Consider the following 57671-nt stretch of genomic DNA (forward strand, 5'->3'; position numbering starts at 1 on the left):
TATAAAAGCGTTGTAAAGCAGCAGAAATTGGCACAGGAATTGCATGTTAAATCGTTGAGAAAATTCAATGATTAATATGGGGTGAACAGAATGTCCATTACAAAAACAGCTAGTGAATTAAAAAAAGAACAGCAGCAAGAACAGGAATCACTTAATTTATTTTTATCTACTCAAACGGTTATTCAAGAAGCACTTCAAAAGCTAGGCTATGGTGAAGAAGTATACCATTTATTGAAAGAACCGCTGCGCATGATGACGGTTCGCATTCCGGTTAAAATGGATAACGGATCGGTAAAAGTCTTCACCGGCTACCGCTCTCAACATAATGATGCTGTCGGGCCTACTAAAGGAGGCGTACGCTTTCATCCTGAAGTAAATGAAGAAGAAGTAAAAGCATTATCCATTTGGATGAGTTTAAAATGCGGAATTGTCGACCTTCCGTACGGCGGCGGTAAAGGCGGAATTGTATGTGACCCAAGAAACATGTCTTTTGGTGAACTAGAACGACTCAGCCGCGGCTATGTAAGAGCCATCAGTCAAATAGTTGGGCCTACTAAAGATATTCCTGCACCGGATGTCTATACAAACTCACAAATTATGGCGTGGATGATGGATGAATATAGCCGACTGCGTGAGTTCGATTCTCCTGGTTTTATTACCGGAAAACCTATCGTACTCGGAGGATCTCAAGGACGCGAAACTGCAACGGCTAAAGGAGTAACCATTTGTATTGAAGAAGCTGTCAAAAAGAAAAACCTTAACTTGCAAGAAGCGCGGATTATTATTCAAGGCTTCGGAAATGCCGGCAGTTTTCTTGCTAAGTTCATGCATGATGCAGGAGCAAAAGTAATCGGCATTTCAGATGCATACGGAGCTCTTTATGATCCACTTGGTCTTGATATTGATTACCTGCTTGATCGACGAGATAGTTTTGGTACCGTAACTAATTTATTTACAAATGTGATGACAAACGAAGAACTATTAGAAAAAGAATGTGATATTTTAGTCCCCGCAGCCATTTCTAATCAAATTACGGTTCGTAACGCTCATCGCATTAAAGCCTCTATTGTAGTGGAAGCAGCGAACGGACCGACTACGCTTGAGGCCACACGTATTTTAGATGAAAAAGGCGTGCTTTTAGTGCCAGATATTTTAGCAAGTGCTGGAGGCGTAACGGTTTCATACTTCGAATGGGTGCAAAATAATCAAGGCTACTACTGGCCTGAAGAGGAAGTAGCTTACAAATTACGCAAGGTAATGGTGGATTCATTTGAAACGATCTATCAAATCTCTCAAGAAAATGACGTAGATATGAGACTTGCTGCTTACATGGCAGGAATCAAAAAATCAGCTGAAGCTTCTCGTTTCCGCGGCTGGGTATAAGAGAAAAAAACGATTTGGAACATAGAGTCCAAATCGTTTTTTATTTGCCGGAACTGCCAAATAATTAAAAGAAAACCTGCTAAAAAAACAAACACGCTTAAAAAATTGGCATGTTTATTTATCGCGACCCGAATGATAGGCAAAACAATTGACAGTGAGAATGATTTTCAATTATTCTATATATAAGATATATACATACCTATACTAATAAATTGAATGTAGAAAAGGAGACAGAAAGCATGAGCGTATTAGATATTATTAAAGCCAGAAGAACGATTGGGGCTATGCAAGAGAAAGACGTATCAGAAGATGCTATCAACCTTATGTTAGAAGCAGGCACTTGGGCTCCTAACCATAAAAAGACAGAGCCTTGGAAATTCCGAGTGTTTACAGGGGATTCACGCGTTCGTTTAGGAGACGAAATGGAACGTATTATGAAACAAAAAACTGCTCATCTAAGTGAAGAAGAAGCGTTGAAAAAAACAACAAAAGCTAAAAAAGGCCCGCTTCGTGCTCCTGTCATTATTGCTGTAGCAGTAAGTCCTTCTGGAAAAGTCCCAGAAATTGAAGAAATTTCTGCCGTAGCGACAAGCATACAAAATATGCTATTAGTAGCGGAAGAACAAGGTTTGGCTACAATTTGGAGAACCGGTGAAATTGTCTATCAGTCAGAACTGAATGACTTTTTATCTTTAGAAGATGACGATAAGCTCTTAGGCTTAATTTACGTCGGTCATCCTAATAAAGAAGCTTCATCAAAACGCATTCCATATCAAGATAAAACGATTTGGTATCGTTAAAAGGTTATTCCTGTGTTTCTATAAATAAAAGGCAGCAGCTCATAAGTTGAGCTGCTGCCTTTTATTATTTTTGAAAAGTGGCATTAAGTTGCGCTTTTATTAGCTTACCTGTAGCAGTTCTTTTTAGTATCTTATGGGGAACTTCCCTGGTTTCCGTAACTACTAGTCAAAACAAAAAAGGAATTGTCTGTGTTCAGTCTTCTTTTCGAAGACCAAAATAATAGGTACGCGCCAAACCGAAGATAATGGGTGGCAAAAAAAAGACGATCATTTAACGGTCACCTTCCTTTCGGATGATTGAACGTCTACTTTCTGCATTGGGGTAGCAGTGTTGACAAAGAAGATGCCTTTTAACTTTGAATATTCCATCAATACTAATAGCAAGCTCATCGCAAGCAGCGGAACACACACCACTTTGGCAGGAATGTTGAAACAATAGTTAAGGACGGTGATGTTGGCAATAATGGGGAGAAAAATAATGTTCCCTAGTGTTGCGGTACGCGGAATCACCAATAACAATGCAGCTAATAATTCGCCAGCGGCAATAAAATAGTTGTAGAAATCAGAATACCCAAAGAAATACCACGCCAGTTTCATCGCAGAATCTTTTGTTGAATCGAACACGAAATCGCCTGTTATAAATTGTCCTGGGTAGATTTTGGCCATTCCATAAATAAGAAACGTAATGGCCATGGTCCACCTTAGGGTCGCAAGAATACTTAAACGAAATTTCTCTTTTGTATGCTTAGTCTAAAAATCGCATTTTAGTTTCAGGGGTTGGCAACATGCATGACGTTTGTTTTCCAAACCACTTATACCGATTACGTGCAATGAAGTGATAGAGTGGGTTTCGAATGAATGCGGGAACAACTCGGAAACACGCCATCAGTTGAATGGGTCCGCGAAGCTGGCGGACAATATGTAGGATAGCCGTAGACTCTGTGTAAAGGTTCCCGTTCATAAGAAGAATGACCGATTGAAGTGGTGGATGCTCATAGTTATGCTGACTCAGCAAGGTTCCCGCAGTATCGGATTGAAGCGATGCAAAACGAAACAGAGCACGCGAATCCCGCTTGATGACAAATTGAACCCATTGGTTGCAGAGATTGCAAACACCATCAAATAGAATAATAGGGTGGTGTGATGGGTTTGGGGACATGACTTCTCACCTTCCTTTTTTATGAATATTTACTAAAATAAGTATAATAGTTTACGTATTGGACTACAAGGCATAAGGTTAAATATGGGAATATTTTACGTGAGTTCAAGTTAATTAAAAGAAGAAAACAGAGTCAAATATGACTCTGTTTTTGTTTAACTTTGAATGTAGCGGCTTATCTAATAAGCTTCTACATTTTTGTGTTTCTTATAAATAATTAAAATTTTTTGCCTATTTTTCATAAAATGTAAAACTATTCCTATTTTGAAACGTAGTAAAATAAAAATGTGATAATTTGTTAATATAAAAATTGAAGAAGATTACGCGTTTGGTAAACCTCTTTAGCTCCAAAAACGTATCCTTCCTATAAAGTTTTGGAGTTTGGTGGGATTAACAAAAAGTGCTTGTGTATTTAAATATCCAAGCACTTTTTTGTATGAATTATTTTAACTAGAAAGATTAATTATGTGGCAGATACCTAAAATTTACAAAAAAGTGTAATTATTATAAAATTTAGTTAGGTGTACTTTAAAAAGAAGTGATTTCTATAGGGGGGGATAGTATGAGTTTAAAAGAGAGAGCAACTAAAGAGTTCAAAGAAAAGATAGATAGCGACGAAGAAATTAGAGAATCTATTTTAACTTACTATGAATGTGAAAGTGGGTTTTCGGGACTTGTAGGTGTACCAAATGGGAATTCTGTACCTATTAGAGGAGTTTTAGCTTATACAGAAAAAAGCCTACTTTTTTACGGAGAAGTTTTCTCTAAGCTGCCTATTGTATTACATATCCCATTCAATAAAATCAGAGAAATAAAAACAGGAAAGCAAATCCTTACAATTTTCAAATCAACTCTTACGATGGTTGTTGTTCATAATGATCAAGAAGTTTTCTCTACACGGGGAAACAAGGAAGACTTTTCTAGGTTAAAGTCGTTTTTTGAAAATGTAAATGAAGAAGTATTTCTTGCTAAATAGGTAGTACTAAGATAAGCCTAGACTTAAAAATTAGGCTTATCTTGGTATGGCGTTCGCTAATAACGTACTTTTAAGAAAGAATTTGGTTGTGTATATAGAAAATACGTTAGACGTTATGTGGGATGCTGTTTCAGTTCAGAGAGAGGTGGTAATTATGCGTAAAAGAGATAAAGGGTTTTGGGTAGCTTACCTTGTGTTTGCAATTATTATGCTATTAATCTACAAATATATACCAGCTGAAAACGGGTTTCTCGTTATTGTTTTATTTCCTCTAATTTATTGGTTCATCTACGAATTTATATTAAGACCTAAGAAAAGAAGAAGCAATGATTAAATTAAAGAGAACATGGTTAAGAAGGAGCGATTTGCTTGTTTTGGAATTATCTTAACATGTCAACAGGACTTATAATAGCTTTAGCAAAAATTTTTAATTCTGCATTCCAAGGGAGTATGCGCTGGGTTATGGTTGGGTGTGGTTTGTTGATTTTTATGTACAATTTAATAATAACTTTCAATCAAAAACAAAATGAAGCGGCTAATCAAAATAAAGAAAAGAACTAACTAAATGCCTCTTGGAGTACAAGTTCATTTCAAACGAAATTTAGTTAAGAAGCATATTAAGTACGGAGTGGATATTGTTGAGTAAAATTATTAAATTTCTTTTAGGTTCCTTTGCTATTGTCATTGTTTTAATGATTATTGTATTTATTAATTGGGAGTATATATTTGGTGATAGTCGCCCAATAGCAAACGCCAAAGCGATATATCAACTCGAATTTAAAGATAAAGATATAGCAGAGACATCAGATGTAGATAATAAGATCTTATATGTAGTTCCTAAAGGAGACTTAGATACATACATTAAAATGATGCGTAAAAGTGGATACAAACTGTCGGAGAAAGATTTAGAACATAATACATTAACATTTAAAAAAGGGAACATTTAGCTTCTAGATTCTATATAAGTAAAAGGGCTATCGAGATAGAAAGGAAGAGATTGAAATAAAAATTAAAAAAACAAAGTTATTAAACATATTAGGACTTTTATTAATAATGAGCGCTACGCTTTATCCAGCTGGCTACATAAAATCACTTTATACTTTTATAGCACTATATGCTGTAGGTATGACTTTAATTTTAACTGTAGGAATTGTATCTAGAAAAAGGCGTTAATTGTTTTAGGGAGTTTAAAGTACTTAAATTTACTTTCTTTTATAAGTGACGTAACGAAGATTCTGGAGTGAAAATTTTATAAGAAAGAGGGAAGTAATGGACGTTCAAAAGGTAGCAAACTTATTTTTGATTTTTGTCTTAATTGCAGCAGGCATTTCATTGGTAATTGGCTTTGTTGTTGCTGTGAGAAGTACAAACTATAAGAAGGGATATATAAGTACTTTTATATCCAGTGTTTTCTTTTTAATACTTATTGTGAGCTGGTATGATAAAGCATCTTCAAACGTTTTTATGGGGACAATACCTTGGATTTTAAATGTTATTGCCGTCATTATTGTGTTACCACTGTACTTGTTAGTTGCTCGCTTTATATTTAAAAAGGTTACGAAAGGACAAAAAGGAACAAAGGAAAAGATTATTGGTTAAATTACTTTCTTTCATCGTTTTTTCTAATCTTCACGATTTTAAATAAATGAAGATACACAAAAATTTTTTTTATCAATATCCTGTTAGAGAAAGTGATTGATATCATTTTCTGTAAAGGAGAGAACGTCTATGATTAAAGTTAACCAACAAATTGTGAAAATAAGTGATCTAAATAATAGTTCGTTAACGAAAGAAAAAGCAGACATTTTAAAACAGATGGATGCCTATAGGGAAGTGTATGAGTATGCTACATTTGACCAGCTTGATTTTGATGTATCTGTTAAATTACAAATTATTGAATCGTCTGTGTTGCTGCGCAAAAGCGGCGCCAGGTTTGCTACATTTGCACGTTCTAGGTGTAACGAAAAGTATTGGAAACGAACCGATAACGGAGGATTTCAGCTACTGCCTACCGTTTCTCCTCATCAGGCCATCGATGATATTTTTTACAACGGACACGAATATGCGTTTGAGTGCGCGACGGCTGTTATCATCATCTTTTACAAAGCTGTATTAAATAATATTGGAAAAGCAAACTTTAACAGGCTTTTTGCTGATCTTTACTTACACGATTGGCAATACGATGAAGATCTTGAGCTCCATGGTTATAAAGGATCTGACTACTTGCCCGGAGACTGTGCGTATTTTAAAAACCCTGATTATAACCCTGATACTCCCCAGTGGAAAGGTGAAAACACAATCGTATTAGATGAAACTCTATATTTTGGTCATGGAATTGGAATTACGACGCGGGAAAGAATTATTGAAGTGTTAGATTTAAAGAGAAAAGACGACGCAAAGCAATCAGCTTACCTGTCAGATGAAATTGTCAGGCTTCACACCGCTCACCTCAGTTATTTTGCAGTTAGATACGAACCTGTTGTTTGGTACGACAGAAACAGCGCTATTATTTCCACTATTGGGTCGATTACGTATGTAGCTTGATTGATCAAAGTTTGATACTTTGGTCTTTTTTTATAAAAAGGAAAGAATTACATGAAGGTAAATTTGAGAATTCAAAAGGATTTTATGTATAAAAGAAGAATCCATTTAATACACAGGTCTTAAAACTAAAAGGAAAGGAGGAGATTACCATTAAAAATCGTGATAAAAGACGCAAGAGAAAACGCGGCGCATTAAAAGATTATCTAAAAAATAAGCTTGGTCAGCTAAAACCGAAGCCAAACAAAGGACCTGTCTCAAATTTGAAGTCTTCTGCTTAAAACATCCCCCTAGTTTTTATATAGGGGGATGTTTCTTTTGAATTTTCTTTTCTTTTCTTTTATTTTAAGGTTTAAATGTTATGAGTGGCATTTAAGGATTAATTTGTGCACAATAGACATTGAATAGTTTATCTAATACGACAACGTAAGGAGAGATTAGACGATGGAAAATATGATTTTAAAACATATGGACGTTGTAAGAGGAATTACGATTAGTATCCTCGAAAAAACAACAGAAGAGGCAGCGGACATCACACCAAAAGGATTCAACAACAATATCCGCTGGAATCTTGGACATATTGCCTTTATTCAAGAAAAACTTGTGTTTGGCTTAGCTGGTGAACCGATGCACACGCCCGAGAGTTATGAAAGATTTTTCGGCGCAGGAACAAAACCTGCCGATTGGACGGAGGCTGCTCCTTCTCTTGAAGAAATTGCGAATGTGTTAAGAGACCAAGCGCACCGTATTAAAGAGTTCATGCCCCAGCAGTTTGATAAGCAGTTAATCACACCTTTTACAAACAAAGCCGGTATCAACTTTACAACAGTTGGCGAAACGTTTTTATTCAGCTTCTATCACGAAGCGATGCATGTAGAAACGATTAAGCAAATTGGGAAAGCAGCAGCTGCACAATAAGAAAATAAAAAAGAATAAATCACATATTCTTTATAACTATTTTACATAGCGTCTATGCATATACTGATCTATACAGCGCATAAGATGTAACATGAGCTGCTTTTCCTAATGCAGTTCGCAAGGAGGTGACAACGTGAAATTTCTTTCAGGTTTAACGACTCTTCTTGTGATTTTAGGCGGTTTAAATTGGTTAGCTGTAGCATTAGGCGTGAATGTAGTAGAAGAGCTATTTGGCTCTTGGGATTGGTTAGTAACAACGATTTATTGGTTAGTTGGCCTGTCTGCTCTTTATCAAATTTTTGATAAGTTTTTCGGAACGGGAGCGAGTGTCAAAAGCAAAGCGCTATAATAAATATTATTTTTTATTATCTCTTTAGGGAGTTTGAATGTATATTCAAACTCCCTTTTTCATGGATAAAAGACGTGACATCTTTACAAAATACGGTAAAATAAGGTAATAACTAAAAAGTGGGAGGAATGGGATGGAGCTTTGGGGTGTAGTACCTATCTTAGTGTTTGGAGTTCTTTATATAGGAATGATTGCTGGTATTATAGCTGTTATCGTTATTGTGTTAAAGCGGATGAAAGAGAGAAATCAATATTTACGTGAAATACGGGATGAACTGAGAAATCAAAACAGGGCAACTATAGCAGAAAATAAGAAATAGAAGAGGGTTTGATAGATGAAGAAAAGTGTACTTCCTATATTTTTTATCGTAAATCTTTTTTTATTTACTGTTTATTATTTAATCAAGGATACATCTTTCAGCTAAAGAATCTACCTTACATATGGGCTATTTATTTACTTCTTGGCACCTTTTTAGCTTTTTATTATATGCTGCGATACAAACAAAAAAAGACGGACAGGTGTTGCTTTCAATCGGCATTTTAACTACAAGCATTAGTTCACTTGGCTGTGTAGGTTTCTTTTATTTCTTTTATCATGCGATGGGCGGATAAGAAAGAGCACCACAAGCAGGGACTTCAGTGAAAGTCTCTGCTTTTTATATTTAGATCTATTGTATAATAGAAAAAAAGAAATGAATGCAGGAGGGGAACTATGCGAATTGTTTCGCTTTGTCCAAGCAATACAGAACTAATAGCGTATTTAAAATGTGAGCATTTGCTTGTAGCAATAGATGATTATTCCGATTGGCCGCAGTCTATTCAAGGTCTGCCGCGTTTAGGTCCTGATTTATCTATTAATATGGATGCGGTGGAAGAAGCTAAACCAGATTTAGTCCTAGCATCACTAAGCGTTCCTGGAATGGAGCGAAATATTGAAGAACTAAAAAAACGAAAGCTTCCTTACGTCGTGTATAACCCTAATTCACTAGAAGATATTCGTCAAAATCTACAGGATTTAGGTCAGCGATTAAACTTGGAAACAAACGCAGCTGAACTGTTAAAGCGGTATGATCAGTTTCTTTCTACATATAAAGGAATGGCACGTCAAATCGAAAAAGCCACTGTATACTGGGAATGGTGGCCAAAACCCGTTTTTACTCCTGGAAAAGCAAACTGGCTGACTGAAATTAGCGCGTTAGCGGGAGGAGAAAATATATTTGCTGATCACAAAGAGGCAAATGTACAGAGTGATTGGGAAGAAGTGCTCAAACGAAATCCACATCATGTGTGTTTGGCTTGGGTGGGCGTACAGACAAACAAAGTGAATCCAACGATTTTACACAAAAGACCGAACTGGTCTGACATGTCTGCCATAAAAGAACATCGCGTATATGTACTAGAAGAATGGCTGTATTGTCGTCCTTCACCTAGGTTGCTGTTAGGATTAAAAAAACTCGCGCCGCTTCTTCATCCAGATACGTTTCCTGCATTTGACGGCAAGGATCCCTTATTATAAGAAAGAGGAGAGATACATATGAAAGATATTGAACAAATAAAACATACCATTCAACACCGCTATCCTTTTTTACTTGTTGATCGCATCTCGGAACAAGAAGAAGGAAAGCTTGCGATAGGGATTAAACAAGTAACAACAAATGAACCTTTTTTCCAAGGCCACTTCCCGGCCTATGCGGTAATGCCAGGTGTACTTATTGTTGAAGCTCTTGCTCAGCTCGGTGGATTTGCCATGACTCTCAATGACCAACAAAAAGGAAAACTTGCTTTTTTAGCAGGGATAGATGAATGTCGCTTTAAGCGTCAAGTACGGCCAGGAGATACACTCCGCTTAGAATTTGAGATTCTCAAGCAGCGCGGAAAGATTGTAAAAGGAAAAGGAAAAGCATTTGTAGACAGCGAGTTAGCTTGTGAAGCGGTCATTACCTTTGCTCTTGATGTATAATACAAACGCCTTTGTCGAAAAAGCAGCGGATGTTAGCAAGATGCAAACGATCAATTTTTAAAAAAGAAAACAAGTCAGGATAAAGCGTATCGAAGGACACCGCCTTATGGCATAAGGGCATTTTTTTGTAAATACCTTAATTAAACTTCCTTTTGATGAAAGAAGAAACGGGGTATAGAAGAAAAAAGGAGAGGGGAGAATGCGGTGAGAACATTAACGGAAGTTGTTGTATTACTCACACTATTGGGTACGTATATAGGCATCTCACTACTTGTCTACAAACGGAAAAGAACGAATCCGTTTTTCTACAGCATTTACTTTTATTTAGCTACCAGCGTCATTTTGATTTGCTTGGTTATCTTTTGGCTTCAGCTTCGTTTTGGACTCACTGATAAGCAAGTAGGAGGATTGCTTATCAGTGTGGTTGCATTCTTTTTACTTATTTATGGGTTGTTAAAAACAAAACAAAAAGACAGGTAGCCGATGCTATCTGTTTTTATTTATATTCATGTTATATATTTTTATCAATTGCAGTGTCAATTGAATGGATCTCTTCATATACTAAAGATAACAGCTTTCTTTTGCAGGTTAGTTGACATCGTAGCTTATAACTCGCTATTCTTTTGATAATTCATTTTGTGAAAGGAAGTGGACGTATGGATGCATCCCGTATTATAGCTAAGTTAGAAAATCGGATACCGACAATTCTTGGGATGGAGCAGTTTTCTCGCTTCGGTATTCTTGTTCCGCTTATTGAAAAACAAGGGGAACTACATGTTTTATTTGAGGTAAGAGCGCTCGATTTACGAAGACAGCCTGGAGAAATTTGTTTTCCAGGAGGGCGTGTTGAGAAGACGGATGCAGACGAAAAAGAAACGGCTATCCGTGAAACATCTGAGGAGTTAGGGATTACGTCCCAATCTATTCAGCAAGTACAAGCTTTAGATTATATTGTTTCTCAATTCGGAACAATCATTTATCCTTATGTAGGTTTTATTGATGAGTCGCTTGAACTTCGACCGAATCCTTCGGAAGTAGCAGAAGTATTTACCGTGCCTCTTTCTTTTTTTAAGCATACTGAACCTGATATACACAATATCCATTTCAGAGTAGAACCCGAACATAATTTTCCTTATGACGCGATTATTGGTGGTGAAAATTATAATTGGCAAACAAGAGAGATGGAAGAACATTTTTATTACTATGAAGATCGAGTCATATGGGGACTGACAGCAAAAGTGATTTATCACTTAGTAAATGTATTAAATGATAAATAAAAAGCAGCGAATACGTATTCGCTGCTTTTTTTATATTAAATAGATTGAATAGCCTCTGCGATAGGCGTATCGCCTGAAACTAAATCAAAAGAACGTCCGAATGTATGATCTTCACTTAACGTTTCCACTACTACACGCGCTACATCTTCGCGAGGAATTGATCCGCGCTCTTTGTTCTCCCCAGCATCTACACGTCCTGTTCCTGGTTCGTTTAACAATCCGCCTGGTCGAACAATTGTATATGTTAATCCGCTTGCTTCTAAGATTTTATCTGCATAATGTTTGGCTACATAGTAAGGAATTAGTGAAGTATTCCAGTTTTCACGGTGATGTGCTTGAAGTGCGCTTACCATCACAAATCGTTTAATACCTAAATCTTCTGCAGCTTCCATCGCTTTTACCGCACCGTCTAAATCAATTAAAAGTGTCTTATCATGGCCTGTATTTCCGCCTGATCCTGCGCTAAAGATAACGGCGTCACAGCCTTTCATCACTTCCTTAATTTCATGTACAGTGCCTTCTAAGCTTGCAAAAGCCATTTCGATACCTCTTGCCTCAAGTTCTTTTGCTTGTTCTTCTTTACGAACCATCGCACGTACAGTGTGCACATCACTTTCATTCAAAATGTTTACAATATTTTTGCCTACTTGACCATTCGCACCAATTACAAGAACTTTCATGTCTAAATTTGCTCCTTTCAAATCCAAATACTTATATATTATTGTTTCATATTCACCGTTTTCATTCAATAAATGAGCTCAAAATCCGGTGAATAAGGGGAAAGTAAGAAAATATATTAAAAAAATGAAAAACAAGAAATAAAAACTAATTTACAAACAAAAAAAGGAAAAAAATAGTTCGTTAAACCCAGTGTCTGAACTATTTAAATTTTGTGAAATTTTCTCAAACCCTTGATAATACAACACTTCTTAAAAACAGTATTTCTTTTAACATCTCCCGATACAACCTATATAAACACATTTTGATAATTTTAAACTTTTACTTCGGAAAAATTTTTTGTTATTATGTTTTAGTCATTAAAATATTCACGAACGAAATATTTAGTCCGAGCGGACAAAGGAGAGGATAAAATGAACACATTACAATACTTAGTCGCAGAACGTGCAGAGATTTCTCCTCAACATGAAGCACTAGTTGAACATAATGAACGTTATACATTTAATGAATTTCATGAAAAAGTAAATCAATTGTCTCATTACTTCTTAGAGAAAGGAATCCAAAAAGGAGATCGTATTGGTATCTTAGCACATACAAGCATTGCTTACCCAGTCGTTACAATGGGGATTTTACAAGTGGGAGCAGTCGTTGTTCCATTAAGTAAGAGCATGACACCTTATGAGCTTGATAGCATTATTACGAGCGGACAGTTAAAAGCGATTATCCACCACAATGAATTTACGTCTGTATTAGAAAAAGCGGAACAAACGGATGGACTTAGCTTTACGTTAAAAATTGAGGATGCAAAAGAATTTACAACTCAATTCTCAGCCTATAACACAAACACACCAGAAGCACTTCCTGAAGTACTTCCTGAAGATCTAGCATTGATGATGTTCACATCAGGTACAACAGGCAAATCAAAAGGATGTATGATTGCACATGGATCAGTAAGTGCCTTTTTAAATTCTGGCGGACAGGAAGAACGTGCAAATATCGATAAAAGCATGCGCTATTTGTTTGTTCATCCATTCTTCCATATGAGTTCGATGAGCATTTTATTTATGTGCATTAACACAGGAAACACAATGGTATGTTCTGAGGAAACAGATCCAGCTAAAGTAATTGAGGTAATTGAAAAAGAAAACATTAAAATGCTGTTTGCACTACCACCGGCATTAAAATACATCGTAGAAGAGCTTGAAAAAGGAGATCACTATGATTTCCCTCTAAAACTTGCTGTGTCAGGCGGAACAAAAGTATCTGAGTCTTTAATCGAACAATATGATCGTAACGGAATGATTTTAGCTCAAGGGTACGGAAGCACAGAAGCTTGGATTATCAGTTCATGGCATCCTCAAATGGGATGGAAGAAAGTAAGCTCTGCTGGAAAACCTGCTCCACATGTAGAAGTTAAAATTGTAGATCCGGATACACGTCAAGAAGTACCAACTGGAGAAAAAGGTGAAGTACTCGTACGAAGCCCTTATCTTTTCAAAGGCTACTGGCAAAACGAAGAAGCAACAAACGCTGTCTTACAAGATGGCTGGCTAGCGATGGGGGATGCAGGTCGATTAGATGAAGACGGATTTCTTTATATTGAAGGACGCTATAAAGATGTAATTGTATATGGAGGAGACAACATCTACCCAGATCAAGTAGAAGAAGTTGTCCTAGCAGCAGATGGCGTGTTAGAAGCGACAGTTGTCGGCATGCCTGATGATGTGTACGGCGAAGTTCCATATGCATTTGTTGTTAAACAAGAAGCATCTGCTTTAACTGAAGAAGATGTAGTGAACTTCTGTAAAGAAAGATTAGCACCATATAAAGTGCCAACTGTTGTATTTGTTTCATCACTTCCTAAAAACAGCGTAGGAAAAGTGTTGAAAAACGAAGTGAAAAAACAAGCCTTAGCACACGCATAATAAAAAAGCGGCCTTTATAGCCGCTTTTTTATATTTATTGCTGTAATTTTTGAGATATTTTTTTCATAATGTGAAAGTATTGATCTCTTTCTTCTTCTGATAAGTGTGAAAGTAAATCTGACCAAAAATCGACACGAGTAGCTTGCAATATTTCGACAACCTTTTCGCCTTTTTCAGTCAACTCTACCCACACGCTTCGGCGGTTTTGCTTTTTATAAATACGATTCACAAGCTTATCATCTTCTAATTGATTTAATACAATGGTGATAGCACCGGGTGAGAGCCCAAGTACTTTTGTGATATCGCTAACAATACAGCTTTTTTTATCGTGAATGGTTTTTAAGATTGCCTCTTTTGTTGAAGTTAAATGATAGGGAAGCAAATCATATTTCTCACCGATTACGGTGTTTTTATATTTTAAAAGAGCTTCTTTTACATGATCTATACTTTCTAGCTGATGACTAATCTCTTCTTTGCTATAACGTTCAGTCAAGCGTAAATCCTCCTCATAAAACAAATTCCATTTTTACCATTATACCATGTATAATGCCCATAGAAAAATGAACAACACCGCGAAAATTGTCAGAAAAATTTTAAAATAATTACCATAATTCGTTAAAAAATCCTTGTTTTCGTGCTATTATATATAAGAATAGTAATAATAGGAAACGCATACAACATTTGTTTTCTATTGAGTTCATAAGAAAAAATGGGGTCTATGAACATCATTCCGCTTTACCTCATGTGTTGAACAAAGAAAAAAATATAAAAAATGGTGATTATTCACTTTGACATATCGTCTTTTATAAGATGTTTGTATAAAATGAATGTATACATATTTTTATAGAAAAAACATATTGAGGTAAAGCCGAGATATGGGGGGATTCAATTACATGAAGAAAGTCTTAGGGGCGCTTTTGCTTGGCGCGACAATTGTTAGTGCGTTTATTGCGTACAGCATGTATACCAATCATTCTGCAAAGCAAACAGCCGCGATAGAACAAAAACAAGCAGCGAAAAAAGCAGAAAAAAAGACTGAGAAAAAGAAAAAACCAGTCCTTAAAGTCGAAGACCTGACGTATCAGTTGAAAGATTCCCGCACAGGACAAGTAATGAAAGAATTCAAGCCGATTCATTACAAGGATAAAGACGTATACGACCAAGAAATTAAGCAATTAGCGTCTGAGCTGGCAAAAGGGATCGACACGCCTATGCAAAACATAAAAATGGATGCAAATGGATCGTTAACCGGTGGGTCCAAACAAATCATTTTAAAAGAAGCAGAGCTTGTTAAAAATCTGCAGAACTTAAATACGAAACAATTGGATGTGAAGGTTCCGATTTACGAAACCGCTCCAAATGTAACGGCAGCATCTGCTCAAGGGATCGCTGATGTATCGCTAGCTTCGTATTCTACACGTTTTCGTCCAAGTGATACAAGTCGAAACAGAAATGTTCAGCTATCAGCAGAAGCGATTAATAACGTTGTATTAGGTCCAGGAGATTCATTTTCTTATAATCAAACAGTTGGGGAGCGCACAGCAGAAAGAGGCTATCAGCCTGCTCCTGAAATTATCAACAAACAGCTGGTGATGGGAATTGGCGGAGGGATCTGCCAAACATCTTCTACGCTATTTAATGCTATTGACGGCGCTGGTCTTCAAGTGACAGCTAGGTCTCACCATTCAAAACATGTAGGTTATGTACCTGCAGGAAGAGATGCAACCGTATCGTGGGGAGGACCTGATTTTAAGTTCACAAACAACAAAGATTACCCTGTCATCATTAAAGCGTACGCAAACGTAAATACCGGTGTTTTAACGGTAGATGTTCGTACTTCGCAGCGTGCTATCTAATAAAAAAAAGACGTATCCTAACAGATACGTCTTTTTTTTCATTTATTATGCTTTTTGTTGCTCGCGTTCACGAAGTTCCACACGTCGAATTTTACCTGAATTAGTTTTTGGCAATTCATCAATAAATTCAATTACGCGAGGATACTTGTAAGGTGCAGTTAGAGCCTTTACGTGATTTTGCAGCTCTTTAATAAACCCTGCATCTGTTGTTTTTACATGATCGACAAGAACAACATAAGCTTTTACAACATGGCCGCGATCAGCATCTGGGCTAGCTACAACGGCACATTCTTTCACCGCTGGATGCTTAATTAACGCATCTTCAACTTCAAACGGCCCAATTGTATAGCCAGAACTGATAATAATATCATCTCCGCGTCCTTGGAACCAGTAATAGTTCTCTTCATCCTTAGAAGCGCGGTCACCTGTTAAATAGTAGTTTCCTTTATACGTTTTCTCAGTACGCTCCATATCTTTGTAGTAGTGCTTGAAAAGAGAAGGGAGGTCTCTACGAACGGCAATGTCTCCAACTTCTCCAGGCTTACAAGGTTCGCCGTCTTCATTAATGATTTCTACAAACCCTTCAAGCATCGGTTTACCCATTGAACCAATCTTCGTTTTTACACCTTTTAAGGTACCAATCAAAAGGGTATTTTCCGTTTGGCCGTATCCATCACGTACTTGGATATTAAAATATTTTTTAAACACATTAATAACTTCTTCGTTTAGCGGTTCTCCGGCAGATACAGCGCTATGAAGGTGAGACAGGTCAAAACGTTCAAGCTCATCAATTTTAGCCATAAAGCGGTACTCTGTTGGCGTGCAGCACAGTACGTTTACTTTTTCATCCTGTAAAATTTCTAAAAACTTTTTAGGTTCAAAACGTCCGTTATAGATAATGCCTGTTGCACCTTGTCCAAGTACAGATAAAAACGGACTCCAAATCCATTTCTGCCAACCAGGACCTGCTGTTGCCCAGACCGTATCGCCTTTTTTAATATCTAACCATTCAGCAGCAGCGATACGAAGGTGAGCATAAGCCCATCCATGAGTATGAACAACGCCTTTTGGCTGTCCTGTTGTACCAGATGTATAAGGAAGGAATGCCGTATCATCTTTAGTTGTTTTAGCTGCTTGGAACTGTTCTGATGCATCCGCCGTAAGTGACTCTAAGCGCGTCCATGACGTAACATCAGCACCAAACGTAATTTTATGTTGTAGAGAAGTAGGGAAGTTTTCAATCTTATCGATCTCATTGCAGAAAGGATGGTAAGAAATAATCGCTTTTGCTTCAGCGTGATGTAAACGATATTGGATATCTTTTGCGCGTAATAGTTCTGAAGAAGGAATTACAATAATACCTGCTTTTAAGCATGCTAAGTAAATAGCATACGATTCAATAAGGCGAGGCGCAATAACTAAAACGTGATCGCCTTTTGTTAAACCTAGCTCTGTTAACCCGTTTGCCACTTTATTGGCTTTTGCTAACAGCTGGTTATATGTAATTTCCTCACGTGCACCGTCAGCGTCCTGCCACTTTAACGCAAGCTGATCGGATGCATGTTTTTCAATTTCCTCTGTTAAGTTGTAATGTTCACTTGGAACTAAATCTTTTAGTTGAATCATACAAACGACTCCTTATATTATAGATATCAATGATTTTTTATCATTACTATTATTATATTACTAACTATTAGTACTTGCTACTAATTTGTTTTGGGTTTTAGTAAAAAAGCAAAAAAAGACCCGCTTGTCTTATTAAGACAGCGGGTATAACGTATGTTATTTAAATAAGCTCCATTTTGTATGAATAGGTACTAACTCTTCTTCAGACTCGTCCTCTTCGTATAAACCACGTTCTTTTAAATACTCCACAAAATATAAGTCTGCTTCCTTACGTTCATCATAAGGCTTGATTGATAACACAAATCCTACTTTATGCTGATCTTCGTTTTCAATACCTGAAAGATACGCTTTTACATTATGCTGCAAGAAAAGCTCTTTAGCAGGAATAATTAAGTCTTTAACGAACTTTGACAGCAATTCCAGCTCAAAGTCGAAGGTAAACTTAGCAATTTTTTCTAGGTCTGCAAATACCACGCCGATAAAACTCGTATTATGTATTTCGTAGTCTTTCGTTTTTTCATCCCACTCAATATGTCCGATTTCCTTTAAGTAATTAATAAAATACCCAATGCCTTCATCGCGGCCAAAAGGCTGTTTAGAAAGAACCAAACCAATTTTTTTGTACTTAGGAAGATACACGCATGAGATAGCGGCTTCAACTTTATGCTGTTGAAATAAGTGCGTTGCCCCCTGAAGCAAGGCATCTAAGACATGATGGGTAATTTTCATTTGCTTACGAGGAAAGTGATATTCGTTGCGTGCTAATTCATCTGTATCAGCAAACGTTGCTCCAATAAAGCCTGTATTGGATAGGGTAGGAGGGAGCTTCTTTCTTTTTCGTACCGTCATTCAAAAACACTCCTTGTGATCATCAATACGATAAAAAATAAATCGAACATACGTTCTTATCTAATGATACAAAAAATGTGTCGAAAAGTAAAGGAAAGTTAACGGAGAATTTGAAATTTTATAATAAAAAGTAACTAATGGTTGTAAAACGTAGCGGTTAGTAGAAGTTAAAGAGGAGAGGGGGAGCAAAAAAATAAAAGGCTGCAGATGAAAAGCATCCACAGCCTTTTATATATTCATTAACGAGCTTCTGTTAAAGCTACCATATCTTCATCATCTAAATCGATATCTACGTGACAATCCATTGTATGAATTGTTTTATCTTCATGATTTCCATAATAAATTGTAATGTTCATGAGTATCGCTCCTTTAAAACTGGATAATGACATCCAATTTATACCGTCATCTATTTGTTTAATATTATACCCGATGAAAAAGGAAACTACAACTAAAATCACTAAAAAGCTGATAAGAAAGGGGTTTTCAGCTACTTTAACAAAGAATTATATAGAATAAAAATTCAAATTAATGTATTTTATTACAGTAAATACGGGGTTTTAACTTTTGCAAATGAATAAAAATCCATTAAATGCAAACATATGTACTGAATGAAAAATATACGTTCAGTAGCAAATAAATCCTTAAAATATTACACGTAAACAAGAGTTCATTGAGAATACGGTGAGAAAAAATGAATGAGTTCACTTATAAAATTTACATTCTATAAGTGAACTCATTCATTTTTCAAAATCTATAAAAATAAACCGAACTGATCATACTTAAAAATAATCTGGTGAAATCAATATGTATTTCTATAAAATCATATCCACAATTGTTCAATTAGAACAAATCTTGCTGATAATTAGTTTGGTGAGTTAAATCATATAAACACAAACCCTAGCTTATTTTTGAATTCCGTCTCACTATCATAAGTATACTTTTATAATGAGACGGAATTCGCGTTTTATCTATTGGTTCCTAGAATATATATTATGTAAACTAGAAAAAATTTAAACAGAACAATAAGTTGCTCCCTTATGTTCTCATAAGATTCATTATAAGGACCTTTTCACTTTAAAGTTGATTATAATGAATAGGTTTGTTCCATAATTTGAGGTTACGTTCTGATAATTTAATTTCCTGGAGATCGTTACGAATGAATTTTAACAAGCTGCTGATGATTACTTTATAGGCTACACCTTTGATTTGAAATGTCATGAGGAGTTTCTGAAAACTCATAACCGCTCAATTAACTTAGAAGACTTGACACCTTCTACTAGTCGACGATTTGCACAAGAACAAGTGTTAAACATGATATTAAGTCTCGAACATTACAAAGACGAATTTCGTGTTTGTAATCACTAAGTGAATTTTGAGGGAAAATTATATGAAGTCAGACTTCATGGCAGGAATTCAAGATCCAAAATCAGACAAAAAGCTTCTTGTTTATATGTCCCTCGAAGAGCTTCAAAAACTTTTCCGCTACCTAGAAACTGATAAGCGTCCCCTAGCCTTTTGAAATAATTCATTGTTATTCTCAAAATTTGGGATTTATTGGTCCTTTCTCTTTCACCACTATTCCCTTATAATAACCTGTTAGAGAGAGGAGCATAGAATATGGCAGATGTAAAACAATTTATCTTTTTTGATTTTGAAATGCTGTGTTCAAACAAAGGAATGCCGTTTGAAGATATGGAAGCAATTCGGATTGGCGCGGTGAAGTACAATATCGAGACAGAAGACATTGAGTTTTTTGACCGTTATATTCAACCTACAAAACGGGTGTCCTTAAGCCGCTTCTGCAAAGAGTTAACCGGTATTAAAGATACTGATTTAGTCGGTGCAAGTAATTTTAAAAATGTTTTTGAAGACTTTTTAACCTGGGTTGGCGGAATTAAAAAATCCCGTTTTTTCTCTTGGTCTACCAGCGATTTATCTCGCTTAAAAATAGATGCGGAAAAGCACGAAATCTCTCTTGCTACTATAAAGAAAATAGAACAGCGTTATGTTGATTTTCAAGCAATTTTTACAAAACGTGTTTCTAAAAATAACGTATCAGTAGAAAATGGGTTAGCTTTATATAATTTGCAGTTTGAGGGTAAAAAGCACAATCCGATGTATGATGCGTATAACACTCTTCGCATTTACCTAAGCTTTTTGAACGAGCCAGTACAGTCTGATTTCATTATGATAAAGCAATTTATTCTGGAAGAAGTACCGCAGAACATTAAAGAAATGAATGCAACGCTTAGAAAGACAATACAAAAAGACCTCCACATATTTGCGGAAGAGTTAAATGAAATGTATAAAATGAAAGATGCAGTAAAAATTATAAAGAGAACTCAAAGAATCGTTAAAAAATACGAAAATATTCTTATCAACCGCTCTGGTTTGTTCTCGGAGGAAAATTGTTTTTATGCCGGTCTTTTACTGGATTTTTATCATAATTTGCTGCTTTGTTATAATGAACATCTAGAATATTCATCAAAAATTATCATTTTAGATGAGAGCACCCTACACCCTTTAAACCAGCTTTCTTTGAAGAGAGGATGAAAATCCGTTCTCTTTTGTACATAATTCAGCTCTTTCCTTATCCCCTCGTTCCCGTTCATTCCATAAACTCTCAAGAGTTGAAAGTTTTCATTTTAGTTTCCCAATTTACTTATATCAAATTCCGCTATTTTTTTCTTACCTGACGTAACAATGATAGTCCAGTAATAATGGCTAGCGGTAGAATTTTTTTCATAATGCCTCCTTAACTATACTCCTATTTATTGTACATTATATTTCTCCATTGCTTGAGGTGTAAGATAATTTGCAACGCTTTCGTTTTCATCATCCATCATTAAAGTTTTGATTCGAAACTTTAATGATGGAGTTTTTCAAAAGCATACATCATATTTAAAATTGCCCTCTGTATGCAGATATCACCATGGCGATTGCAGTCTCATTTTTTGATTCTTTTTGCTCTTCTTCCCATCCTTTTCGTTCTTCTTCTTTCATATCTCTGTTATAGACACGGAATACTTGTGAATTATTCAGTATTCCCCGACTGTTTAGTGTAGCAATTAAATCATTGATCACAGGCAATCCCTTGCATACTGATTATATTCACTGCATACGGGATGATAATCATATTTATTATTCTCTTTCCTTTGTTGTTCGCTCTAAAATTTGTCCGTGTCGCCCTCTTTGTGTTTAATAAACACTTTTATTTCTATTAGTAGCCTTCTACTGTAACATCAGTAATTGATCCATCACTAGGACTTACTTGATACCATCCTTGTGTAGCTGTATGTCCCTCTCCTGTTTCTTCATTATCAACAACGCTTTCATAAACATGAATAATATAGTTTCCTGAGTCGTCAACATGATCGTATTCTACAAGAAGCGGTGAATCTTCAGATATGCCTTGTTGCTCACGAACTAGCTGGATAGCTTGCTCTTGGGATACTGTTTGTTCGGCTGGTTCCTCTTCTTCAATTGCTTCTGTGTCTTCTTCTTGCTCTGATTCTGTTTGCGCCTCATCTTCTGAATCAGCTTCAGCTTCTTCTTCCTCATCCGCTTTTGCCTGAGCTTCGGCTTCCTCCTGCTGTTTCTTCTCTTCTTCTGCTAAACGTTCTTCTTCCGCTTTACGATCTGCTTCTGCCTGAGCTTCTGCTTCTGCATCAGCCTTGGCTTGTGCCTCTTCTTCTTTTTGTCGGTCTTTTTCTAGCTGCGCATAGTAATCATCTAATTCATTTTCCATTTGCTGCTGTTCAAGGTCTGATAATTGCTTTTGCTGTTCTTTAATTTGGTTTTGAAGCAAAGCAATTTGTTCTTCTGAAGCATTATCAACAAAATTGATGTTTTCTACATAATCACCACTAGCGTCGAAATTAACTTCCATCATACAAAAAACATTTTGCTCTTGATTAATGCCGTAGTAAATATACTGATTGTCATCTACTTGAATATACTGATACCCATTCATTACATTTAATAAGTAATCGCGATCAGCTTCTTTGGAATTAACGGCTTTTTTAATCGTTGATGCTTTTGTTTGTAATGTATTCGGCGATGATTCTTTTACAGCGGTCTTGTTACCATTTTCTTTAGTATGAACCGCTGTTGATTTCTCTGTAGGCTCTTCTTTTTGCGATACAGTTTCACTGGACTCATCGCTACACGCTGTCAGCAATACAGCTAACAGTGGAATACCAAAAGCAACTTTCAATATTTTCATAGACTATTATCCCCTTTTTTTATCTTTTTTTAGGGTTTGTATAATTCTAAAGAACTATAAAACCTTAGGAGTTATTATACCAAAATCAAGAAAATATAAGAATATTTTCTTGTATTATTTATGGTGTTTTTTTGAAAAGTATCTTTTTATGTATAAAATAAAAAACACAAAGCCGCGTTCTAAAAAATACGCGGCTTTGTGTTTGCATAATAGATGTTAATGATGAAATCCATTGTCGTATTTCGTGTCTTTAAGAACAGGTCTATCCAAAGAGTTAAGAAACTCAATAGCTTGTTTGAAATTAACCATAAATAAATGAGCCAAGTCTCTTGAAAAACCATTTCTAACGACAATGCGCATGATTGTTATTTCTTCCATGTCTGGAGGTAGCGGATAAGCAGGCACTTGCCATCCGTACGTACGCAATTGTCTAGACAAGTCATAAAGAGTCCAGTTTGGCGTATATCCTTCTTTCAGTTTCCAAGCAAGCACCGGGATATCTGAACCGTCAGAAAGAATTTCGAATGCTTCCATTTCTTGAATTTCTTTGCTGAGAAACAGCGCGTTTTCTTGGGAGGTTTTTTGCACAGCATAATAGCCGTCTTTACCTAAACGCAAGAAATTGTAGTACTGTAAAAGAACTTGTGCTCCTGGTCTAGAGAAGTTGAGCGCAAAAGTTGGCATGTTGCCTCCTAAATAAGAAACGCGGAAAATAAGATCTTCAGGCAAGTCCTCTTTTTCTCTCCAAATCACCCACCCTAAACCAGGGTAAACTAAACCATACTTGTGTCCCGACACGTTAATGGACTTTACTCGCGGCAAACGGAAATCCCAGATAAGGTCTGGTTGAAGAAATGGAGCGATAAAACCTCCAGAAGCAGCATCTACATGAATAGGAATATCTAATCCTGTCTTTTCCTGTACCTCATCTAATGCTTTTGCGATAGCAGCAATTGGTTCGTAAACCCCTGTATACGTGACTCCAAGAATCGGTACGACGCCAATTGTATTTTCGTCAACCGCATTAATCACGCCTTCTGCATCTAAATAAGGATGATCTGGATTAATGTTCACATAACGAGGCTCTACATCCCAATAGTTTGCGAACTTCTCCCATACCACTTGAACAGATGAACTAAATACAATATTCGGGCGGTCCGTTGATAGCCCTTTACTTTTACGCAGTTTCTGCCAGCGTCTTTTTAACGCTAGTCCACCAAGCATACATGCTTCAGATGAACCTGTAGTAGAAACGCCCATCGTTGTATCAGGATTAGGTGAATTCCACAAATCCGCTAAAATACGTACACATCTCTCTTCAATAGCCGCTGTTTGCGGATACTCATCTTTATCGATCATATTCTTATCAAAAGATTCTCCGTACAAACGCTTTGCATCAGGCTCCATCCACGTAGTAACAAACGTAGCTAAATTCAAGCGGGCATTTCCGTCTAAAGCAATTTCATCATGAATGATTTGATAAGCTGTTTCTGGAAGCATACCTTGATCACCAATACGCAGCCTTGGAATCGTTACTTCTCCTTGTCGAGAAAAAAGCGGATTAACAGGAAATTCATCAGGTAAATTTTTTTGTTCACGATGCGGGTGCCATTGAGGCATGAAGTATCATCTCCTTATGTATAGTGCACGTTGTATGTCTAACAAACTGCTTTACGTTCATCTGGTGTTATAACAAGCAGGGTCTCCTTTACACATTATGAGCTTTGAAACCTATTTTCATTCTTTTCATTATCCGCAGCACATAAGGGTGACCTTTATTTAGTGATACTCATAAAAATCTGCTTGGCACAACTCAAAGGGTAAAAATATGGTAATATATTCTAAAGGAGGTTTTTAGATGGAGAAACAAGGGATTATCTTGCAAGACAAGTTTTTCGAATTAGGTGAATCTCCTATTTATAATGAATCACAAGACGTTGTTGGAAATGTCGCATATAAGTTATCTATTGCTAATAAATTTGAGATTTAAAAAAACGAAGAGATCGTATTTACAGGTAAATCTAAAATGTTTGCCCTTATGCCAAAGCTGATTATTTCAGATCACCACGGAAATGAAGTTGGAAGGATTCAACGGAAATTCACTTTTTTCAAAAAGAAGTATATTTATATCCGAAACGATGGCGATACATATGAAATTATAGGAAATATAACAGATCGTAAATTTGACGTTTTACGTTCCGGTGTTCCCGTCATTCAAGTCCGGACTCTCTCTTCTTTTTTGTCATTACGTCCACACACGTTTGCTTTAGAATTTCTTGAACCTGATCTTAATAAATGGGAAGGAATTGCGGTTGTACAAGGCGTAAGGATGATGGTGAAAGACGAAAACAGCAGTACAGCTACCGCTCCGGCTCAATAGTCGTTATAGAAGATTATATGGTGTAAAAAACGAACAAGCTTTATATTAAAGTTTGTTCGTTTTTTTGAATTAAGGGCCAAATACTAGCGTACCGATGACATGGTAACCAATTGGTACAAGAAACAAGATGATATTTAAAATAATCGCCCATAGACAGAGCTTGTCTTTTTTTATAAAAAAACCAATAATTGCAGGAACAATCATGAGCGGAACTAAAAAGATAGGGGCAACAATAGGCAGTCCTTGAAGCTTTTCAGCCTCAATAAGTCCTGTAAAAAAGTTAAGAATCAATAAAGTATTAATAATGACATATAAAAGTGAAATTCCTCCGAGAATCCCACCTATTATCCCGCTTTTAGTTGTTTTAACAGTAGCATCCATGTTTCTATCACCTCGTTTTTAGAAATATAAGTAAACTATACTATAATGTGGTTTTTATTGTAAAGGTATGGAGAAAACAGCTGTTGAAAGATTGATACGAAAAAAGCACTGTAGCAATCGCTACAGTGCTTTTTATAAACAGTGCATTTTTTCCTCTGCTTCTTCCCAAGGAACCGTATATCCCTGTCCTTTGGCGCAAAAGACGGACGATGAGCTGTATTCCGGATCTGCGTCTTTATTGTAGCAGATTCGTTCGATAACTTCTTCTTCGTTATGACAGCGTTCATACCCTCCGAATAATAGAGACATCGCTCCTTTTCCATGCGTAAAAGATGCTAGCGTCGAACCGTAGTTCATAAAAGTAGCAACAGGAACTTTGCCTGTAATAATCGCTTTATTTTCAGTTGTTTGAGGAGAATCAAAGCGGCCATGTGCGCTTTGAACATCAGCTAATACCCTCCCCATTTGATCAATATCCACTTTAATTTTAAAGTCATAATACGGTTCTAGCACAATATTTTTTGCTTTTTCTAATCCTTGTCGTAATGCTCGGTACGTTGCTTCTCTAAAATCTCCTCCGCTTGTATGCTTGTTGTGAGCTCGTCCAGTACATAATGTCACTTTTATATCAGTAATAGATGAACCCGTCAGCAAACCGTGATGCGGCTTTTCAAATATATGCTGACGGACTAAATGTTGATACCCAACGGATAAATCGTCGGCGTGACAAGCATTTTCAAAGGTAATTCCACTGTTTCGTTCCGCTGCTTCTATTTTTAAAAGAACTTCTGCATAGTGTTTCAACGGTTCAAAATGTCCGTAGCCCATTACCGTATTTTCGATGGATTCTTTGTATAAAATTTCTGGTTCTTCAAACTGTACGTTTATATTAAAGCGTTCTTTGATCAATTTTTCGAGAACTTCAAGCTGAATTGCTCCCATTACATGAATATGAAGCTCTTGAGTCCTTTCTTCCCACGTCACATGTAAAGAAGGGTCTTCGGCATCTAATAATCGAAAAAGTTTAATTCCTTCTTTTGGATGAACAGAAGGCTCAAAAACAACTTTTGATTTTAACGTAGGTAAAAGTTCGTAGGATCGGCTTTCTTTTAACGTTCCAAGACCGTATCCAATCGATGCTGAAGACAACCCTGTAACCGCAAAAAGTTCGCCGGCTGAACCTTCATTAACGTTTTTAAATGTGCTTCCGTTATAAGCGCGAACCTGAGTGATTTTTTCTTCGTATAGCTCTCCATTTTTTTCATAAGATACTTCATCACGCACTTGCAGTGTCCCGCTCAGAGCTTTGATAAACGTGATGCGCATGCCGTTTTCATCGTGCCGGATTTTATATACACGCCCTGAAAATGCTTCTTCCTGCGAGTAGTGAATTTCTGTTAACAAATCGAGCTTCTCTAAAAAACTTTTCATGCCGATGTCTTGTAAAGCTGAGCCACAAGCACACGGGAAAAGCTGATTGGTTTGAATAAGCTTTTTCATGGCCGCTTTCCAATAAGCTTGATCATTCTTGCCTTCCATAAATGCATCTAGAAGCTCTTCATCTTTTTCAGCTATAAATTCAATAAGTTCCTCACTTAACGACCCATCTATAAGCTCTGACGTTATATCATAAACATCAGTGGTTAAGTTATGTTTAATATCGTTTATAACACGTTCAGAATCTGCTCCTACACGATCAATTTTATTGATGAAAAAGAATACGGGCACACGATGTTTTTGAAGCAGCTGCCAAACCGTTTCTGTATGGCCTTCCACTCCCTCGACTGCACTTAAGATGACGATCGCATAATCCATCACTTGAATAGAACGTTCCATTTCAGGTGAAAAATCGACGTGGCCCGGCGTATCAATTAAATAGTAAGTAGAACCGTTATATAAAAAAGTTCCTTGGTCGGCAAATACTGTAATGCCTCGTTCTTTCTCAATCGTATGGGTATCAAGAAACGAGTCTTTGTGGTCGACTCTTCCTCGCTGTTTAATGCTTTTTGTATGATAAAGAAGCTGTTCGGAAAATGTAGTCTTTCCTGCATCAACATGCGCTACAATACCGATCGTTTTGTTAGAGTGTTTCATTGTTAAATCCCACCTTACTGCTGTATGTATAGCTGTTACTCTCTATTCTATAATAACCGTAAGAAAAAGTGGACGACAAAGACCTAGAGCTGCTCACATCAAAAAAGAATGCGTGATTAAACATCGCATTCTTTTTTTTGTACGGCGTTTGGTATCATTTTTGCTTTTCGCTATAAAAATAGCTGCTATAAGGCATCCAATTCCAGCTAAATGCATGATGTTATTACCTATTGCGCCTAGACTGTTACTGGTCAACCCAACTAAAATGCTACCAAATATAATCAACAAAACAGCAAGCATGAACTTCATTTTTTTCACTCTCCGTTAGTAAGTTATTAAATATGATTTGCATACGGATCATATAAACCAGTAAGTAATAAGAGACTTGCTGATAAAATCAATGTTCCTGCTATTAACAAACTGTTGCTACATACCTTTTTTCTCTTTTTGCGTAAAAGCATTCCTGATATAAGAAATAGTAATGCGACAGATAGCAGAATCAATCCTATACCAATATTCACTATTTCTTTCGCTCCCTTGCGAATGTACTCATTAACATCTAGTTAACCATAATACTATTATGAAAATTAAAGTAAAAACGTTCATGACATCATATCCCAATTGATTTATATGTTATCATACATAATTTGTTAAAAATATATTTTTTCACCTTTTACAATCGAAAAGCAGCCTCTTTACTACGAGACTGCTTTTTTAATGACAACTGATGAAAACTGATTAAGAAGCTTTTTTTAATTGTTCTTTTTGTTTCTTTTGATAAGAAGAAAAATAAATAAGGCCTACAAATACAGCTCCTCCTATCATATTTCCAATAAAGGTAGGAACAATATTTGTAATAAAATCAATCCATGTAAAGTGACCTGCAAAAATGGCAGCGGGAATAATAAACATATTGGCTACAACGTGCTGAAAGCCAATCGCAACAAAAGCCATGATCGGAAACCAAATCCCAAGAATTTTACCCGTAACGTCGTCAGCACCGTATGAAAGCCAAATTGCTAAACATACAAGCCAGTTGCAGCCCACAGCAGAAATAAGCGTTTTAAAAAATGATTCATCAATTTTAGCTTGAGCAATTGCTACCGTTTTATCTAAAAAAGGACCCGTTTCTGTTAAACCTACAATATGTCCAAAGAAATACGCAATAAATACGGCTCCTAAAAAGTTAGCAAGCGTAACCCAAAACCAGTTATGAAGCAACTGACGAAGCGGAATTTTTCTTGCATACAGGGCAATGGAAACAGACATCATATTCCCTGTAATAAGCTCTGCTCCCCCAAGTACGACCAGCATAAGACCTATAGGAAAGACTGCCCCTCCTAAAAGATTCGATAAACTTCCCCATTCAGCTGGTAAATTACCAATGACGCGCACATCTAGTAAAAAACCAAGCGCAATAAACGCGCCTCCTAAAAACCCAAGCATGAGAATGGAAGAAAGGGATAGCTTCGTTTTTGAAACCCCCGCTTCTAAAGCGATGTTTAACATTTTATCCGGCTTGTGAAATGCCATAAAACTCCTCCTTAACTAAAAAAGGCAGCACTCAAAAACACCTTTTACACAAGGTTTTTGAATGCTGCCTAATAATCCTGCACTTTCTTTACAGTATATCAGTCATCATTATCTATAATAAAATCAAATAAAAAACAAGCAGATCCTACTTCTCTTTCATTTAATTAAATTATGTATTTTACGTTGTTCTACTGAATATTGGTTTCAAACACAAACACAGAAACAGCAATATCTTCTTCTACTTTGATATCGGAAAATAAGTAATCCAGCTTAGCTCCTAACAAGTCTTCAAGCCCCTCTGGAGGAGATGAAGCATAAAGGTTTTGAATAAGCTTTGTTCTTGCCATATGTACCGTCTCTTTACCTTCGGTTGTTCTCGCGATAAATTGTTCAGCTGGCGTTAAGTTGCCGTACAAAGTTGAAATAGCCATGTTTTGAACGAATACAGTATGAATTCGTTCTGGACCTTTTCCAAAAAGTTTTTTGCGCAGCTTTCGGATAATATCATTAAAATCATGTATTTTTTTAGACACTGGTGTATGCCTCCGCTTATCTCGAGTATGTCTATCCTGCTCATTCAAGTTTTCAACTAAGAATAAGTTACATTATACATGACGACGTTTACATTGTATACAATGTATCTGTTTTATCCCCGTTAATCCAAACAATCGCAAAACCATTACGAAATGATAAAAAAATCCTTCACTTATTAAAGTGAAGGATTACCTTTATATCTCTACTTAAAGGTTACAAATGGATTCTCAGTTATCAAAGAAATAACTAAGAACTTTGACAAGATAGCATGTCAAAATAGTCAAGTGGTATGTTTGTACCAGTAGTTAATGCTATCACGTTAAAGTCATGGAATCCAATTAGTTTACTTTCATAATACTTTATTTAATTTAAATATTCTTTTTTGATAGGTAACCCTTAATCTTCATCACGATCTGCTCTAAATTCATCATCAGATAATGAATTTAGTTGATGGCTAAGCTTTTCGTAGTTATCTTGTTTTTGGTTTTGTTGTACATCATTAGATATAGGAGCTTCACTAGAAACAGTAGATTTTTTTCTAGTCTCTTCGCCTCCGCTAACTCCAAACCCAACATTGTTATCTGTCATCGGATTCACCTCTTTAACTGTTATTATGGAGAATTTCTCTAAAAAAATAACAGGAAACAAAAGGAATTCCCACTTAGCTAACAGCGGTCCAAGCTTCCTTACTTAAACCAAATCGTATTTAAATAAGAAAATGCCCCGCTTTAACTCCATAGGCAATACCGATAAAAAAACTTGCTATACCTAGTGTTTGACTTTTACATACATACTTTATAGTTAAGCCTGGAATCAGACCCCATATAATGATGAAAATAGCGAACGATACTATAATAGAAGACCATGCATCTTGCCCTGATATACTTATACCTTGCATAAACGTTTCTCCTTTCAGTACTTATATCGGGAGAACATAAATTTTTTATAGTATCTTATAATACGAACTAAAAAATTCAACCGACCTGTCCATATATGCTTTTACAGCGAATGGTGGCGTTCAAGCTCAACTGTTTTTGGTTTTTGCCATATTAATACCCCTGCCGCTACGTACATAAACGAAGTGATGTAAAAAAGGCTTCCGATTGTAAGAAAATCAATGATATACCCTGTTGCAATCACGGCTAAAGCTGCCCATATAGAGGTCCATAAATGATAGTGTCCTACTTGCTTTCCCGTATGAGCACGATCTGTCTGCCTAGATAACGCTATTTTTTCTGCTGTTTTTTGAAGAGCTCCAAGCAGCCCCATTATAACTTGAATGATATACACCTGTGTGATAGTTGTTAGAACGGGAATCACAAGCATAACAACTGCCATCCCAAACGTATATAAAATGAGCAAACGCTTTTCTCCTACTCTGTCACTCCATGAACCGATTAAAGGGTGACTCAAAGCTGCGGTTAAAGCGAAAATTCCGTAAGCTAAGCCAAATTGTGAATAACTATCGCCAAGATTTCGAAGCAGTAAAAGGTAAAAAGGAAAAACAATACTGCTTGCGGTAATCATCAGGCTTTGGGAATGTAAGAGTTGTTTGTACGTCATTTTCCATACTCCTTATAAAATAAATTAACGAACGTTTCGTTTGGATCATATTTTCTTTTTAAATTTAAAAAGGCGGTTGTATGAGGGTAAGCCTCTTCTAATTGCTTCTTGCTTGGGTAGCCGTAGTAAGGCAAGTAATAGCTTCCCTGATGCTGCAGCGTCACATCCACCATTTTTCTGACAACTCTTTGTGTATCAGCCATGCCTTGATTGTCTTTTTTCTGGTTAATAAGTAAAACGAGAGCAAACATATCGTCTTTTGCATAAGACATGACTGCTTTATTGTCTTTTTCTACATAGCGAACAGTAATGTTCAGTAAATTTAATTTCTCTGTTGCTAACACTTCGCGTAAATCATCGATGTAAGAAGCAAATTCATCAACCGGAACGAAGTATTCCTGTAAAACTTCCGTCCGGCTAGCACTTTCGTATTCCATAAAATCACTTTCAGAACGCATAACATTATTTCTTGTTTCAAGCCGTCCATTTTGTTTTAAGAAATAAGCCTTTTGTGTTTCCCACAGCATATCTTTGCCCCAGTCGCTATACCGAGACAGCCCTAGCATAAATTTAGGAAGTGCCACTATTTTTTCTGTCTTGAGCGGTTCTTTTACAGTAGAAGTATTCTGAGAAGATAAGCGATAGTTTGTGACGTACATATCTGTTAGCAATTGATTAGGAGAAACCGAAATACGCGCCATATGCATACGAACGTCAGAGTTATGCTGTACGTAGTTTTTAAAATACGCTGTGTACTGCCTATAATCTAAGCGAATAATTTCATCTTCGTACCATTCATCGTCCGTCAAACGAAGCGTCACATCTAAAATGACCCCAAATAACCCGTACCCTCCGTTTACTAAAGAAAACAGCTCAGGGTGTTTCGTCCGGCTAATTTCGATAATGGATCCGTCCGCCTGCAGGAGACGCATAGATTTTACCGTATCCATTAAAGAACCGTATCGAATATCTCTGCCGTGTACGTTCACGCTAATAGAACCTCCAACGGTAAAAATATTTTGTGATTGCATAACCTGAAGAGCAAGACCGTCTTTATGTATATATTGCTGAATATCATTCCACGTTGTCCCGCTTTGAACCGTAATTTCTTTTTGACCAGGTTTGTAATCTATAATTTTATTGTACTGCTTCATATCAAGTAAAATAGCATTAGGATAGTACGTCTGCCCTCCTTGGCTGTGCTGCATGCCTGCAATCGCTATTTTTTCATGATGCTGTGAAGCGGTTTTCACCCAATCTTTCAGCTGTTTTTCAGTTGTTCCATGCTTTATTTCTTTGACTTTTGTAGGAAGAAGCCGTGCAACATCCCGCGTTACAGGATGGATCTGCTGCTGTTTATAAATATGATAGGAGGCATATGAACCTACTAGATAAAAAGATAAAAAAGTTCCTAACAACACGTTTTTTTTCATTCTAAACTGTGAACTCCTTTCTTTATTTCTGTGAAATTATACCATATAAAAAGTGAAATAACACTATAAAAGTGTAATTTTACACTACATTATAACTTATTTCGAGAAATCATACGGAAAAAATTGTAATTTAACCTTATTGAAACAAAAAAAAGAAAAGACCTAGTGTCTTTTCTTTTTTTGTTTTTTATTTTTCAGCTTCGTATGCAACTAAAGCCACTCTTTTTCCTAACGTTTGTTGAAACTGCTCTTCTAGCTGTTTAAGCTTCGCATGCATATCATCGTTAATTGAAGCTGGCTCAAAGGTCATTTTTGTTTGCTCCATCAGATACTGTCACCTCTTTCATATGTGTATGTTCTACTTTTTCCAATATAAAAGAGGTCTATGACGATTTGACGAAAGTTTACAAATTAAATTTGCTAATGAGCGCTGTTAATTGTTCTGCCATTTGAGACAGAGATTGTGCGGAAACAGCAATTTCCTCCATTGAAGCTAGCTGTTCTTCAGTTGATGCAGCCACTTCTTCAACCGCTGCTGAAATTTGCTGAGCAGTCGCAGCAACTTCTTCTACTTGCGGAGTCGTTTCATTCATGCTGCTTAGAATTTGTTCGAACTTTTGAATAGCCGTTTGTGAAATTGTTCGTCCTTCTTCAACTTTGTTTGTAACTTGCTCCATTGTATGTACAGATTCCTGAGTATCTTGTTGAATAGCTTGAATAAGTTCAGAAATTTGAGACGCGGACACTTGTGATTGTTCTGCCAGCTTTCTCACTTCCGCTGCTACAACGGAAAAACCTTTTCCATGTTCTCCAGCTCGTGCCGCTTCGATTGCAGCATTTAAGGCTAGTAAATTTGTTTGAGCAGCAATACCGCTGATTACTTCTAAAATGGTTCCAACTTCTTTTGAACGTTGAAACAAAGTACGAATCGTTGTATTAGATAGCTCGACGGATTGAGAAATGGATTCCATTTGTTCGACCGTTTCTCTCACGGCTTTTCCGCCTTCTACAGCTTCAGACGTTGTGTGATTTGATAGCTGTGAAACAATTTCTGTACGCTGAGCAATGGTAGAAACTCCTTGTACAATCTCATCTAAAGAAGCTGCATTTTGGTCAATAACAGCCGTTTGTTTTTCCGCACTAGAAGCCACTTCTTGTATCGCAACCGATACTTGTTCACTCGCAGCGCTCGTTTGCTGTGAGCTGGCCGTTAGCTCTTCTGAAGAAGCAGCCACTTGTTCTGCACTCATTTCAACATTTTGAATTAATGTGCGAAGATTGTTTTGCATCTGACTAAAAGCATACCCTAACTCGCCGATTTCATCCTTTGAATTGACGGTAATCGCTGTTGTCAGATCTCCTTCACTAACACGCAGAGCCTGATTCTTAAGCTGTTTGAGCGGTTTAATAATCGATTGTAACACCATAAAAATGGTAAGACTCCCGATTATCAGACAAGCTACGATAATGAATAGCGTTTTATAAAAGATAGGCTGTGCTGCTTCACTCACTTCCGATGAATACATAGTGCCTGCAACTTTCCAGCTCGTTGTTTTATTTGTCGTAAAGACCATCTTTTTTTCATCACCGTTAAAGGTATATTCAAAAGACCCGGAGCTCTTTGCATAAAGCTTATCAAAAAGAGAATCTGTAGCTTTTGTGCCTGCTTTTTCTGTAGGGTGAACAATATATTTTCTTTCTCCATCTAAAAGAAATGGATATCCTTTTTCTCCAATTTTTACTTTGCTGACAGCTTTATTGATGCGGCTTATATCTAAATTCAAAGCAATAACCCCGGTACCATCCGCCGTTGTTTTCGCTACAGTAATAACGGTCTGACCTGTAGAGGCTGATGGATAAGGTTCAGTGACAACTGTTTTTCCTTTGTTTTGCATGGCTAGCTTGTACCAATCTCGTTTTCTGGGATCATAGCCTGCTTGTATCACTTTTTTAGGCGATTGAATAAACTTCCCTTGCTGATTTCCTGTAAAAATGCTGATGGCTTCTGGATGAAGCGAAGCATATAAGTTAAAATCTTTGCTTAAAGTAGCCATATCTTTTTCATTGTAGCGCTCGTTGTTTACCACTGACGCAAAAAACTCTACATCATGAATTTTTGGTCCAATGGTGTCGTCAATCACTGAATTAATGGACTGTACATTTTGCTGTGCTGAGTTAATAATTTGGTTTTCAATTTCATGTTTCGCTGTTATGTAAGCTGATACACCTATCGTAACAGATGGCACTAATAAGATCGCTGCAAATGCTAGCACCAGCTTTGTCTTAAAGTTATTAAGGGACCTTTTTTTTCTTACTCTCTCCATGCTATGTAGCCTCTCTCTCTGTAGTTAACAGTAGTCGTGCACTTTCTTTCTATCGGCAAGACTTCATATTCCTTTAGTCATCGAGTGTATACATAATTAACAATGGGTGTGAAAAGATAAGAGTACGATAAAAAAAGTAGGTGATTTTAATGGAAGAAAGTAAAAACAGCAAGTCTTTTTCAATGTTTGAAAAAGAAAAGGTTCAGCGCGGGGAAGAAAAAGATATTTTTAATATCTATAAAGAAGGAGTAAAAATTGCAGAAGTAAGAGGAACGGATCCTCAAACTCAGCAGGTTATTCCGATGCATGACTTAAATGATTACGAAGAAAATAAGCTTCACGAATATATTGCTCATTTAGACCATACAACGTAAAAATGCTAAAACAAGAGTCCGCTCTTGTTTTAGTCTTTAGAATCATAAAAAACATGTTCAAAATGCAGCGTGTTTTTTTGTATGTACAGCACTCCAAACGAAAATTGTTTCTCGCGCCGCTTGTCAGTAGCAGATCCTGGATTAAACAACGTCATATCACCAATTTGTTTATGAACAGGAATGTGAGAATGACCAAAAATTATTGCATCCACTTCTTGATGTTCAAATGCTCCGAGCACACGTTTTTCAGTCGTTTTTCCTTTTCCATGACCGTGGGTTACACCAATCGTAACGTCATCAAACGGAAGAAGTAATGAATATGGAAGTACTTGCTGAAGCTCTTCACTGTCTACATTTCCAATCACGCCGTGTACAGGAGCAAAAGTGCGCAGTTCATTGTACACATCTATCGTTTGGAAGTCCCCGGTATGGATAATAGCATCAGCTGTTTTCAGTTCGGCTATGAGTCTTTTTGGAAAGTGTTTCGCTCTTTTTGGAATATGAGTGTCACCTAAAACAACAATCTTCACTCACCATACTCTCCTTTTTTATTCATTATGATGTAGTGTAGCCTATTACGGTAGAATGAAGCAACCCTGCAAAAACGTCAGGCAAAAAATTTCTCTTTTTCGTTTAAGTTTGCGAAAATACTTTACATACTAAGTTACAGAATGGAGTTTTCGAAATGGAAGTAAAAATTAATCGAAACGCAGCAAAAGTGTTAAAAAATGCATTGGCTAGCCCAGAAGGTCAAGGGAAAATGATTCGTGTATATGTGACTATCGATCACGGTGATCACGCACATTATGATTGGAAATTTGATACGCCGACTGAACATGATGAAATCGTAAAAACAGATAAAGATATCGATATTATTTTAGATAAACGCGAGAAATTTTTAGAAGGCGTATGGATTCAATATTTCCATGTTCCAGATCCTGAATTTGTGATTAGCAGCCTTCACCACGCGCATCACCATCATTAATACAAAAAGCACACCTGTTTTATAGGTGTGCTTTTTTCGTTTGGGCAATAAGCAAAAAAATTATTGATAAGAACAAGAGATAAAATTTTGTTGAAGCAATAAAAATGAGCTATAGTGGAATTATGGAGGAAAGAAAAGAGGTTAGCGTATGAAAGTAAGTGTGTTAGTAAGATCTATTTTAGTTGTTATTTTATATAACTTATTCGTTCTGTACATCGGATGGAACGCCTGGGAATGGCTTCATGCAATGTTCGGAGTGGAAAACAAATGGATTCTTACAGTGATTGTTGTGTTTTTTGCTTATTCCTTTATCATCGGTCGTGTGTTTCAACAGGTAAGCATGTTTAAAATTGTAGGATCGTATTGGTTAGGATTTATTCAATATTCCGTGCTTTTGCTTCCTATAAGTAATCTGGCCGTATATATTCTTACTCTTCTAGGCGCTTCGCTTTCTACAGCTATCGATTCAATCGGCTTTTTCATAATTGCAGCTTTTTTATTCATTTTTGCTTACGGTACGTATAATGCTTACAGTCCTGTGGTAAGGAAATACACGATTTCGCTTGCTAAAAAGACGAATCGGAAAAACCTTCGCATTGCTGTAGCATCTGATATGCACTTTGGCACATTGTCCGGCAAAAAACATTTGCAGCGGTTAATCACTCATGTACAAAAGGTACAGCCGGATCTTATTTTACTTCCTGGAGATATTATTGACGATGATCCCCAAGTATTCTTTAAGAAAGAAATGGATTATATGATGAAGCAGCTCAAAGCGCCTTTAGGCACATATGGAATTTTGGGAAATCATGAGTATTACGGCGGGAAGATCCCTCAGTTTGTGGAAAGAATGAAAGAAATGAACATTCCTATTTTAATGGATGAAGTGTTAAACATAGGTGATAGCTTGTATTTAATAGGAAGAAAAGACAAGACGGATAAAAATCGAGACAGCTTTTTTGATTTAGCGAGTGAAACGGATCGTTCTCTACCTGTCATTGCAATGGATCATCAGCCGCTTTCTTTAAAAGAAGCTGAACAAGCAGGAGTAGATTTGCTACTATGCGGCCATACTCACAGAGGGCAAATGGCACCTAATCATTTAATCACAAAGCGGTTATTTGAAATTGATTGGGGCTACAAGCAAAATAATCAACTGCATACCATTGTCTCTTCAGGATTTGGCTTTTGGGGTCCTCCGCTTCGAATCGGGAGCCGATCAGAAATTATTCAAATTGATATTTCATTTACAAAATAGAGAAAGCCTTGAGGCTTTCTCTATTTTAATGTACGCAGCAGCTTCGGAAGCTCTGCATAAATGGCGACTACTTCATCTACTTTCATTCGAACGAGCCCGCTTGAAGACGGAGCAACAAAGTCCATTATTCCTGATACCATCGATTTTTCTTGCTTGCCCCACTTTACTTGCTTGCGTCCGCTGTACTGCTGATAGACACCTTTTCCAACAAAACAAACGATTTTAGGCGTATATGTAGCAATTTTTTTCTTTAAGATTTCTCTGCCTTCTGCATATTCTTCTTTTGTAATCTCATCAGCTGCCTTTGTAGGACGCTCTACAATATTTGTTAAACCATATCCTAGCTGTAGCAGCGAGTGATCTTCCTCCGGATGATACTTACGATCTGTCAAACCTGCTTTATGAAGAATCGTCCAGAAACGATTGGTTGGATTAGCAAAATGATGACCCGTTTCACCGGAACGGATGCTTGGATTAAAACCGACAAATAAAATATCTAAGTTGGGTTGTATATGATCAAAAATAGAATTCATAGTCATACGCTCCTTACAATGTAAAAAGAAAACACCCAAATTGGATGTTTTCTTTTTACTATACCCTATTAAATACGAACTACGCGTCCGTTGAATTTTTGTTTCCAGTAGCCGCTGCTCATGTTTGCAATTGCAACACCCGTTGAGCTTTGAGCACCGATGAACTTGCCGCCTCCTACATAAATGCCAACGTGGCCGTCTTTTTTATATGTATCGAAGAAAACAAGATCGCCAGGCTGCATTTGACTAGAAGAAACTTGTGTTCCAGCATGTTTTAACGTTTCTGTACTTACAGATCCAAGAGGTCCAAGGTTAACGCCTACCTGAGCATATGCCCAGTGTACAAATGATGAGCAGTCAAATAAACCGTGGTTAATATCAGACTGGCTGCGTCCTCCGCCAAATACGTAAGCAGAGTTTCCAATCCAGCGGTTTCCTACTGTTACAACATTGCTAGCTTTTGGAGCCGGAGCGCTTGTTGGTGCCACATCATTGCTGCTTGCTTTTGGTGCTTCTGCCTTAGCAGAAGATGAATCGGCTTTTTCAGCTGGTGCAGCCGCTGCTTTTTGAGCTTGCTCAGCTGCTTTCTTAGCTGCCTCTTTAGCCGCTTGTTCAGCCGCTTTTCTTGCTGCTTCTTCTGCAGCTTTTTGATCTTTAATATTTTGTTCAAGCGTAGACTGTTCATTTGCAAGAGAGCTGTCTTTTGCTTGTAGAGAAGCTTTTAATTCTTCATTTTTTGCTTCTTTATCTTTTAGTTCTTTTGCCAATGCATCTTTTTGTTTCTTTTGAGCTGAAAGTTGAACAGTCATTTCATCTAGCTCCGCTTTCATGTCTTCTAAGCTAGCTAGCTTAGATTTAACATCAGCTTGTTTTGTTTTTAATTCGTCTTGCATATTTTTAGTTTCTTTTAAAATACCACGGTCTGCATCTACAATAGTCGAAACAGCTAGCGCGCGGTCTACAAAATCACTGAAGCTTGAAGAACCAAGTAAAACTTGTAAATACTCTACGTTACCGCCGCTTTCTTGCAGGGAACGTGCACGATCTTTTAAAATATCGTTTCGCTTTTCAAGTTTTTCTTGAAGCAGCTTAATTTCTTTTTCAAGCTGCTCTACTTGTTTAGACGTTTCTTTAATATCTGCTTCTGTTTTTTGGGCTTTTTTATTATTTTCTTCTTCTGCTAATGTTAATCGCTCAAGCTGTGCTTTCATTTGATCTTGTTCTGCTTGAAGGCGTGTCAATTCATCAGAAGCTGCTTTGATGTTAGATTGCACATCTTGACGCTGATTTTGAATTTGAGATTTTTGCGATTCCATATCCTGAATGGTAGAGGCATACGCTGGAGTTGATAAAACTCCTCCCAGGCCTAATAAAACCGTTGTGTTAAGTAAAAGCATTTTCTTTTTCAATATGAATTCCTCCGCTTTCTCGCTCTGTTAAACTAGTAATTTCTAATTATGTATCAATATGTATAAAGGTCTGACAATTTATGTAAAGTTCGCTGTATTTGTCGATAAATAGCTAAATATGCTAATGAAAATCTACGAAAATTATACCACGATAAACGTTGAAAAAAAGAATAACAATATTACAATTGTATTTCAGTAGTGTAACAATTAACGCTGGTATATACATTTACTTCTTCTCTACAAAAATACACCTCTATAACCCCATCAAAATAAACAGTCTACTAGACTTTACACAGCACTGTTTTTAACCTGTGGAACTAGGTGATTAACATTTTTTAAGCTGGCTGAATGTAAGTTATTTCTATAGTGAACGTAACAATTTTTTAACATCTACGTCTATTTTTTACCTTTTTCTACCGTTTTTACAATATTTGAAAATGATTTTCTGGAATAGTAACTGATTTATTCTTATTCATTGCTTGAAGTATTCAAAAAGAGAGTGATTGGCAATTATTAAACACAATATTCGACAAAGTATAGATTAAGTCATACAAAAAACCTTCTCGCTGTGAGGCGAGAAGGTTTTTTAATCACGCTGCTGATAATAGTGTTCTAAAGCTACAATTGCGCTTCCCATTCTTTCTTGATCAGGAATAACAATACGACCTACTCCTTCTTCTTTTAAAGCAGCAGCGGTTACTTTCCCAACGGCCACAGCTACTACAGAGCTTTCAAAGAGTTCTCTAATTCGATCGGCTTGTCCTTGTTCTCTCGCAAACGAAAATAAAAATCGGGCTTGGGGAGCACTTGTGAAATTGACTGCATCGACTTTCCCGCTTATTAATTCGTTTATAAGCTGTTCCATGACTTCTGCTTTTGGAGGAATATGCTGATACGGTAAAATCTCTTTAAATTGGGCTTTTTGATTCGAAAGAAAGTCAATCAACTTTGGTGCAGGATCTCCGTGAAGCTGAAGCGCTACATGCTTTTCTTCAAAAGAAAATGAATGAAGTGCCCTGACTAGTCCCGCTGTACTTCCATCATCATCTCGAACGGTTGGAGTAATGCCTAGCTTTTTTAACATATTTACGGTTTTATACCCGCGTGCAGCAATATTGGCTGCTTGTAAAGAAGAAAGAAATTTGTCAGCCAGCCCTAGCTTATCTGCTGTTTTATACAAAATTTCTGTACCGACCCCTGTCGTAAAAATAAACCAATCATAATTTCCTTTTACCAGTTCTTTAATATCTGCTTCTAAATGTGTGTCATCTAAAAAGATGGTTCCTTGTGCAGGTCGTACAAGCGGGGTCCCGCCAAGATTTTCAACAATTTTGCTGATTTCTTCTACTTTACGCTGACCTACTAATGCGACTGTTTTACCTTCTAATCGTTTCAATGGTTTACCTCCATTTTTCTATGTATGCTACTTTAATGATCCTTGATAACCGAGTTTTTCAGAAATAACTCTCGCCGCTTCCGTTACTTTTTGAATAATGAACGGCAGTCTGTCTCCTTGAAATCTTGCTTCAATTCCCGCTACGCTAATGCCTGCAACCACTTCATTTTGATGATTCACAATTGGCGCACTCACGGATGTTGTAAAGTTTTCTAATTCAGAGGTGCTAATGGTATACCCTTTTTCTTTTGCTTCTTTTAATGCATCTCTTAATTTCTTTTTATCTGTAATAGTTCCAATGCCTATTGGAGCGAGCTCCGTTTGGTTAATATATTTCTCTTGTTCTTTTTCGGGTAAATGCGCCAAGATAATGCGTGAACAAGCTCCTGCATAAAGAGGTGAACGCCTTCCGATGGATGTATAGAGACGCACTGGATGAAGCGTATCTACTTTTTCAATATACATAGCTTCATTCCCGTCTCGTACAATTAAATTAACCGCTTCTTCTACTTCGTCTCGGAGCGTTTCCATTACAGGCTTCGCAACACTTCTAATATCTAAACGATTAGCCACTAGCTGGCCAAACTGTAAGAATAAAAGTCCAAGCGAATAGTACCCTTGCGCATCTTTTGTTAAAAAGCCCATCTCTTCAAGCGAGCCAACCATTCGATGCAAAGAAGTTTTGGGAACGCCCGAATATTCCATCATTTCTGTGAAAGTCAGTTTAGGGTACTTAATAAAAAGCGTGAGAATCTGCATGGATTTAACGACTGTTTTATTGTTAGCTTGCATAAAACCTTCTCCCTTATTTATGCGAATATATGTATTTGATAGACATATAGCTTACTAGCTAATGGTATGTTCTTTTTATTATACATGAAGAAAAAAAGGAAAGCACTCCTTTATAAGAGCACTTTCCTTTTTTACACTATTTCTAGTTCTTTAATGGAAATAGGATTACTTTCTAGAAATTTGGTTGTAAAATCCCCTTCCTTAAACGAAGGATGATTCAGTAATTCTAAATGAAAAGGAATGGTTGTATGAATACCTATAATGATAAATTCCTCGAGCGCACGTTTCATTCGTTGAATCGCTTCATTTCGATCTTTCCCCGTTACAATTAATTTCGCCACCATTGAATCATAAAATGGAGAAATTTCATAGCCTGGATAAACCGCGCTGTCTACACGAACGCCGTAGCCGCCAGGAGGTAAATACATCTCGACTTTTCCAGGAGAAGGCATAAAGTTTTTAGCCGGATTTTCTGCATTGATCCGGCATTCAATTGCCCATCCTTTTAACTGAACATCCCGTTGAGCAAATGATAGCGAGTAACCTGCTGCTACTGAAATTTGTTCTTTAATTAAGTCAATGTTTGTTACAAGTTCTGTAACAGGGTGTTCAACTTGAATCCGCGTGTTCATTTCCATAAAGTAAAAATGCCCGTGCTTATCTAACAGAAACTCAACTGTTCCGACACCTGTATAATCGACTGCTTTAGCTGCTGAGACCGCCGCTTTGCCCATTTTAGCACGAAGGTTTTCATCTACCGCAGGAGACGGAGCTTCTTCTACCAATTTTTGATGACGGCGTTGAATCGAACAATCTCGTTCACCTAAATGAACCACATTCCCTTCTTCATCAGCAATAATTTGAATTTCGATGTGTTTTGGCTCTTCTAAATACTTTTCAAGGTATACGCCGCCGTTTCCAAAGGCTGTTTCTGCTTCATGCTGAGCTTGACGAATTGCTTTTTCTAGCTCTTCTTCGCTATGAGCTAGACGCATTCCTTTTCCGCCGCCTCCCGCTGTGGCTTTTACGATGATTGGATAACCTATTTCTCGTGCTACTGGAATAGCGGTGCTGCTATCTTCAATCAGCCCTTCTGTTCCAGGTACAATAGGCACGCCGGCTTGTTTCATTGTATCTCGTGCTACAGCTTTTGCTCCCATTTTACGGATGGCTTCCGCTTTTGGACCAATAAAGGTAATGTCATAGGATTCACACATCTCAGCAAAATCAGCATTTTCAGCTAAAAATCCGTAGCCGGGATGAACAGCGTCTGCCTTGGTTACTTGCGCTACGGTAAGCAGACTCCGAATGTTTAAGTAGCTTTCTTTAGAAGACGTTTTACCAATACAAAATGACTCATCTGCTAGCTTCACATGAAGTGCATCTTTGTCTGCTTCTGAATACACGGCCACGGTTGCAATACTCATCTCTTTACAAGCCCGAATGATACGAACTGCAATCTCGCCGCGGTTTGCGATTAAGATCTTTTTGAACATAATGACTCCTCCTGACAGTATGTATACTTTAGTGTGATTTTACGGTAAATAAAGGCTGTCCAAACTCAACAACATCTCCGTCTTTCACAAGGATTTCAAGCACTTCTCCTTCCATTCCCGCATCTACTTCGTTAAACAGCTTCATCGCTTCAATCACACACACAACATCTTTACGTTCAATTGTTTGCCCTACTTGAATAAAGGGATCAGCGTCTGCTTCTGGCTTGGCGTAAAACGTTCCGACCATTGGTGATAAAATTTGCTTTTCATTAATGTCTGCTGAGTTTACAGACAAGGAATCTTGAGGCGCTTGTTCAGTGGCAGCGGCTTTTGCTTGTACTTCTTCAGTTTTCACTTCTGTAACAGCTGTGTCCTCTAAAGGAATTCCTGCTTTATCAATGACAACTTTTGTTCCTTCATGTTCAATGTGGAGCTTTTGAATACCAGATTCATTCATTAACGAAACAACTTCTTGCAATTCACGTACGTTTATCATCTATTGTCACTCCTGTTTTGTGTTATTTAGTTGACGCAAGGTTAATAGCAATTTTCAATTCTTGAAGCAGCTGTTCTTTTTCTAAATAGATTTTTTCTGCTTCATGAAGCGAAATGTGAGAAAAGTAAATGGACTCGCCAGGCTTTATTTGAGCTAAAAGCGGTAAATCCGCTGTGATGACTTGAGCAATTTTAGGATATCCTCCCGTGGTTTGACGATCTGCTAACAGAATGATAGGATTTCCATCTGGCGGAACTTGAACAGAACCTTGTGAAACGGCTTCAGACAGTAACTCTTTTTTTTCTTGAAGCTGAAGAGAAGGTCCGGCCATTCGATAGCCCATTCGATCTGATTGATTCGATACTTTAAAAGGCTCTTTCATAAAATGACTTTTGCTTTCAGCTGTAAATAAATCAAATTGACTGCCATTCATAACACGGACCGCTGGTTTCTTTGTAAAATGAACAAATTCCTTATAATTTACGGACCATGAAGAAGTATATACTCCGTTTATCAGTTCATTTGAAAGAAAAGCAGGCTTTGAAGCAGCAGGAACAGATAGAGGTAAAACATCGTCTGTTTGTAATGCTCTTCCTTTGTAGCCCCCGATTTCACCTCTTAAATACGTGCTTTTACTATTTAACACTTCATCAATAGCAAATCCTCCCGCTACAGATAGATAGGAACGACACCCGGTTTTGCAAGGACCAAATGATAAAGTGCTTCCTTTTGGAATAAATAAAGGTTTCCACATCGGGACTGGCTTTCCGTTGACCGAAGGAGTTAAATCTCCCCCTGTGATCGCTACTAAACAATCACTTTCTATTTCAAGGGTAGGCCCCATTAGCGTAACTTCAAGTCCCGCTTCTTTTTCATTGTTACCAACTAGTAAATTAGCAATTCGAAGGGAATAAGAATCCATTGCACCGCTTACAATCACACCGTGCTGCTGAAATCCTCTTCTTCCTAAATCTTGAATGCTCGTTAATAACCCGGCTTTACTGACTCGCATACTCATTTCCCCCCCTCCTTTGCCTGCATTTCTTGATACTCTTCTTTAGAGATAGGCTCGAATTTTACAATATCTCCAGCTTGCAGCAAACTTGGGGGATTTTGTTCCGGTAAAAACAGCTTAATAGGCGTTTGACCAATTAACTGCCATCCTCCGGGAGTGGAAATAGGATACACTCCTGTTTGCATTCCTGCAATACCAACCGAACCCGCAGGAATAGAGGTGCGAGGAGACGGCCGGCGAGGCGTAGCAATTCTTTCAGATAATCCTCCTAGAAATGGAAATCCAGGAGCAAACCCAATCATGTACGCTAAGTATTCGCCTTCAGAATGAATACTAATTACCTCTTCAGTTGTTAAGTTATGGTGACGAGCGACATATTCAAGGTCAGGTCCATACTCTCCCCCGTAGCAAACTGGAATGGAAACCGTACGATGGTCTAACTCTTTTTCTGTCTGTTCGTTTTCTAGTTTACTTTGAACGATGGAACATACTACTTCAAAAGGAGAAACAAATTCCTTCTTCTGCTTTTTTCTCCCGGCTGCTACAACTTCAAGAGGGTTATAGAAAATTGTAAGATTTGTAAATGCCGGCACGCATTCAACAAACCCTGGGAAAGGATTTAATTCTATCGAATCTTTACACGTTTTGATTTGTTTATGAGTGTCGTACTGAATGCTATCTCCAAACGTTATAACAAGCGCTGAGTCGCCAAGCGGAGAAATAACAGCCGACGCTTTTGTTACGGTTTGATTCATATCTACACCTCTTTCTTTTATAAAACACCTAGTTTTTCATCTCGAATATCTGTGATAAACATATGCCCCGGAGCATGTGTAATCATAATAGAAGGTTTTGTTTCCATTGCTACCGCTTGAGGGGTTACACCACAAGCCCAAAATACGGGAACTTCCCCTTCCTTAATCGAAACAGCATCGCCAAAATCTGGAGAATGGAGGTCTTCAATACCTATCGCAGCGGGATCTCCGATGTGAACAGGCCCCCCGTGCACAGCTGGAAAACGCGAAGTTACTTGGGCTGCCCGCACTACGTCTTGCTGAGGAATTGGACGCATACTAACCACCGTCGAGCCACGAAATATTCCTGCTTCAGTGCACGAAATATTTGTTTTATACATAGGAACATTACAATTTTCTTCAATGTGACGAACAGATATGTCATTGTTTAAAAGTGCGTGTTCAAATGTAAAGCTGCAACCGATAAGGAAAGCTACCATATCTTCTGTCCAATAGTCTGTGATATCGGTTACTTCTTTTACTAGTTCCCCATTTTCATAGATTCGATACTTTGGAATGTCTGTTCGAATATCTCCGGACGGAGCTGCAAATTTTGGTACCGGGGATCCAACGTCTGTTACATCTAAAAGAGGACAAGATTTAGGGTTACGCTGACAGAACAATAGAAAGTCAAAAGCTTGTTTCTTTGGTAAAATAGCTAAATTAGCTTGAGCATAGCCGTTTGCCATGCCTGCTGTTGGTTGAATAAGCTGATTGTTACGGATTTGCTGACGAAGTTCAGCTGGAGTTAGTTGTGAAAGGTTTGTCATATTTCTATCTCCCATCATTGCCCGCACGCAACTTACGTGCGGGCACCTTGTTTTATTTAAATAATTGAGGAAGTTGATCCATTAACGTATAGCCGCCCATTAAAGCCATTACAATAACGACAAGTACACCAGAAATAGTGAGCCATAAAGGGTGTTTATACTCGCCAACGATGCTTTTTTTGTAAGCCGCAATCAGTAATGTTCCAAGAGCAACGGGCAAAATTAATCCATTGAGTGCTCCAACTAAAAGCAGAACTTTTACAGGTTTTCCAATTAAGACAAACGACAGAGTTGAAATAATAATAAACCCAATAATAATCCAGTTTGAGTTTTTATTAAGTTTTTCACTAAAGGTTTGAATAAATGAAACGGATGTATAAGCAGCTCCTACCACAGACGTAATAGCGGCAGACCACATGACAATACCAAAGATTTTATAGCCGACGTTTCCTGCTGCAAGCTGAAACACGGATGCTGGAGGGTTGGCCGGGTCAATTTGCAAACCTTTAGACACAACGCCAAGTACAGCTAAAAACAAAGCAATTCGCATAACGGAAGTGATGAGAATTCCCGTTACAGAACTTTTTGTTACTTGAGGTAAAGAATCGATACCTTTTACGCCAGCATCTAAAAGACGATGTCCACCAGCAAAGGTAATGTAACCACCGACTGTTCCTCCAACAAGCGTAACGATCGCAATAATGTCAATTTTGTCAGGAGCAAAAGTTTTCACTACAGCTTCTCCAACGGGAGGTGAAGTGGTAGCCGCTACATATAGCATCAGCCCAATCATGACAAAACCTGCAATTTGCGTGAAGCGATCCATTGCTTTTCCAGCTTCTTTTACAACGAAGATTAGCACGGCAATAACTGCACTAATTGCAGCTCCGGCGGTTGGAGAAATACCCGTAATAGCATTTAATCCAAGCCCGGCACCGGCAATATTTCCAATATTGAAAGCAAGTCCTCCAATAACAATTAAAATAGCGAGCACGTACCCTAATCCGGGAAATACCATGTTGGCGATTTCTTGTCCGCGTTTTTCAGAAACCGCAATAATTCTCCATACGTTGGTTTGAGCAAAGATATCAAGAATAATTGAAATTAAAATAACGAATCCGAAGCTTGCGGCTAAATTTTGTGTAAATACGGTAGTTTGAGTTAAAAAGCCTGGTCCAATAGCCGATGTGGCCATTAAAAAAGCGGCTCCAAGCATTAACGTCCAGTTTACTTTAGGCGCAGCCGAAAGCTTTTGCTGAGGTGTTGATTTTTTAATTGGCTCCAATATCATCTTCCTCCTGATTGTATGTAGTTTTTATTTTGAAATAGCTTTAACTACTACTTCTGATGCTTGTAAAGAACGGTTCACATGACGAGCAAATTCAAGTGCGTGAGCCCCGTCTCCATGGATGCAAATCGTGTCTGCCTGCAATTCTACATCCTTACCTTGCTGAGATTTCACCTTCCCTTCTTTCACCATTGTAATAACTTGGGATACAGCTTCGTCATCATTTTCAATTAAAGCATTTGGTTCTGTGCGAGCAGTGAGAGAACCGTCTAATTGATAAGTACGGTCTGCAAATACTTCGTTAGCTGTTTTTAAACCAATTCTGTTACCTGCTTGAATCAGCTCACTTCCAGATAACCCAAACAAAATCAGCTCAGGATTTACGTTGTAAACAGCTTTTGCTATTGCTTCAGACAATGCTTTGTTTTTGGCCGCCATGTTATATAGTGCACCGTGAGGTTTTACATGCTGCATCGATAACCCTTCCGCTTGCAAAAAACCGTTTAATGCCCCAATTTGATAGACCACGATATCATAGGCTTCCTGAGGTGAAATATTCATGTTTCTGCGTCCAAAACCGATAAGGTCCTGCAAACCAGGATGAGCCCCAATTTGCACCTTTTTTTCAGCAGCCAATTTCACCGTTTTTCTCATGACGCTCGGATCCCCTGCATGAAATCCACAGGCTACGTTCACAGACGTCACATGCTCTAAAATTGCTTCATCATTGCCAATACGATAAGCACCAAAGCTTTCCCCTAAATCACAGTTTAAATCTACTTTACTCAATGCGTTCTTCCCCCTTAATCCCTTTAGTGTAAGCGTAATCATTTGCAGATAGTAAGTAAAATTCAAGCTGTATTATCTGCATCAATACTTTAAGTTCCATTTTTCGGAACTACAGTACCGTTTTTCAGTTATATTTGGATTTTAGCATGAGATGATGAATTGAACAACAACATTGTCAGAATATTTGACATAGTCATTATTTTCACTTGGATAATACTCCCTTATTTTATTGCTATCTTCTATCTATAGCCTTAATATAACGCAACCGCTTAATGTCATTAGACGCAGTAAACAAATAGGTTGTCAGAATAATTACTAGTTCAAAATAATCAAAATGAAATTTTCGTTGTAATCGTTTTCAAATAGGTGCTATATTTCAATTGTAGTCAATTTATGCAAACGATTGCAAAAAAAGGGGATGAAACGATGAAAGGGAAAAAATGGACAGCTTTAGCACTAACACTGCCGCTGGCTGCTAGCTTATCAACAGGCGTTCACGCAGAAACCGTACATAAAGGTAAGTCTCCAATAGCAGATAAAAACGGTGTTTTTTATGAAGTGTATGTAAACTCTTTTTACGATGCAAATAAGGATGGACATGGTGATTTAAAAGGTCTTACACAAAAGTTGGATTATTTAAATGACGGCAATTCTCATACAAAAAATGATCTTCAAGTAAACGGGATTTGGATGATGCCAGTCAACCCTTCTCCTAGCTATCATAAATATGATGTAACGGACTATTATAATATTGATCCGCAGTATGGAAGTCTGCAAGATTTTCGCAAGCTCATGAAAGAAGCAGATAAACGAGACGTAAAAGTTATTATGGATCTCGTTGTGAATCATACGAGCAGTGAACACCCTTGGTTTCAAGCTGCGTTAAAAGATAAAAACAGCAAGTACAGAGATTACTATATTTGGGCTGATAAAAATACCGACTTAAATGAAAAAGGATCTTGGGGACAGCAAGTATGGCATAAAGCTCCAAACGGAGAGTATTTTTACGGAACGTTTTGGGAAGGAATGCCTGACTTAAATTACGATAATCCTGAAGTAAGAAAAGAAATGATTAACGTAGGAAAGTTTTGGCTAAAGCAAGGAGTTGACGGGTTCCGCCTAGATGCTGCGCTTCATATTTTTAAAGGTCAAACACCTGAAGGCGCTAAGAAAAATATCGTATGGTGGAATGAGTTCAGAGATGCGATGAAAAAAGAAAACCCGAACGTATATCTAACGGGTGAAGTATGGGATCAGCCTGAAGTCGTGGCTCCTTACTATCAATCGCTTGATTCTCTGTTTAACTTTGATTTAGCAGGAAAGATTGTAAACTCTGTAAAAGCAGGAAATGATCAAGGAATTGCCACTGCAGCAGCGGCAACGGATGAGCTTTTTAAATCATACAATCCAAATAAAATTGACGGCATTTTCTTAACCAACCATGACCAAAATCGCGTCATGAGTGAGCTAAGCGGCGATGTAAATAAAGCAAAATCAGCTGCTTCTATCTTACTTACGCTTCCTGGAAATCCGTATATTTATTACGGTGAAGAAATTGGAATGACAGGTGAAAAGCCTGATGAGTTAATCCGTGAACCGTTCCGCTGGTACGAAGGCAACGGACTTGGACAAACTAGCTGGGAAACACCTGTATACAATAAAGGCGGCAATGGTGTGTCAGTAGAAGCACAAACAAAACAAAAGGATTCTTTGTTAAATCATTACCGTGAAATGATTCGCGTGCGTCAGCAGCACAAAGAGTTAGTAAAAGGAACGCTTCAATCTATTTCAGTAGACAGTAAAGAAGTCGTTGCCTATAGCCGCACGTATAAAAGCAAATCGATTAGCGTGTATCATAATATTTCAAATCAACCTGTAAAAGTATCTGTGGCGGTGAAAGGTAAATTGATTTTTGCTAGTGAAAAAGGTGCTAAGAAAGTCAAAAATCAGCTTGTGATTCCGGCTAATACAACGGTTTTAATAAAATAATAGAAAAATCCGTGGGTTATATCCACGGATTTTTTTACAGCTCTTTTTCCAAGCAGTTAACTTGATTATGATGCAGCGGCTTAGTGGCATACTGCGCAAAACCAAGGCGTTCCCAAAACAGCTTGGCTCTAGGATTTTGAGACAGAACGCCAAGAAGAAGAACTGAAACTCCTTCTTCTTTTAGCTTGTCTTCAAACGCTAGATACGCCTGCGTTCCGAAACTGAAATTATGATAGGCGCTATGAATGATAAAAGCTCCAATCCATGGATGGTCATCGTTTGGGTTTTGTTTCATGTAATCAATAACCCCTACGTATGTATCGTCAGCTTTTATAAAATAACTGTCTGTTTTTTCATTCATGTATTCTTTAAAAAGCTCTTCTTCACTCCGCTCTTTCTTGCCGTTTTCTAACACATTATATGCTTCGTTCGAATTGATAATCTCTGAAACAATATACATCGTGTCAGCTGTAATAGGTTCAAATGAAATCATATGTCTTCCCTTCTTTCTCTGTAAAGTAGCTGTATATCGTTGCTTTGTCAATTTTACCATTTTTCATTCGCGGAAAGGACGTTAAAACTCTCCATACGCGCGGGATTTTATAAGCAGATACTCGTTTTGTCAGCGCTTGTCTTACATCAGAAAGAGAAATGTTCTCTAAGACAATTGCTGCACCTACGACTTCTGAACGTTCAGCATCTACTACGCTAAAAACGGCTGCTTCGCTAACGCCCGGTATTTGTAAAAGCAGTTCTTCAATTTCTTCAGCATATACTAAGCTTCCGCTGCTTTTAATCACGTTTTTATCTCTCCCTACGATGGTAATGCTTCCGTCTTGAAGCTGAATCGCAATATCATGCGACGTAACATATCCGTTAAAAAACGAGCGGTTTGTTTCTTCGCTGTCATTAACAAACCCTTCGAATGCTTGAGTTGTTTTTACAAATAGTGTTCCTTTATCTCCTTTTTCTACTTCTTTTCCACGTTCATTAAGGATTAAAACGTCTACACTGTCAACAGGATAGCCTACTGTATGAGGCATCGTTTCAGCTGTATCTGGTGAAAGCACCGTAACAAATCCCATTTCAGAAGATCCGTAATATTCATAAAGGGCGGCAATGGGAAATGTTTGTGAAAATTTCTTTCGAACGGAAGGCGATAATTTATTGCCTACTGAAATCACGGTCTTTGGCAGAAATCGTTTTTCTTTCGGTCTGCTTTGTACATAACGAAGCAACGGAGAAATTAATGCGGGTGTAATAGACATACAGCTAGCTTCCTTGTAAAAAACAGATGAAGGTGTAAACGCTTCTAGCATAATAGCGTGCATGCCGCTGCAAAGCGCATGTAAAACTGGGTAAAGCTGCGCGGAATACGAGATATGTAAAGGAACAAGCACTTTGTCGTGTTGCTTTAAAGAAAATATGTCTGACCATTCTTGAAACGATGAAGACCAAGAATGATGCGATTTTACAAACCCTTTAGGCCTTCCTGTTGACCCGGAGGTAAATCCAAATAAAAATAGATCGGACAGTGCATTTCCTTGCCGTACGGGCAGCAGAGGTTTTTCTTTTGTTATGTTAGTTAAAGAAGAAGTTTCCCATAGCCAATTCGGAGATTGAATCGAAAAATAAGTATCGATTTCAGCGTCTGTTAACTCATTGTGTAAAAGCATCACCACTCCACCGGCTTTTAAAATCGCTAAAAACGACACAATAGCTTCTACATTGTTTGGCATACTTAAAGCAACAAGCTCTCCTTTTTCCATCCCTTTTTCCTGCAGCTGTTTTTCGGCTTTGCATACACGATCCCACATTTGACTATAGCTTAGTTCATCAATAGAATCCGATAGTGCGAGTCTGTCAGGATTTTGTTGACACTGATTAAAAACTATTTCTTCAATTCGTTTCATTACTGCGTAAGCTCCCTTTTTATTTTACTTTTAGTGTACCGTAAATGCAGGTTTGAGAAAAGAAAAAATGTAAACTTACATAAAAATAAAGTTGACTAATTTAAGTTTAATAAGATACGATAGTCATGTTTTATCATACATAGCGGAGGTTTACGATGAAAACAAAAGATATGACGTACGTTGCATTATTCACAGCTATAATGGGAGCTCTAGGACTCGTCCCTCCTATTTTTTTATCTTTTACACCCGTTCCGATTACTCTTCAGCCTATGGGTGTCATGCTATCGGGAGGAATTCTTGGAGCTAGACTAGGAGCTTTAAGTCAATTTCTTTTTTTATGTTTGCTAGCAGCTGGCGTTCCTTTACTTGCTGGAGGGCGCGGAGGAATCGGGGTATTCTTGAGTCCGAGTGCTGGGTATATCATTGGCTATGTGTTTGCAGCTTTCTTTATTGGGTGGACGCTATCACGGTTAAAAAATGTAACGGTTGCAAAGGCATTTGCCGTAAATGTGTTATTTGGCATTGTGTTAGTATACGCATGCGGCATTCCTGTACAGGCAATGCAGCTTCACATTCCGTTTCTGAAGTCCCTTCAGCTAAGCTTTGTTTATCTTCCGGGTGACTTCATAAAAGCAGCGGTCGCGGCGTATTTAATTACAAAAGTTCGAAAAGCAGTAGCGGTACCTGGCCGTTCTAAAACGGCTTCTATGTAAGGAAGTGATGACCATGTATCAAGCAGCAGTTGTAAAAGCGAAGCGTACAGTGATTGGAAAAGAAAACGGCGCACTTAAAAATTTTCGCGTTCAAGAGCTAGCGGCTCCTTTATTAAAACAGCTTAGCGCTGGAATCGAGCATGAAATTGATGACATTATTTTAGGAAATGTTGTAGGTCCAGGAGGAAACGTAGCTAGGCTATCCGCTTTAGAAGCGGACCTCCCTTTTTCTATCCCGGGAATGACCATTGATCGTCAGTGCGGAGCCGGCTTAGAGGCAATTCGAATGGCCAGCTATTTGATAAAAGCGGGCGCCGGAACGTGTTATTTAGCTGGAGGCGTTGAAAGTACAAGTACTTCTCCTTTTGAAAAAAGAGCACGTTTTTCTCCTGATAAAATTGGTGACCCTGACATGGGAATTGCAGCAGAAAACGTGGCCCAGCGATACAACATATCTAAAGACCAGCAGGACAAGTACGCTCTTTTAAGTCATAAAAGAAGCTGGGAGGCTTTTGAGAAAGGAATGTTTGAAGAAGAAACGCTTCCTCTTCCAAATGTGATGCAAGATGAAGCATTTACGAAAAAACGAAACCTAACAAAGCTGCTTCAAAAAGCCAGTCCCGTCTTTTTGAAAAAAGAAGGTACCGTCACCGCAGCAAACAGCTGTGGAATTAACGACGGGGCCTGCGTTACCCTTGTGATGGAAGAGCAAAAAGCACGCGCCTTAGGATTTCAGCCCGTTTTACGTTTTATAGACGCTGATATTTCAGGCGTGTCGCCTCTATACCCTGCTATTGCGCCCGTTTCTGCGATTAAAAATATCTTGAAGCGAAATTCTCTTACGATAGATGACATTGACTTATTTGAAATCAATGAAGCCTTTGCCGTTAAAGTTGTTGCTTGTATGCAAGAACTGGGGATATCAGAAGAGAAAGTAAATATTCGCGGAGGAGCGTTGACGCTGGGACACCCGTACGGAGCATCAGGAGCTATTTTAGCTACGCGCCTTTTTTATGAAAGCAAGCGCCAAGACATACGATATGTAATAGCTGCTTTAGGGAGCGGAGGCGGAATAGGAACAGCGGTATTATTTGAAGTCATCAAATAATACCGCTGTTTTTTATCCTTTTCTTATCACGTTGTGCTGTATTAAATATTGCTCAATATCTTTAAATGTCTCAACCAGAACAAATGGAACGTTTTGTTCGCGCAGTAAATCCTGCAAAGAATCTTTTGCAAATGTGACGTCTGCATATTTTGCCGGATGCGAATCCGGCTCGCTGTCTCCCGCAAAATAAATCGTTTCGTATGCTTCCTTTAGTTCTTGAATAACAGCCGATTTATCAATGCCGTAGCGCTCTGAATGCCATCTGTGAGCAGGATCTAGACGCAAATGAACATTGTTTTGATGAAAATATCCTTCATTCGAATAAACTTCCACTTTTTCAACACCGTATTTATCTAAAATCGGTTTAATATAGTACGTTGTTCCAGCGCTTAAAATATAAAAATCTCCGCCGTTTTTCTGAACAGCTGTAATAAAAGCGGGCACGTATTCATCAATTGGAATATTCGCTACTTCTTCTAAAATTTTCGGCTCTTCCTGGTGAATCGATTTGAAAACAGTAGATAAAAAATCAATATCTTTCATCTCTCCTGCTTTCCATCGGCGGAAAAGTTCTTCACCTTCTGGAAAATACTTTTCAATCACAATCCAGTAAAAATCTTTTTTTGAAATCGTTCCATCAAAATCTGATACAAACGCCCATTTTTTCATTCCTCACACATCCTTTGCTACATACTAAGCAGTTCTCGAAGCTCTTCTTCTGTCAAACTGGAAAGCATTGTTTCTCCCGGCTGAATAACCTGTTCGATAAGTTCTTTTTTCTTTTGCTGCAAGCCATAAATTTTTTCTTCGATGGTTCCTTGAGAAATAAGCTTGATGACCTGCACAACATTTTTTTGCCCAATGCGGTGTGCACGGCCTGCCGCTTGTTCTTCAATCGCCGGGTTCCACCATAAGTCATATAAAATAACCGTATCGGCTCCCGTTAAATTTAAGCCTGTGCCTCCGGCTTTTAATGAAATTAAGAAAATGTCTTGTTCTCCATTATTAAACCGATCCGCCATTTCCACTCGTTCTTTTGATGGCGTTTGACCGTCTAAATAAAAGTATGAGAGATTTTCTTTTTGAAGCTCTTCTCGAATAATGTGAAGCATGCTTGTAAACTGAGAAAAGATTAACAAACGTTTTCCATTGGCAACCGCATTTCTTGTAATCTCAAGCAGCTGCTCTAATTTGCTTGAATACCCTTCGTAATTTTCAACGAATAAAGACGGATGACAGCAAATCTGGCGAAGTCTTGTTAATCCCGCTAAGATCTTCATTCGGTTTTTATTAAAATCTTCACCGGCTAAAGATGATTTTAATTGCTCTAAATAGCCTACATATAACTCTTTTTGTTCTTTAGTCAGCTCAGATAAATGAGTTGTTTCAATTTTATCAGGCAGTTCTTTTAACACATCCTTTTTTACTCGTCGCAGTAAAAATGGTCTTACAATTCGACTGACCTGCTCCGATGACATGTTTTTAAACTGGCGAAGCCCTGGAAATAAACCAGGAAGAATGGTCTGGAAAATTGACCAAAGCTCATCAAGTGAGTTTTCAATAGGCGTACCGCTCAGCGCAAAACGTTTTTTAGCTGAAATAGTCCTAACAGCTACTGCTGTCTTCGTTGTATGATTTTTAATACTCTGAGCCTCATCTAGAATTAAAGCATGAAAATGAAGGTGCTGATATAAATCAATATCTTGACGCAGCGTTGGATAAGATGTGATCCATACGTCAGCTGTTCGTTTTAGCTTTTCCTCACGCTCGCTCGGCGTTCCTGTAATGGTTTGAACCGTTAAATTCGGTGCAAATTTCTCCAATTCGTTGCGCCAGTTATAAATCAAGGAAGCCGGCACAACAATTAAAAAGGCACTGCTATCTTCATCAAACTCTTTTTCGGATAAAATATAGGCAATGCTTTGAAGCGTTTTTCCAAGCCCCATATCATCAGCCAGTACGCCTCCTAAAGAGTAGTGAGACAGAGACTTAAACCACTTAAACCCATTGCGCTGATAATCACGCAGTGATGCCTGCAAGGATTCCGGTACTTCCCAATCCATTTCCTCTGGAGATTTGAGCTGTGTAAGTAACCTTTTAAATGCTGAGCCAAACTTAGCAGCTGATTTATCACCCGCACTCATAATCTCTTCCACTTGCATCCCTCTGTATAAAGGTACTTGCAATGAGTTATCCTTTAAGTCTTTCTCGGTTACGTTCAGCTCACGAAACAAGTTTTGAATATGTTCAAAGCCTTCGTTTTCAAGAGGAATAAACGCACCGTTATCTAGACGATGATAGCTTTTCTTTTCTAAAACAGATTTTAAAACATCTTGAACGGTCTGATGATTAATGTCTCCTAAATCAAAATTAATTTCTAATAACCCATTGCTGTTTTTGATGTCAACCGTTGTTACTGGCGCAGAAAAATCCGTATAAGCATAATCTTTCATCTCATCCGTAATATACACATCCGCTATTTCATCAAGCTTTGGAACAATATGAAACAAAAATTCATATAAAGATGATTCATCTTGATTTAAATACAGCTGGTTTTTATAAATGTTTAAAGGAGCTGTTTCAATTAAATCCATCACGCGGTCTTCTTTTTCTAAATCTCGTATCAAGATTTTATCGTATTTTTCAGGTTGAGGTAAAAATGGATTAATTGAAATCTCTCCGTAGTGGTACCGAAGCGTCACAAACAGCTGTTCATCTTCCCGGTCAATAAATACTTTTGCTTTTAGTTCAGGTGCAATAATCTGATGGGATACTTCTTTTGCGATATCCACTTTCCCCACCTTTTTTAGTCCTGGAACGACGTGAGATAAAAAATTGCCCATCTGCTCTTCTGCTATAGGTACGACTGGCTTCAAAGGCGCCGTTTTTCGAAGCCCTTCAAGAAGCATACGCTGATCTTGAGATAGCTCATAAAACGTCCCGTTTAAAAATAGCCACCCGTATCGATCAAAAAATGAAGCTTGATGAAGTTCCGTAAAGTCTAGCTCAAATCCAGCTGCGGGGTGCTTGTTTATTTGAAACGAAAAAGGAGCTGAGCTTTCCGCAAAGATAATATTTTCATATGAGTGCCCGTCATGAATAAATGTAAAGTTCCGATCTTTGAGCAATTGAAATAACTCTTTGGCTATGATGGAGGGAATGATTAGTTCTCTGTTATTTGCAGAAGAACGATACATGGAATAAGAATTTTTATAAAATGATTCATTTGTCATAATATCCATCAGCAGCTCAATGATTTTCCTATCTTCTTCTATAAAAAAATGTTCCGCCGGGTCATATTCGAAGCGCTTGGTAAATTCGTGAGTTTGGAATTCTTTAGCGTCTGTTAAAAATTCTTGAATGTTTTTTACTACATACGTCCGGTCGACGCCTACTTTCATTTCAAGCGCTACGTACATTCCTTCTGAACGTAAAAATTCTTCTGAGTAAGACTTGCAAATAAATTCCACTTTCAACGGATCTTTATCTGCATATTTTCTGTGGTCGCTTATTGTTTGCTGATAGCTTGAAAATAAGTCGATAAAATGATTTACATTCTCGTATTCTTTGCTTTGGCGAAAAGGCTTGGTTTTAATTGGCTGTGGCTTTGCTCGCTCATCGCAAATGGTTAATAAAACAGCTACTTCGTGTTTGCATTCTGAAAACTCGTGATAAGCAGGACAATCGCAGAATGAATAAAAAGAATTTCCTTTTTGTTCAACCATTACCGTATACATTTCCGCACCACGAACGGATGCTGTCCACGTAGTGGTCTGTTCATTGTATTCCA

62 protein-coding genes (1 of these 62 only partly in view) are annotated in these 57671 nt (G+C 37.6%); 27 read left to right on the forward strand and 35 right to left on the reverse strand.

Annotated features, from left to right (window positions below):
• Positions 1-90 precede the first annotated feature (90 nt).
• Positions 91-1383, forward strand: coding sequence for a Glu/Leu/Phe/Val family dehydrogenase (locus LIS78_RS12830; RefSeq protein WP_195783141.1), 1293 nt, complete (start codon positions 91-93; stop codon positions 1381-1383).
• Between the two features lie 239 nt (positions 1384-1622).
• Entirely contained in the window at positions 1623-2183 is a 561-nt protein-coding gene (locus LIS78_RS12835; RefSeq protein ID WP_252285302.1) for a nitroreductase family protein, read from the forward strand.
• Positions 2184-2450: 267 nt separating this feature from the next.
• Here LIS78_RS12835 and LIS78_RS12840 read toward each other — a convergent pair whose 3' ends face one another.
• A complete protein-coding gene (locus tag LIS78_RS12840) occupies positions 2451-2876 on the reverse strand; it encodes a hypothetical protein (RefSeq protein ID WP_252285303.1) in 426 nt (141 codons plus the stop codon).
• A 52-nt stretch (positions 2877-2928) separates the two neighbouring features.
• Positions 2929-3342 carry a thiol-disulfide oxidoreductase DCC family protein gene (locus tag LIS78_RS12845; RefSeq protein ID WP_209151687.1) on the reverse strand — a complete coding sequence of 138 codons (414 nt, stop codon included), beginning with the start codon at positions 3340-3342 and terminating at the stop codon, positions 2929-2931.
• Between the two features lie 562 nt (positions 3343-3904).
• On the opposite strand from LIS78_RS12845, the gene LIS78_RS12850 reads away from it, so the two are divergent.
• The 14 genes from LIS78_RS12850 (at position 3905) to LIS78_RS12915 (ending at position 11362) form a co-directional block, all read left to right on the forward strand.
• Positions 3905-4318: a GRAM domain-containing protein gene (locus LIS78_RS12850; protein ID WP_209151688.1), complete on the forward strand. Its 414-nt coding sequence runs from the start codon at positions 3905-3907 to the stop codon at positions 4316-4318.
• 154 nt (positions 4319-4472) lie between these two features.
• Positions 4473-4652 (forward strand): hypothetical protein, encoded by a 180-nt coding sequence (locus LIS78_RS12855; protein ID WP_195783136.1) that lies wholly within the window; start codon positions 4473-4475, stop codon positions 4650-4652.
• A 56-nt stretch (positions 4653-4708) separates the two neighbouring features.
• Positions 4709-4879 (forward strand): hypothetical protein, encoded by a 171-nt coding sequence (locus tag LIS78_RS12860; protein WP_252285304.1) that lies wholly within the window; start codon positions 4709-4711, stop codon positions 4877-4879.
• 77 nt (positions 4880-4956) lie between these two features.
• A complete protein-coding gene (locus LIS78_RS12865; RefSeq protein ID WP_252285305.1) occupies positions 4957-5265 on the forward strand; it encodes a hypothetical protein in 309 nt (102 codons plus the stop codon).
• Between the two features lie 322 nt (positions 5266-5587).
• Entirely contained in the window at positions 5588-5917 is a 330-nt protein-coding gene (locus tag LIS78_RS12870; protein ID WP_057243545.1) for a hypothetical protein, read from the forward strand.
• A 129-nt stretch (positions 5918-6046) separates the two neighbouring features.
• A complete protein-coding gene (locus LIS78_RS12875) occupies positions 6047-6862 on the forward strand; it encodes a protein-glutamine gamma-glutamyltransferase (protein WP_252285306.1) in 816 nt (271 codons plus the stop codon).
• A 441-nt stretch (positions 6863-7303) separates the two neighbouring features.
• Positions 7304-7777, forward strand: coding sequence for a DinB family protein (locus tag LIS78_RS12880; protein WP_209151689.1), 474 nt, complete (start codon positions 7304-7306; stop codon positions 7775-7777).
• Positions 7778-7910: 133 nt separating this feature from the next.
• On the forward strand, positions 7911-8126 hold the full coding sequence (locus tag LIS78_RS12885) for a DUF378 domain-containing protein (protein ID WP_013057146.1): 216 nt from the start codon (positions 7911-7913) through the stop codon (positions 8124-8126).
• Positions 8127-8259: 133 nt separating this feature from the next.
• Positions 8260-8445: a hypothetical protein gene (locus LIS78_RS12890; protein WP_116072121.1), complete on the forward strand. Its 186-nt coding sequence runs from the start codon at positions 8260-8262 to the stop codon at positions 8443-8445.
• A gap of 121 nt (positions 8446-8566) precedes the next feature.
• Positions 8567-8737 carry a hypothetical protein gene (locus tag LIS78_RS12895; protein WP_245210695.1) on the forward strand — a complete coding sequence of 57 codons (171 nt, stop codon included), beginning with the start codon at positions 8567-8569 and terminating at the stop codon, positions 8735-8737.
• A gap of 100 nt (positions 8738-8837) precedes the next feature.
• Positions 8838-9641 carry a cobalamin-binding protein gene (locus LIS78_RS12900; protein ID WP_195783131.1) on the forward strand — a complete coding sequence of 268 codons (804 nt, stop codon included), beginning with the start codon at positions 8838-8840 and terminating at the stop codon, positions 9639-9641.
• Between the two features lie 18 nt (positions 9642-9659).
• Complete coding sequence (gene fabZ / locus LIS78_RS12905) at positions 9660-10085, forward strand: 3-hydroxyacyl-ACP dehydratase FabZ (protein WP_252285307.1); 426 nt, start codon at positions 9660-9662, stop codon at positions 10083-10085.
• Positions 10086-10289: 204 nt separating this feature from the next.
• Positions 10290-10565 carry a hypothetical protein gene (locus LIS78_RS12910; RefSeq protein ID WP_016764214.1) on the forward strand — a complete coding sequence of 92 codons (276 nt, stop codon included), beginning with the start codon at positions 10290-10292 and terminating at the stop codon, positions 10563-10565.
• Positions 10566-10741: 176 nt separating this feature from the next.
• The gene (locus LIS78_RS12915) at positions 10742-11362 is read left to right on the forward strand and encodes an NUDIX hydrolase (RefSeq protein WP_209151690.1); all 621 of its coding nucleotides are present in this window, start codon (positions 10742-10744) and stop codon (positions 11360-11362) included.
• A 35-nt stretch (positions 11363-11397) separates the two neighbouring features.
• Here the strand turns inward: LIS78_RS12915 and LIS78_RS12920 are convergent, their stop codons facing one another.
• The gene (locus LIS78_RS12920) at positions 11398-12042 is read right to left on the reverse strand and encodes an SDR family oxidoreductase (protein WP_252285308.1); all 645 of its coding nucleotides are present in this window, start codon (positions 12040-12042) and stop codon (positions 11398-11400) included.
• A gap of 411 nt (positions 12043-12453) precedes the next feature.
• Between LIS78_RS12920 and LIS78_RS12925 the strand changes: the two genes are divergently transcribed.
• On the forward strand, positions 12454-13965 hold the full coding sequence (locus LIS78_RS12925) for a class I adenylate-forming enzyme family protein (RefSeq protein ID WP_209151692.1): 1512 nt from the start codon (positions 12454-12456) through the stop codon (positions 13963-13965).
• A gap of 34 nt (positions 13966-13999) precedes the next feature.
• On the opposite strand, the gene LIS78_RS12930 is transcribed toward LIS78_RS12925, so the two are convergent.
• Positions 14000-14458 (reverse strand): MarR family winged helix-turn-helix transcriptional regulator, encoded by a 459-nt coding sequence (locus LIS78_RS12930; protein ID WP_252285309.1) that lies wholly within the window; start codon positions 14456-14458, stop codon positions 14000-14002.
• Positions 14459-14858: 400 nt separating this feature from the next.
• Between LIS78_RS12930 and LIS78_RS12935 the strand changes: the two genes are divergently transcribed.
• Positions 14859-15821 carry a VanW family protein gene (locus LIS78_RS12935; RefSeq protein WP_209151693.1) on the forward strand — a complete coding sequence of 321 codons (963 nt, stop codon included), beginning with the start codon at positions 14859-14861 and terminating at the stop codon, positions 15819-15821.
• A 45-nt stretch (positions 15822-15866) separates the two neighbouring features.
• Here LIS78_RS12935 and mbcS read toward each other — a convergent pair whose 3' ends face one another.
• Both mbcS and LIS78_RS12945 read right to left on the reverse strand, forming a co-directional pair.
• Positions 15867-17447: an acyl-CoA synthetase MbcS gene (gene mbcS / locus LIS78_RS12940; RefSeq protein WP_252285310.1), complete on the reverse strand. Its 1581-nt coding sequence runs from the start codon at positions 17445-17447 to the stop codon at positions 15867-15869.
• A 156-nt stretch (positions 17448-17603) separates the two neighbouring features.
• On the reverse strand, positions 17604-18296 hold the full coding sequence (locus tag LIS78_RS12945; RefSeq protein ID WP_209151695.1) for a hypothetical protein: 693 nt from the start codon (positions 18294-18296) through the stop codon (positions 17604-17606).
• Positions 18297-19913: 1617 nt separating this feature from the next.
• On the opposite strand from LIS78_RS12945, the gene LIS78_RS12950 reads away from it, so the two are divergent.
• On the forward strand, positions 19914-20849 hold the full coding sequence (locus LIS78_RS12950; RefSeq protein WP_209151696.1) for a 3'-5' exonuclease: 936 nt from the start codon (positions 19914-19916) through the stop codon (positions 20847-20849).
• A gap of 348 nt (positions 20850-21197) precedes the next feature.
• Here LIS78_RS12950 and LIS78_RS12955 read toward each other — a convergent pair whose 3' ends face one another.
• The 3 genes from LIS78_RS12955 to gad form a co-directional block, all read right to left on the reverse strand.
• A complete protein-coding gene (locus LIS78_RS12955) occupies positions 21198-21380 on the reverse strand; it encodes a hypothetical protein (protein WP_209151697.1) in 183 nt (60 codons plus the stop codon).
• A gap of 136 nt (positions 21381-21516) precedes the next feature.
• Positions 21517-22521, reverse strand: coding sequence for a hypothetical protein (locus LIS78_RS12960; protein WP_252285311.1), 1005 nt, complete (start codon positions 22519-22521; stop codon positions 21517-21519).
• 216 nt (positions 22522-22737) lie between these two features.
• Complete coding sequence (gad, locus tag LIS78_RS12965) at positions 22738-24141, reverse strand: glutamate decarboxylase (RefSeq protein WP_252285312.1); 1404 nt, start codon at positions 24139-24141, stop codon at positions 22738-22740.
• Between the two features lie 238 nt (positions 24142-24379).
• On the opposite strand from gad, the gene LIS78_RS31390 reads away from it, so the two are divergent.
• Positions 24380-24511 carry a hypothetical protein gene (locus LIS78_RS31390; RefSeq protein WP_286676961.1) on the forward strand — a complete coding sequence of 44 codons (132 nt, stop codon included), beginning with the start codon at positions 24380-24382 and terminating at the stop codon, positions 24509-24511.
• A gap of 36 nt (positions 24512-24547) precedes the next feature.
• On the forward strand, positions 24548-24901 hold the full coding sequence (locus tag LIS78_RS12970; RefSeq protein WP_252285313.1) for an LURP-one-related/scramblase family protein: 354 nt from the start codon (positions 24548-24550) through the stop codon (positions 24899-24901).
• Between the two features lie 69 nt (positions 24902-24970).
• Here the strand turns inward: LIS78_RS12970 and LIS78_RS12975 are convergent, their stop codons facing one another.
• The 10 genes from LIS78_RS12975 to LIS78_RS13020 form a co-directional block, all read right to left on the reverse strand.
• Entirely contained in the window at positions 24971-25282 is a 312-nt protein-coding gene (locus LIS78_RS12975; RefSeq protein ID WP_209151701.1) for a YnaG family membrane protein, read from the reverse strand.
• Between the two features lie 132 nt (positions 25283-25414).
• A complete protein-coding gene (locus tag LIS78_RS12980) occupies positions 25415-27376 on the reverse strand; it encodes a GTP-binding protein (protein ID WP_252285314.1) in 1962 nt (653 codons plus the stop codon).
• Between the two features lie 738 nt (positions 27377-28114).
• Positions 28115-28909, reverse strand: a complete 795-nt coding sequence (locus LIS78_RS12985; RefSeq protein WP_209149815.1) for a formate/nitrite transporter family protein — start codon at positions 28907-28909, stop codon at positions 28115-28117.
• A gap of 188 nt (positions 28910-29097) precedes the next feature.
• The gene (locus LIS78_RS12990; RefSeq protein WP_063671655.1) at positions 29098-29442 is read right to left on the reverse strand and encodes a Na-translocating system protein MpsC family protein; all 345 of its coding nucleotides are present in this window, start codon (positions 29440-29442) and stop codon (positions 29098-29100) included.
• A 397-nt stretch (positions 29443-29839) separates the two neighbouring features.
• Positions 29840-30031 carry a hypothetical protein gene (locus tag LIS78_RS12995; protein ID WP_028408436.1) on the reverse strand — a complete coding sequence of 64 codons (192 nt, stop codon included), beginning with the start codon at positions 30029-30031 and terminating at the stop codon, positions 29840-29842.
• Between the two features lie 118 nt (positions 30032-30149).
• Positions 30150-30341, reverse strand: coding sequence for a hypothetical protein (locus tag LIS78_RS13000; RefSeq protein WP_041816567.1), 192 nt, complete (start codon positions 30339-30341; stop codon positions 30150-30152).
• 101 nt (positions 30342-30442) lie between these two features.
• Positions 30443-31006 (reverse strand): MFS transporter, encoded by a 564-nt coding sequence (locus LIS78_RS13005; RefSeq protein ID WP_195783115.1) that lies wholly within the window; start codon positions 31004-31006, stop codon positions 30443-30445.
• Positions 31003-32439 carry an FAD-binding oxidoreductase gene (locus tag LIS78_RS13010; RefSeq protein WP_195783114.1) on the reverse strand — a complete coding sequence of 479 codons (1437 nt, stop codon included), beginning with the start codon at positions 32437-32439 and terminating at the stop codon, positions 31003-31005. The genes LIS78_RS13005 and LIS78_RS13010 overlap by 4 nt, the downstream gene beginning before the upstream one ends.
• Before the next feature lie 187 nt (positions 32440-32626).
• On the reverse strand, positions 32627-32764 hold the full coding sequence (locus LIS78_RS13015; protein ID WP_014459963.1) for a hypothetical protein: 138 nt from the start codon (positions 32762-32764) through the stop codon (positions 32627-32629).
• 79 nt (positions 32765-32843) lie between these two features.
• Positions 32844-34763 (reverse strand): methyl-accepting chemotaxis protein, encoded by a 1920-nt coding sequence (locus tag LIS78_RS13020; RefSeq protein WP_252285315.1) that lies wholly within the window; start codon positions 34761-34763, stop codon positions 32844-32846.
• Positions 34764-34912: 149 nt separating this feature from the next.
• Between LIS78_RS13020 and LIS78_RS13025 the strand changes: the two genes are divergently transcribed.
• Positions 34913-35137, forward strand: coding sequence for a hypothetical protein (locus LIS78_RS13025; RefSeq protein WP_140456823.1), 225 nt, complete (start codon positions 34913-34915; stop codon positions 35135-35137).
• A gap of 29 nt (positions 35138-35166) precedes the next feature.
• Here LIS78_RS13025 and LIS78_RS13030 read toward each other — a convergent pair whose 3' ends face one another.
• Entirely contained in the window at positions 35167-35667 is a 501-nt protein-coding gene (locus tag LIS78_RS13030) for a metallophosphoesterase family protein (protein WP_252283735.1), read from the reverse strand.
• 155 nt (positions 35668-35822) lie between these two features.
• On the opposite strand from LIS78_RS13030, the gene LIS78_RS13035 reads away from it, so the two are divergent.
• On the forward strand, positions 35823-36122 hold the full coding sequence (locus LIS78_RS13035) for an iron-sulfur cluster assembly accessory protein (RefSeq protein WP_209149817.1): 300 nt from the start codon (positions 35823-35825) through the stop codon (positions 36120-36122).
• Between the two features lie 148 nt (positions 36123-36270).
• Positions 36271-37380 (forward strand): metallophosphoesterase, encoded by a 1110-nt coding sequence (locus tag LIS78_RS13040; RefSeq protein ID WP_209149818.1) that lies wholly within the window; start codon positions 36271-36273, stop codon positions 37378-37380.
• 20 nt (positions 37381-37400) lie between these two features.
• Here the strand turns inward: LIS78_RS13040 and mug are convergent, their stop codons facing one another.
• From mug to pxpA, 11 genes are all read right to left on the reverse strand, one after another.
• Complete coding sequence (gene mug, locus LIS78_RS13045; RefSeq protein ID WP_013057179.1) at positions 37401-37913, reverse strand: G/U mismatch-specific DNA glycosylase; 513 nt, start codon at positions 37911-37913, stop codon at positions 37401-37403.
• 68 nt (positions 37914-37981) lie between these two features.
• Positions 37982-39322 (reverse strand): coiled-coil domain-containing protein, encoded by a 1341-nt coding sequence (locus LIS78_RS13050; protein ID WP_195783108.1) that lies wholly within the window; start codon positions 39320-39322, stop codon positions 37982-37984.
• Positions 39323-39908: 586 nt separating this feature from the next.
• Positions 39909-40718 (reverse strand): uroporphyrinogen-III synthase, encoded by an 810-nt coding sequence (locus LIS78_RS13055; RefSeq protein WP_209149819.1) that lies wholly within the window; start codon positions 40716-40718, stop codon positions 39909-39911.
• 27 nt (positions 40719-40745) lie between these two features.
• Positions 40746-41510 (reverse strand): IclR family transcriptional regulator, encoded by a 765-nt coding sequence (locus LIS78_RS13060; RefSeq protein ID WP_195783106.1) that lies wholly within the window; start codon positions 41508-41510, stop codon positions 40746-40748.
• A gap of 131 nt (positions 41511-41641) precedes the next feature.
• On the reverse strand, positions 41642-43006 hold the full coding sequence (gene accC, locus LIS78_RS13065) for an acetyl-CoA carboxylase biotin carboxylase subunit (RefSeq protein WP_195783105.1): 1365 nt from the start codon (positions 43004-43006) through the stop codon (positions 41642-41644).
• Positions 43007-43034: 28 nt separating this feature from the next.
• Positions 43035-43502 carry an acetyl-CoA carboxylase biotin carboxyl carrier protein gene (gene accB, locus LIS78_RS13070; protein WP_209149820.1) on the reverse strand — a complete coding sequence of 156 codons (468 nt, stop codon included), beginning with the start codon at positions 43500-43502 and terminating at the stop codon, positions 43035-43037.
• Positions 43503-43524: 22 nt separating this feature from the next.
• Positions 43525-44520, reverse strand: a complete 996-nt coding sequence (locus tag LIS78_RS13075) for a 5-oxoprolinase subunit C family protein (RefSeq protein WP_195783103.1) — start codon at positions 44518-44520, stop codon at positions 43525-43527.
• Positions 44517-45272 (reverse strand): 5-oxoprolinase subunit PxpB, encoded by a 756-nt coding sequence (pxpB, locus tag LIS78_RS13080; protein WP_209149821.1) that lies wholly within the window; start codon positions 45270-45272, stop codon positions 44517-44519. Before pxpB ends, LIS78_RS13075 begins: the two co-directional genes overlap by 4 nt.
• A gap of 17 nt (positions 45273-45289) precedes the next feature.
• Positions 45290-46081 (reverse strand): putative hydro-lyase, encoded by a 792-nt coding sequence (locus LIS78_RS13085; protein WP_252283736.1) that lies wholly within the window; start codon positions 46079-46081, stop codon positions 45290-45292.
• A gap of 52 nt (positions 46082-46133) precedes the next feature.
• Complete coding sequence (locus LIS78_RS13090) at positions 46134-47297, reverse strand: NRAMP family divalent metal transporter (RefSeq protein WP_245210713.1); 1164 nt, start codon at positions 47295-47297, stop codon at positions 46134-46136.
• 99 nt (positions 47298-47396) lie between these two features.
• On the reverse strand, positions 47397-48158 hold the full coding sequence (pxpA, locus tag LIS78_RS13095; RefSeq protein ID WP_195783100.1) for a 5-oxoprolinase subunit PxpA: 762 nt from the start codon (positions 48156-48158) through the stop codon (positions 47397-47399).
• 393 nt (positions 48159-48551) lie between these two features.
• On the opposite strand from pxpA, the gene LIS78_RS13100 reads away from it, so the two are divergent.
• On the forward strand, positions 48552-50147 hold the full coding sequence (locus tag LIS78_RS13100; RefSeq protein ID WP_350495066.1) for an alpha-amylase family glycosyl hydrolase: 1596 nt from the start codon (positions 48552-48554) through the stop codon (positions 50145-50147).
• Between the two features lie 34 nt (positions 50148-50181).
• Here the strand turns inward: LIS78_RS13100 and LIS78_RS13105 are convergent, their stop codons facing one another.
• Positions 50182-50640, reverse strand: coding sequence for a GNAT family N-acetyltransferase (locus LIS78_RS13105; RefSeq protein ID WP_209149823.1), 459 nt, complete (start codon positions 50638-50640; stop codon positions 50182-50184).
• On the reverse strand, positions 50627-52060 hold the full coding sequence (locus LIS78_RS13110) for a class I adenylate-forming enzyme family protein (protein ID WP_252283738.1): 1434 nt from the start codon (positions 52058-52060) through the stop codon (positions 50627-50629). Before LIS78_RS13110 ends, LIS78_RS13105 begins: the two co-directional genes overlap by 14 nt.
• A 155-nt stretch (positions 52061-52215) precedes the next feature.
• Between LIS78_RS13110 and LIS78_RS13115 the strand changes: the two genes are divergently transcribed.
• Both LIS78_RS13115 and LIS78_RS13120 read left to right on the forward strand, forming a co-directional pair.
• Positions 52216-52773, forward strand: a complete 558-nt coding sequence (locus LIS78_RS13115; protein WP_252283740.1) for a biotin transporter BioY — start codon at positions 52216-52218, stop codon at positions 52771-52773.
• Positions 52774-52786: 13 nt separating this feature from the next.
• Positions 52787-53881, forward strand: a complete 1095-nt coding sequence (locus tag LIS78_RS13120; protein WP_252283741.1) for an acetyl-CoA C-acyltransferase — start codon at positions 52787-52789, stop codon at positions 53879-53881.
• A 12-nt stretch (positions 53882-53893) separates the two neighbouring features.
• Here LIS78_RS13120 and LIS78_RS13125 read toward each other — a convergent pair whose 3' ends face one another.
• Complete coding sequence (locus LIS78_RS13125; protein ID WP_252283742.1) at positions 53894-54550, reverse strand: MtnX-like HAD-IB family phosphatase; 657 nt, start codon at positions 54548-54550, stop codon at positions 53894-53896.
• Positions 54551-54567: 17 nt separating this feature from the next.
• Positions 54568-57671: the 3' portion of a DEAD/DEAH box helicase gene (locus tag LIS78_RS13130; protein WP_252283743.1), read on the reverse strand. Its footprint extends 103 nt past the window's final position; 3104 of the gene's 3207 nt are visible here — the last part of the coding sequence; its start codon lies beyond the right edge, outside the window; the stop codon is at positions 54568-54570.

Origin of the sequence: Priestia megaterium, assembly GCF_023824195.1 — a bacterium.
Taxonomy (GTDB): Bacteria; Bacillota; Bacilli; order Bacillales; family Bacillaceae_H; genus Priestia; species Priestia megaterium_D.

What these genes read in the sequence shown, in the direction of transcription:
- LIS78_RS12875 (WP_252285306.1), top strand. Translation starts at nt 6,047, where the DNA reads ATGATTAAAGTTAACCAACAAATTGTGAAAATAAGTGATCTAAATAAT.
- LIS78_RS12890 (WP_116072121.1), top strand. Translation starts at nt 8,260, where the DNA reads ATGGAGCTTTGGGGTGTAGTACCTATCTTAGTGTTTGGAGTTCTTTAT.
- LIS78_RS12980 (WP_252285314.1), bottom strand. Translation starts at nt 27,376, where the DNA reads ATGAAACACTCTAACAAAACGATCGGTATTGTAGCGCATGTTGATGCA.
- LIS78_RS13040 (WP_209149818.1), top strand. Translation starts at nt 36,271, where the DNA reads ATGAAAGTAAGTGTGTTAGTAAGATCTATTTTAGTTGTTATTTTATAT.
- LIS78_RS13060 (WP_195783106.1), bottom strand. Translation starts at nt 41,510, where the DNA reads ATGCAAGCTAACAATAAAACAGTCGTTAAATCCATGCAGATTCTCACG.
- LIS78_RS12860 (WP_252285304.1), top strand. Translation starts at nt 4,709, where the DNA reads ATGTCAACAGGACTTATAATAGCTTTAGCAAAAATTTTTAATTCTGCA.
- LIS78_RS12915 (WP_209151690.1), top strand. Translation starts at nt 10,742, where the DNA reads ATGGATGCATCCCGTATTATAGCTAAGTTAGAAAATCGGATACCGACA.
- gad (WP_252285312.1), bottom strand. Translation starts at nt 24,141, where the DNA reads ATGCCTCAATGGCACCCGCATCGTGAACAAAAAAATTTACCTGATGAA.
- LIS78_RS12880 (WP_209151689.1), top strand. Translation starts at nt 7,304, where the DNA reads ATGGAAAATATGATTTTAAAACATATGGACGTTGTAAGAGGAATTACG.
- LIS78_RS31390 (WP_286676961.1), top strand. Translation starts at nt 24,380, where the DNA reads ATGGAGAAACAAGGGATTATCTTGCAAGACAAGTTTTTCGAATTAGGT.
- LIS78_RS13100 (WP_350495066.1), top strand. Translation starts at nt 48,552, where the DNA reads ATGCAAACGATTGCAAAAAAAGGGGATGAAACGATGAAAGGGAAAAAA.
- accC (WP_195783105.1), bottom strand. Translation starts at nt 43,006, where the DNA reads ATGTTCAAAAAGATCTTAATCGCAAACCGCGGCGAGATTGCAGTTCGT.
- accB (WP_209149820.1), bottom strand. Translation starts at nt 43,502, where the DNA reads ATGATAAACGTACGTGAATTGCAAGAAGTTGTTTCGTTAATGAATGAA.
- LIS78_RS13035 (WP_209149817.1), top strand. Translation starts at nt 35,823, where the DNA reads ATGGAAGTAAAAATTAATCGAAACGCAGCAAAAGTGTTAAAAAATGCA.
- LIS78_RS13020 (WP_252285315.1), bottom strand. Translation starts at nt 34,763, where the DNA reads ATGGAGAGAGTAAGAAAAAAAAGGTCCCTTAATAACTTTAAGACAAAG.
- LIS78_RS13115 (WP_252283740.1), top strand. Translation starts at nt 52,216, where the DNA reads ATGAAAACAAAAGATATGACGTACGTTGCATTATTCACAGCTATAATG.
- LIS78_RS13015 (WP_014459963.1), bottom strand. Translation starts at nt 32,764, where the DNA reads ATGGAGCAAACAAAAATGACCTTTGAGCCAGCTTCAATTAACGATGAT.
- mug (WP_013057179.1), bottom strand. Translation starts at nt 37,913, where the DNA reads ATGAATTCTATTTTTGATCATATACAACCCAACTTAGATATTTTATTT.
- pxpB (WP_209149821.1), bottom strand. Translation starts at nt 45,272, where the DNA reads ATGAATCAAACCGTAACAAAAGCGTCGGCTGTTATTTCTCCGCTTGGC.
- LIS78_RS13005 (WP_195783115.1), bottom strand. Translation starts at nt 31,006, where the DNA reads ATGACGTACAAACAACTCTTACATTCCCAAAGCCTGATGATTACCGCA.
- LIS78_RS12895 (WP_245210695.1), top strand. Translation starts at nt 8,567, where the DNA reads ATGGGCTATTTATTTACTTCTTGGCACCTTTTTAGCTTTTTATTATAT.
- LIS78_RS12840 (WP_252285303.1), bottom strand. Translation starts at nt 2,876, where the DNA reads ATGGCCATTACGTTTCTTATTTATGGAATGGCCAAAATCTACCCAGGA.
- LIS78_RS12925 (WP_209151692.1), top strand. Translation starts at nt 12,454, where the DNA reads ATGAACACATTACAATACTTAGTCGCAGAACGTGCAGAGATTTCTCCT.
- LIS78_RS12920 (WP_252285308.1), bottom strand. Translation starts at nt 12,042, where the DNA reads ATGAAAGTTCTTGTAATTGGTGCGAATGGTCAAGTAGGCAAAAATATT.
- mbcS (WP_252285310.1), bottom strand. Translation starts at nt 17,447, where the DNA reads ATGATTCAACTAAAAGATTTAGTTCCAAGTGAACATTACAACTTAACA.
- LIS78_RS12945 (WP_209151695.1), bottom strand. Translation starts at nt 18,296, where the DNA reads ATGACGGTACGAAAAAGAAAGAAGCTCCCTCCTACCCTATCCAATACA.
- LIS78_RS13075 (WP_195783103.1), bottom strand. Translation starts at nt 44,520, where the DNA reads ATGAGTATGCGAGTCAGTAAAGCCGGGTTATTAACGAGCATTCAAGAT.
- LIS78_RS12935 (WP_209151693.1), top strand. Translation starts at nt 14,859, where the DNA reads ATGAAGAAAGTCTTAGGGGCGCTTTTGCTTGGCGCGACAATTGTTAGT.
- LIS78_RS12850 (WP_209151688.1), top strand. Translation starts at nt 3,905, where the DNA reads ATGAGTTTAAAAGAGAGAGCAACTAAAGAGTTCAAAGAAAAGATAGAT.
- LIS78_RS13090 (WP_245210713.1), bottom strand. Translation starts at nt 47,297, where the DNA reads ATGCTTGGAGCCGCTTTTTTAATGGCCACATCGGCTATTGGACCAGGC.
- fabZ (WP_252285307.1), top strand. Translation starts at nt 9,660, where the DNA reads ATGAAAGATATTGAACAAATAAAACATACCATTCAACACCGCTATCCT.
- LIS78_RS12900 (WP_195783131.1), top strand. Translation starts at nt 8,838, where the DNA reads ATGCGAATTGTTTCGCTTTGTCCAAGCAATACAGAACTAATAGCGTAT.
- LIS78_RS12960 (WP_252285311.1), bottom strand. Translation starts at nt 22,521, where the DNA reads ATGAAAATATTGAAAGTTGCTTTTGGTATTCCACTGTTAGCTGTATTG.
- LIS78_RS12870 (WP_057243545.1), top strand. Translation starts at nt 5,588, where the DNA reads ATGGACGTTCAAAAGGTAGCAAACTTATTTTTGATTTTTGTCTTAATT.
- LIS78_RS13025 (WP_140456823.1), top strand. Translation starts at nt 34,913, where the DNA reads ATGGAAGAAAGTAAAAACAGCAAGTCTTTTTCAATGTTTGAAAAAGAA.
- LIS78_RS12995 (WP_028408436.1), bottom strand. Translation starts at nt 30,031, where the DNA reads ATGACAGATAACAATGTTGGGTTTGGAGTTAGCGGAGGCGAAGAGACT.
- LIS78_RS12845 (WP_209151687.1), bottom strand. Translation starts at nt 3,342, where the DNA reads ATGTCCCCAAACCCATCACACCACCCTATTATTCTATTTGATGGTGTT.
- LIS78_RS13120 (WP_252283741.1), top strand. Translation starts at nt 52,787, where the DNA reads ATGTATCAAGCAGCAGTTGTAAAAGCGAAGCGTACAGTGATTGGAAAA.
- LIS78_RS13085 (WP_252283736.1), bottom strand. Translation starts at nt 46,081, where the DNA reads ATGACAAACCTTTCACAACTAACTCCAGCTGAACTTCGTCAGCAAATC.
- LIS78_RS13000 (WP_041816567.1), bottom strand. Translation starts at nt 30,341, where the DNA reads ATGCAAGGTATAAGTATATCAGGGCAAGATGCATGGTCTTCTATTATA.
- LIS78_RS13010 (WP_195783114.1), bottom strand. Translation starts at nt 32,439, where the DNA reads ATGAAAAAAAACGTGTTGTTAGGAACTTTTTTATCTTTTTATCTAGTA.
- LIS78_RS12985 (WP_209149815.1), bottom strand. Translation starts at nt 28,909, where the DNA reads ATGGCATTTCACAAGCCGGATAAAATGTTAAACATCGCTTTAGAAGCG.
- LIS78_RS12855 (WP_195783136.1), top strand. Translation starts at nt 4,473, where the DNA reads ATGCGTAAAAGAGATAAAGGGTTTTGGGTAGCTTACCTTGTGTTTGCA.
- LIS78_RS13105 (WP_209149823.1), bottom strand. Translation starts at nt 50,640, where the DNA reads ATGATTTCATTTGAACCTATTACAGCTGACACGATGTATATTGTTTCA.
- LIS78_RS12950 (WP_209151696.1), top strand. Translation starts at nt 19,914, where the DNA reads ATGGCAGATGTAAAACAATTTATCTTTTTTGATTTTGAAATGCTGTGT.
- LIS78_RS13110 (WP_252283738.1), bottom strand. Translation starts at nt 52,060, where the DNA reads ATGAAACGAATTGAAGAAATAGTTTTTAATCAGTGTCAACAAAATCCT.
- LIS78_RS12830 (WP_195783141.1), top strand. Translation starts at nt 91, where the DNA reads ATGTCCATTACAAAAACAGCTAGTGAATTAAAAAAAGAACAGCAGCAA.
- LIS78_RS13125 (WP_252283742.1), bottom strand. Translation starts at nt 54,550, where the DNA reads ATGAAAAAATGGGCGTTTGTATCAGATTTTGATGGAACGATTTCAAAA.
- LIS78_RS12835 (WP_252285302.1), top strand. Translation starts at nt 1,623, where the DNA reads ATGAGCGTATTAGATATTATTAAAGCCAGAAGAACGATTGGGGCTATG.
- LIS78_RS12975 (WP_209151701.1), bottom strand. Translation starts at nt 25,282, where the DNA reads ATGGATGCTACTGTTAAAACAACTAAAAGCGGGATAATAGGTGGGATT.
- LIS78_RS12970 (WP_252285313.1), top strand. Translation starts at nt 24,548, where the DNA reads ATGTTTGCCCTTATGCCAAAGCTGATTATTTCAGATCACCACGGAAAT.